The 56,695-nt window shown below is 68.7% G+C and carries 48 protein-coding genes (2 of these 48 only partly in view); 14 read left to right on the top strand and 34 right to left on the bottom strand.

The genetic code is table 11. The features are described from left to right. Positions 1-2,502, top strand: the 3' portion of a protein-coding gene (locus tag AC07OC_RS10645) for a cellulose biosynthesis protein BcsC (protein ID WP_255590974.1). The gene continues 1,824 nt to the left of window position 1, outside the view; 2,502 of the gene's 4,326 nt are visible here — the last part of the coding sequence; its start codon lies beyond the left edge, outside the window; its stop codon occupies positions 2,500-2,502. A gap of 234 nt (positions 2,503-2,736) precedes the next feature. On the opposite strand, the gene AC07OC_RS10640 is transcribed toward AC07OC_RS10645, so the two are convergent. The 6 genes from AC07OC_RS10640 to cysC form a co-directional block, all read right to left on the bottom strand. Then, positions 2,737-4,377 (bottom strand): hypothetical protein, encoded by a 1,641-nt coding sequence (locus AC07OC_RS10640; protein ID WP_255590975.1) that lies wholly within the window; start codon positions 4,375-4,377, stop codon positions 2,737-2,739. Between the two features lie 435 nt (positions 4,378-4,812). Then, positions 4,813-5,526: a Bax inhibitor-1/YccA family protein gene (locus AC07OC_RS10635; protein WP_218339407.1), complete on the bottom strand. Its 714-nt coding sequence runs from the start codon at positions 5,524-5,526 to the stop codon at positions 4,813-4,815. An 83-nt stretch (positions 5,527-5,609) separates the two neighbouring features. Beyond that, complete coding sequence (locus AC07OC_RS10630; RefSeq protein WP_218297092.1) at positions 5,610-6,185, bottom strand: hypothetical protein; 576 nt, start codon at positions 6,183-6,185, stop codon at positions 5,610-5,612. 290 nt (positions 6,186-6,475) lie between these two features. After that, complete coding sequence (gene ssb / locus AC07OC_RS10625; RefSeq protein ID WP_369643757.1) at positions 6,476-7,036, bottom strand: single-stranded DNA-binding protein; 561 nt, start codon at positions 7,034-7,036, stop codon at positions 6,476-6,478. 152 nt (positions 7,037-7,188) lie between these two features. Beyond that, the gene (locus AC07OC_RS10620) at positions 7,189-8,367 is read right to left on the bottom strand and encodes an MFS transporter (RefSeq protein WP_218339409.1); all 1,179 of its coding nucleotides are present in this window, start codon (positions 8,365-8,367) and stop codon (positions 7,189-7,191) included. Between the two features lie 269 nt (positions 8,368-8,636). Continuing rightward, on the bottom strand, positions 8,637-9,221 hold the full coding sequence (gene cysC, locus AC07OC_RS10615; protein WP_370627756.1) for an adenylyl-sulfate kinase: 585 nt from the start codon (positions 9,219-9,221) through the stop codon (positions 8,637-8,639). 117 nt (positions 9,222-9,338) lie between these two features. Between cysC and uvrA the strand changes: the two genes are divergently transcribed. Then, complete coding sequence (uvrA, locus tag AC07OC_RS10610) at positions 9,339-12,398, top strand: excinuclease ABC subunit UvrA (protein ID WP_494601136.1); 3,060 nt, start codon at positions 9,339-9,341, stop codon at positions 12,396-12,398. A 67-nt stretch (positions 12,399-12,465) separates the two neighbouring features. Here the strand turns inward: uvrA and AC07OC_RS10605 are convergent, their stop codons facing one another. Then, positions 12,466-13,437 carry an alpha/beta hydrolase gene (locus tag AC07OC_RS10605; RefSeq protein ID WP_218339411.1) on the bottom strand — a complete coding sequence of 324 codons (972 nt, stop codon included), beginning with the start codon at positions 13,435-13,437 and terminating at the stop codon, positions 12,466-12,468. Between the two features lie 53 nt (positions 13,438-13,490). Then, complete coding sequence (locus tag AC07OC_RS10600; protein ID WP_218339412.1) at positions 13,491-14,087, bottom strand: hypothetical protein; 597 nt, start codon at positions 14,085-14,087, stop codon at positions 13,491-13,493. Positions 14,088-14,303: 216 nt separating this feature from the next. On the opposite strand from AC07OC_RS10600, the gene ompR reads away from it, so the two are divergent. Beyond that, a complete protein-coding gene (gene ompR, locus AC07OC_RS10595) occupies positions 14,304-15,059 on the top strand; it encodes an osmolarity response regulator transcription factor OmpR (protein ID WP_218297098.1) in 756 nt (251 codons plus the stop codon). Then, the gene (locus AC07OC_RS10590) at positions 15,056-16,459 is read left to right on the top strand and encodes an ATP-binding protein (RefSeq protein ID WP_494601134.1); all 1,404 of its coding nucleotides are present in this window, start codon (positions 15,056-15,058) and stop codon (positions 16,457-16,459) included. Before ompR ends, AC07OC_RS10590 begins: the two co-directional genes overlap by 4 nt. A 56-nt stretch (positions 16,460-16,515) precedes the next feature. Here AC07OC_RS10590 and AC07OC_RS10585 read toward each other — a convergent pair whose 3' ends face one another. Further along, on the bottom strand, positions 16,516-18,498 hold the full coding sequence (locus tag AC07OC_RS10585) for a methyl-accepting chemotaxis protein (RefSeq protein WP_218297100.1): 1,983 nt from the start codon (positions 18,496-18,498) through the stop codon (positions 16,516-16,518). A gap of 279 nt (positions 18,499-18,777) precedes the next feature. On the opposite strand from AC07OC_RS10585, the gene AC07OC_RS10580 reads away from it, so the two are divergent. After that, entirely contained in the window at positions 18,778-19,218 is a 441-nt protein-coding gene (locus AC07OC_RS10580; protein ID WP_218297101.1) for an acyl-CoA thioesterase, read from the top strand. Positions 19,219-19,321: 103 nt separating this feature from the next. Here the strand turns inward: AC07OC_RS10580 and AC07OC_RS10575 are convergent, their stop codons facing one another. From AC07OC_RS10575 to AC07OC_RS10550, 6 genes are all read right to left on the bottom strand, one after another. After that, entirely contained in the window at positions 19,322-20,245 is a 924-nt protein-coding gene (locus tag AC07OC_RS10575; protein ID WP_218297102.1) for a DKNYY domain-containing protein, read from the bottom strand. Between the two features lie 42 nt (positions 20,246-20,287). After that, the gene (locus AC07OC_RS10570) at positions 20,288-20,653 is read right to left on the bottom strand and encodes a hypothetical protein (protein ID WP_218297103.1); all 366 of its coding nucleotides are present in this window, start codon (positions 20,651-20,653) and stop codon (positions 20,288-20,290) included. A 12-nt stretch (positions 20,654-20,665) separates the two neighbouring features. Continuing rightward, entirely contained in the window at positions 20,666-21,082 is a 417-nt protein-coding gene (locus AC07OC_RS10565) for a globin domain-containing protein (RefSeq protein WP_218297104.1), read from the bottom strand. Between the two features lie 74 nt (positions 21,083-21,156). Further along, entirely contained in the window at positions 21,157-21,846 is a 690-nt protein-coding gene (locus tag AC07OC_RS10560; RefSeq protein ID WP_218339413.1) for an IPTL-CTERM sorting domain-containing protein, read from the bottom strand. A gap of 56 nt (positions 21,847-21,902) precedes the next feature. Further along, a complete protein-coding gene (locus tag AC07OC_RS10555) occupies positions 21,903-23,237 on the bottom strand; it encodes a right-handed parallel beta-helix repeat-containing protein (RefSeq protein ID WP_218339414.1) in 1,335 nt (444 codons plus the stop codon). Between the two features lie 60 nt (positions 23,238-23,297). Further along, complete coding sequence (locus AC07OC_RS10550; RefSeq protein WP_218339415.1) at positions 23,298-23,978, bottom strand: hypothetical protein; 681 nt, start codon at positions 23,976-23,978, stop codon at positions 23,298-23,300. 318 nt (positions 23,979-24,296) lie between these two features. Between AC07OC_RS10550 and AC07OC_RS10545 the strand changes: the two genes are divergently transcribed. Both AC07OC_RS10545 and AC07OC_RS10540 read left to right on the top strand, forming a co-directional pair. Continuing rightward, positions 24,297-26,897, top strand: coding sequence for an FG-GAP-like repeat-containing protein (locus tag AC07OC_RS10545; RefSeq protein ID WP_218339416.1), 2,601 nt, complete (start codon positions 24,297-24,299; stop codon positions 26,895-26,897). Positions 26,898-27,230: 333 nt separating this feature from the next. Next, positions 27,231-28,349 carry a helix-turn-helix transcriptional regulator gene (locus AC07OC_RS10540; protein WP_255590976.1) on the top strand — a complete coding sequence of 373 codons (1,119 nt, stop codon included), beginning with the start codon at positions 27,231-27,233 and terminating at the stop codon, positions 28,347-28,349. Between the two features lie 80 nt (positions 28,350-28,429). Here the strand turns inward: AC07OC_RS10540 and AC07OC_RS10535 are convergent, their stop codons facing one another. The 12 genes from AC07OC_RS10535 to def form a co-directional block, all read right to left on the bottom strand. Beyond that, a complete protein-coding gene (locus tag AC07OC_RS10535; protein ID WP_218339417.1) occupies positions 28,430-29,422 on the bottom strand; it encodes a M14 family metallopeptidase in 993 nt (330 codons plus the stop codon). Next, on the bottom strand, positions 29,419-30,408 hold the full coding sequence (locus AC07OC_RS10530; protein WP_218297110.1) for a Bug family tripartite tricarboxylate transporter substrate binding protein: 990 nt from the start codon (positions 30,406-30,408) through the stop codon (positions 29,419-29,421). Before AC07OC_RS10530 ends, AC07OC_RS10535 begins: the two co-directional genes overlap by 4 nt. A 194-nt stretch (positions 30,409-30,602) precedes the next feature. Beyond that, a complete protein-coding gene (locus tag AC07OC_RS10525) occupies positions 30,603-31,499 on the bottom strand; it encodes a LysR family transcriptional regulator (protein WP_218339419.1) in 897 nt (298 codons plus the stop codon). Positions 31,500-31,553: 54 nt separating this feature from the next. After that, positions 31,554-32,381 (bottom strand): orotidine-5'-phosphate decarboxylase, encoded by an 828-nt coding sequence (gene pyrF / locus AC07OC_RS10520; RefSeq protein ID WP_218339420.1) that lies wholly within the window; start codon positions 32,379-32,381, stop codon positions 31,554-31,556. Between the two features lie 166 nt (positions 32,382-32,547). Then, positions 32,548-33,105 (bottom strand): FlgO family outer membrane protein, encoded by a 558-nt coding sequence (locus AC07OC_RS10515; protein ID WP_218297113.1) that lies wholly within the window; start codon positions 33,103-33,105, stop codon positions 32,548-32,550. After that, entirely contained in the window at positions 33,102-33,791 is a 690-nt protein-coding gene (locus AC07OC_RS10510; protein WP_218297114.1) for a hypothetical protein, read from the bottom strand. The genes AC07OC_RS10515 and AC07OC_RS10510 overlap by 4 nt, the downstream gene beginning before the upstream one ends. A gap of 209 nt (positions 33,792-34,000) precedes the next feature. Further along, positions 34,001-35,200 (bottom strand): phosphoglycerate kinase, encoded by a 1,200-nt coding sequence (locus AC07OC_RS10505; RefSeq protein ID WP_218297115.1) that lies wholly within the window; start codon positions 35,198-35,200, stop codon positions 34,001-34,003. 99 nt (positions 35,201-35,299) lie between these two features. Next, the gene (locus AC07OC_RS10500; protein ID WP_492806656.1) at positions 35,300-35,653 is read right to left on the bottom strand and encodes an AzlD domain-containing protein; all 354 of its coding nucleotides are present in this window, start codon (positions 35,651-35,653) and stop codon (positions 35,300-35,302) included. Beyond that, positions 35,650-36,474 (bottom strand): AzlC family ABC transporter permease, encoded by an 825-nt coding sequence (locus AC07OC_RS10495; protein WP_369643740.1) that lies wholly within the window; start codon positions 36,472-36,474, stop codon positions 35,650-35,652. The genes AC07OC_RS10500 and AC07OC_RS10495 overlap by 4 nt, the downstream gene beginning before the upstream one ends. Beyond that, positions 36,471-37,460, bottom strand: coding sequence for a methionyl-tRNA formyltransferase (gene fmt / locus AC07OC_RS10490; protein ID WP_494601129.1), 990 nt, complete (start codon positions 37,458-37,460; stop codon positions 36,471-36,473). The genes AC07OC_RS10495 and fmt overlap by 4 nt, the downstream gene beginning before the upstream one ends. A 28-nt stretch (positions 37,461-37,488) precedes the next feature. Then, on the bottom strand, positions 37,489-37,959 hold the full coding sequence (locus AC07OC_RS10485) for a hypothetical protein (protein WP_370627759.1): 471 nt from the start codon (positions 37,957-37,959) through the stop codon (positions 37,489-37,491). 35 nt (positions 37,960-37,994) lie between these two features. Next, a complete protein-coding gene (gene def, locus AC07OC_RS10480) occupies positions 37,995-38,504 on the bottom strand; it encodes a peptide deformylase (RefSeq protein ID WP_218297120.1) in 510 nt (169 codons plus the stop codon). A 199-nt stretch (positions 38,505-38,703) separates the two neighbouring features. Here def and AC07OC_RS10475 point away from each other — a divergent pair, with 199 nt between their 5' ends. Together AC07OC_RS10475 and dprA are read left to right on the top strand one after the other, a co-directional pair. Then, on the top strand, positions 38,704-39,921 hold the full coding sequence (locus tag AC07OC_RS10475) for a LysM peptidoglycan-binding domain-containing protein (RefSeq protein WP_218297121.1): 1,218 nt from the start codon (positions 38,704-38,706) through the stop codon (positions 39,919-39,921). 90 nt (positions 39,922-40,011) lie between these two features. Then, positions 40,012-41,196: a DNA-processing protein DprA gene (gene dprA / locus AC07OC_RS10470; protein ID WP_218339504.1), complete on the top strand. Its 1,185-nt coding sequence runs from the start codon at positions 40,012-40,014 to the stop codon at positions 41,194-41,196. Between the two features lie 64 nt (positions 41,197-41,260). Here the strand turns inward: dprA and AC07OC_RS10465 are convergent, their stop codons facing one another. From AC07OC_RS10465 to AC07OC_RS10445, 5 genes are all read right to left on the bottom strand, one after another. Continuing rightward, on the bottom strand, positions 41,261-43,636 hold the full coding sequence (locus AC07OC_RS10465; RefSeq protein WP_218339424.1) for a DUF1631 domain-containing protein: 2,376 nt from the start codon (positions 43,634-43,636) through the stop codon (positions 41,261-41,263). A 17-nt stretch (positions 43,637-43,653) separates the two neighbouring features. Further along, the gene (secF, locus tag AC07OC_RS10460; protein WP_218297124.1) at positions 43,654-44,604 is read right to left on the bottom strand and encodes a protein translocase subunit SecF; all 951 of its coding nucleotides are present in this window, start codon (positions 44,602-44,604) and stop codon (positions 43,654-43,656) included. A 26-nt stretch (positions 44,605-44,630) separates the two neighbouring features. Then, positions 44,631-46,514 carry a protein translocase subunit SecD gene (gene secD / locus AC07OC_RS10455; RefSeq protein WP_218297125.1) on the bottom strand — a complete coding sequence of 628 codons (1,884 nt, stop codon included), beginning with the start codon at positions 46,512-46,514 and terminating at the stop codon, positions 44,631-44,633. A 156-nt stretch (positions 46,515-46,670) separates the two neighbouring features. Next, positions 46,671-47,006, bottom strand: a complete 336-nt coding sequence (yajC, locus tag AC07OC_RS10450) for a preprotein translocase subunit YajC (protein WP_218297126.1) — start codon at positions 47,004-47,006, stop codon at positions 46,671-46,673. Between the two features lie 300 nt (positions 47,007-47,306). Continuing rightward, positions 47,307-50,885, bottom strand: a complete 3,579-nt coding sequence (locus AC07OC_RS10445) for an indolepyruvate ferredoxin oxidoreductase family protein (protein WP_218339425.1) — start codon at positions 50,883-50,885, stop codon at positions 47,307-47,309. A 190-nt stretch (positions 50,886-51,075) separates the two neighbouring features. Between AC07OC_RS10445 and AC07OC_RS10440 the strand changes: the two genes are divergently transcribed. The 3 genes from AC07OC_RS10440 to AC07OC_RS10430 all read left to right on the top strand — a co-directional run bounded on the left by AC07OC_RS10440 (position 51,076) and on the right by AC07OC_RS10430 (position 54,020). Beyond that, positions 51,076-51,561 carry an Lrp/AsnC family transcriptional regulator gene (locus AC07OC_RS10440; RefSeq protein ID WP_218297128.1) on the top strand — a complete coding sequence of 162 codons (486 nt, stop codon included), beginning with the start codon at positions 51,076-51,078 and terminating at the stop codon, positions 51,559-51,561. A 153-nt stretch (positions 51,562-51,714) separates the two neighbouring features. Then, entirely contained in the window at positions 51,715-53,454 is a 1,740-nt protein-coding gene (locus AC07OC_RS10435) for an MFS transporter (protein WP_218339426.1), read from the top strand. Positions 53,455-53,576: 122 nt separating this feature from the next. Continuing rightward, positions 53,577-54,020 carry a hypothetical protein gene (locus AC07OC_RS10430; RefSeq protein WP_255590980.1) on the top strand — a complete coding sequence of 148 codons (444 nt, stop codon included), beginning with the start codon at positions 53,577-53,579 and terminating at the stop codon, positions 54,018-54,020. Positions 54,021-54,137: 117 nt separating this feature from the next. Here AC07OC_RS10430 and mltA read toward each other — a convergent pair whose 3' ends face one another. Beyond that, entirely contained in the window at positions 54,138-55,268 is a 1,131-nt protein-coding gene (gene mltA / locus AC07OC_RS10425; RefSeq protein ID WP_369643732.1) for a murein transglycosylase A, read from the bottom strand. 295 nt (positions 55,269-55,563) lie between these two features. Between mltA and AC07OC_RS10420 the strand changes: the two genes are divergently transcribed. Together AC07OC_RS10420 and AC07OC_RS10415 are read left to right on the top strand one after the other, a co-directional pair. Then, positions 55,564-55,722, top strand: coding sequence for a hypothetical protein (locus tag AC07OC_RS10420; protein WP_218297131.1), 159 nt, complete (start codon positions 55,564-55,566; stop codon positions 55,720-55,722). A 204-nt stretch (positions 55,723-55,926) separates the two neighbouring features. Next, on the top strand, positions 55,927-56,574 hold the full coding sequence (locus AC07OC_RS10415; RefSeq protein WP_218297132.1) for a YiaD family glycine zipper/OmpA-like lipoprotein: 648 nt from the start codon (positions 55,927-55,929) through the stop codon (positions 56,572-56,574). Positions 56,575-56,616: 42 nt separating this feature from the next. On the opposite strand, the gene AC07OC_RS10410 is transcribed toward AC07OC_RS10415, so the two are convergent. Continuing rightward, positions 56,617-56,695, bottom strand: the 3' end of a protein-coding gene (locus AC07OC_RS10410) for a response regulator transcription factor (RefSeq protein WP_218297133.1). It continues 551 nt past the right edge of the window; the window shows 79 of its 630 coding nt (coding positions 552-630); its start codon lies beyond the right edge, outside the window — the gene reads right to left on this strand; the stop codon is at positions 56,617-56,619.

Raw genomic sequence — 56,695 nt, 5'->3', positions numbered from 1 at the left:
GCCACGCAAGATCCCGAGCTGCTGGGGGCCATGGCCCTGGCCTACGCGGACGCGGGCGAGCCGCAGCGCGCCCTGGGCATGGTGCGCCAGGTGCTGGCACGCACCGCCCGGCCCGACGTGGGCCTGCGCCTGCAGTACGCGGCGACCCTGCTCAAGACCCAGCAGGACGTGGAACTGGCGGGCATCCTGCGGCAGTTGCAGACCGCCCCCATGAACGACCGCGAGCGCAAGAGCTTCAGCGACATCCGCCGGGCCTACATCGTGCGCCAGGCCGAGGGCCTGCGCGAAGCGGGCGACCTGGTCGCCGCCTACGACACGCTCGCCCCCCTGCTGGCCGAGCAGCCCGACGAACCCCTGGCCATGGCGGCGCTGGCCCGCATGTACGCGGCCAACAACGACTATGCCCAGGCGCAGGCGCTGTATGCGCGGCTGCTGGAAAAGTCGCCCAATGATGTGTCCCTGCTCCTGCAGACCGCGGCCATGGCCACCGGCGCCAAGGACTACGGCTACGCGGAGTCGCTGCTGTCCGTGGCGCTGGCGCGCGCACCCCGCGATCCCGAGGTGCTGACCGCCACCGGGCGGCTGTACCGCGCGCAAGGCAAGAACTCCAAGGCCACCGAGTTCTTCACGGCGGCCGTTGCGGCCGAAAACGCGCAGCGCGATGCCGTGCTGGCCGCCAGTGGCGTGCCGGCGGGTCCGGCGCGCTCCGGGAATCCATTCGCCCAGCGCGCCGGGCAGCAGTTCCAGCGTGCCGGCGGTGGGCTGTCGGTGCCGGGCGCCGCCACGACGGCAGTGCGCTCGCCGGTGGGCTACACCCCCCAGCAGTACGCCCCGCAGCCCGTGGCGCGCAGCAATGCGCCCGCAGGCCTGTACATTCCGGATCCGGCGGGGGCCAGCCGCTTTGGCACGGCGCCACAGGCCTACGCCCCGGCCGCCCCCATGACGCCCGCCAGCTACTACCCCGAGGCCGCCAGCCCGGCCGCGGTGGCCGATGCGGCTGCATCCGCAGGCACCGCGCGCCGCGCCACGGCGACACGCGGCGCGGCGCCACAGGCCCCCGTCCAGCGGTCGTCCGCCGCCGCGCCCGTGGCACCGGCCGTGGCGCCCGCGTACGCTGCTCCGTCCGCCTCCCAGGTGCCTGCGCAGCCCGCCGCCAGCGGGGGCTACCTCACGCCCGCGCAGGCCTATGGCGGGTATGCGGCGGCACCCCAGCCGCTGCAGCGCGGTGGTGCGCCTGCCGCGGCGGCTCCCTCGGCCTGGGCCACGGCCGGGATGGGCAACGTGCCGGACCCTGCGCGGCCCCGTACGGCCCGCGACGAGCTGCGGGAAGTCCAGCAAAGCCAGATATCCAGCTTCTCGGTCGGTGCCACGGCGCGTGCCCGGCAGGGCGAGGCGGGCATGAGCCAGCATTCCGAGATCGAAGCCCCCGTCCAGCTGAAGATGAGCGTGGGCGACGGGCACCTGCTCCTGGGCGTGACCCCCACGGGCGCCAGCGCGGGATCGCCCGGGTCTCCGTACGGCACCGTCAGCCGCTTTGGCGGCGGCCCGGTCACCGCGCTGGACATGCCCGAGCGCGCGGCGGGGTCGCAGAGCGACAGCGGCATCGGGCTGAGCGTGGGCTATGAAAACGGCGGCTTCCGGGCCGACATCGGCAGCACGCCGCTGGGCTTCGGCCAGTCGGACGTCACGGCCGGCGTGCGATACCGCACGGCCCTCACCGACAACCTCACCGTGGCGGGAGACCTGTCGCGCCGCCCGGTGACCGACAGCCTGCTGTCGTTCGCCGGTGCCCGCGATGCGCGCACGGGAGACCGCTGGGGGGGGGTGTCGGCCACGGGCGGGCGCCTGGACCTCACCTGGGACGATGGCGAGCTGGGCGTGTACGGCTACGGCTCGCTGCACGGCCTGACCGGCACCCGTGTGCGCAGCAATGCGCGGGCCGAACTGGGCGGCGGCATGTACTGGCATGTGCACCGCACCTCCAACGAGGACCTCACGGCCGGCCTGAGTTTCACGGGCCTGTCGTACCAGCGCAACCTGCGCTACTTCACCGTGGGCCACGGCGGGTACTTCAGCCCGCAGCAATTCGTGTCCTTCGGCATTCCGGTCGAATGGGCGCAGCGCAATGGCCGCCTGTCCTACCAGCTCAAGGGCTCGGTGGGCGTGCAGTACTTCAAGGAAGACGCGGCACCGTACTTCCCCAACAGCCCGTCGCGGCAGGCCAGTGCCGTCCAGGCGGCCAGCGACGCGCTGGCCTTCGGCGAAACCGGCGCCACCGCCATCTACCCCGGCCAGTCCCGCACGGGCCTGGGCTACAACCTGGGCGCCGCCATGGAGTACCAGATGCACCCGCAGGTGTTCCTGGGCGGGCACCTGTCGCTCAACAACGCGCGCAACTACCGCGAATTCGCGGGGGGCCTGTATGTGCGGTACGCGTTCCAGCCCTACAGCGGCCTGCAGGCCTTCCCGGTCAACCCGCTGCGGTCGCCCTATAGCTACTGAGGCCACAGAACTTCCCAGAGGGCCCACCAGCTTTCTGCAGGCAACAAAAAGGCCCGCCGCACATGAAGTGCGGCGGGCCTTTTTGTTGCTGGCGGCCACGCGTGTGGCCTGCTTGCCAGCCTACCTACCTGTGTGCCTCAGCCTGCCTGCACGCACGCAAGGCATCGCATGCACAAGCCGTCGAGGGGCCGGCGGGTGGCCCCCGTCTTGCGGCAGAGTGCCACCCCCTTACCTTCAGGGCGTGGCCTGCTTGGCGCCCACAAACACCGTGTGGGCGCGCGATCCCGCGACGGACAGCCCGGCGGTCAGGATACGCAGGCCGACCACGTTGCCGTTGGCGTCGAACTGCGCAGCCGCTGAACCGGACTGCGGCGGGCCGGACGACAGGCCGCAGGTGATGGGGGCATTCGGGCTGTTGAGGTAGCCGAACGCCTCCACGCGGTACAGGTTCAGGCCGCTGCCGAGTTCGCCCAGGAGCTTGCCCGCGACCTCGCAGCCGCTGGTGGTCAGGCCCGTGATCGCGCCATCGGCGAAGACCGTGAGCGTCGTGGTGTCACCGCCAAAGCCGGTGCCTGCCATCTTGTAGGTGCCGACGATCAGGGCCGTGGTGGGCACCTTGCCGGCGGGCAGCGCATACAGGGGGTCGGGCTGGACGCTGAAGCGGGTCGGGGCGCCGCCGGGCTGGGTGGGGTAGCTGAAGGTGCCGGTGAACAGGCTGGCGGTGCTGGAGCCCGTGGCGCTTTGCAGCGTGCCGTCGATCAGCACGGACTCGTTGTAGGCGCCCGTGTTGGCCAGCAGCCGGTTGAAGAACACCCCGTCGTTCGCGGTCACGAAGCGGTTGTTCGTCGCGTTGTTCGCGTAGCGGATGAGCCGACCGTACAGCGCATTGTGGTCCAGGCTGCTGTTGGTGTAGAAGAACAGGCCGCCATCCGGGAGCACGCTGCCCCAGACGGACGTGTCGCCAATCACGCCTGTGGGCAGCGTGAAGGCGCCCTGCCAGTTGCCCGCCACGGACAGCGGCGTGGCCGAGGGCGGCGTCGTGGTGCGCGGGTCGGCGATGCCGTTGAGGGTGTAGGTGTTGTCGGGGCCCGTTGCGTTGCGCGTGAACGCCCAGATGCCGTTGGGTACGCCCGCCGCGTCGAAGCGCAGCACGGCGATGCCGGACTGCTGGGTGCCGCTGGCCCCGCAGGAGGTCGTGTCGCCGGAGAGGTTCAGCGTGAGCGAGTACAGGGGCGAGCCCGCGGCGCGGGGCGTTGCCGAGCCCGTGACCAGGCAGCCGCCAATGCGGCCCGAGAGCTGGCCCTGGGGAGTGACGGTGAGCACCCATCCGCCGCCAAACAGGCCCGTGCCCCGGTAGGTGCCCTCGATCAGCGTGGCGGTCGCGGTGTGGAAATTGAGGCTGCTGTACGAGAGCTTCAACGGCACCACGGCGCCGGAGGCGGCCGCCGTCTGCGCCGGATCGCTGTAGTTGCCGCTGATGCCGTCGGTGCGGCCGATCTTGCCGCTGTTCGATGCCGTTCCGCGCAGCGTCAGGCCGGTGGCGAATTTGCCGTCCTGCACCGAGAAATACGTCACGCCGGTGGCCAGCACCGCGGTGACGTTGACATTCAGGCGCCCGTAGAGCGCATCGAAGCCCGCCGCGCCAGGAGCTTCGCGCGCCAGGTAGAACTCCCCGCCGGTACCCATCGGACCCGGATCGATGTAGCCCACGACCTGGCGCTGCGCCGCGCCCGTGCCCACCGTGCCTTCCCACACGCCGCCAGGGAACTGCTGAACCCCCGGGGCGGGGCCCACATCCGCTCCATCGGAGGAGCCGCCGCCGCAACTGGCGAGCAAGGCCGCACAGGACAAAGAAAGCCAAAGAGATTTGCGCATGATGGACAGAAAGAAAGATCAGTGGGTGGCAGGTGGGTGGCGCGGGTGCGCAAGCACGGCACCTGCCGCAGTGCTGGAGACCTCCGCACCGGGGCATGGCGCAAGGCGCACTCGGCGCGCCAGCCGGCGCGCATGCGCGGCATGCAGGCTGGCTGGCGGTGTCCAATTGTGCCAGCAGCAGGCCCAAAGGACGATGGGAAATGGGGCACCGCAAGGGGCTGCGGGCTTGCTGGGCGGGGCGCGGCGGCCCGGCGCATCCCGCGGCCGGCAGGGCGCACGGCGTGGCGTGTACTGGTTTGCTATTGTTTTTGTAGCTTCTGGCGCTTTGCCAGCAAGGGGTGAGGCGGTTTTCTTGCCTCCATCTGTGGCCACTCAACAAAAAAGGCCGGACTCCGGGCGGGAGTCCGGCCTTGCGGGCCGCGCGGGCGGCTCGGCTCAGTCGTCGTTGGTCGCCAGGCTGATCAGGATGCGCAGCACGTACCAGAGCATCAGCGCGATCGAGGCGAACAGGTGCAGCGCGGCGCCCGCAGGGCGGTCGGCGGGGTAGTCGTGGATGATGCGCGAGGTGTCGTACAGCACGCAGGCGCCCGCGAACAGCACCATGATCCCGGAGAACCAGATGCCCAGCTTGAAGCCGAAGATGGCGCCGGCAATGATGGTGCCCAGGGCCACCAGGCCCCCCACCTTCAGGATGCCGCCCAGGAACGAGAAGTCGGTCTTGGTGGTGAACGCCGTCCAGGTGAGCGCGCCCACCAGCAGCAGCGTGATGAAGGCCGCCGCCCCGATGGCGCCGGGGGCCACGATCTGCGCGATGCCGAACATCGGCGCGAAGATCAGGCCTTCGGCCAGCACGTACAGGCCCAGGCCCATCAGCTGTGTTTGCGGGTTTTCAGAGTTGTCGGCCATGTACGAGGCCAGCCAGCCCACGAGCATGAACGCGCCCATGACGCCCAGCCACAGGAACTTGTTGCCGCTGCCCAGCAGCATCTTGGCCGTTGCGCCGGAAAAGCCGGTCGCCATCAGCACGGCGGAAAGCACCACGAAGGCCAGCATGGCGGCGCCCAGGTGCTTGTAGGTGGAGACGATGAAGTCGCGCCGTTCAAACGGCGCGCCCTCGGGCGTCGAAGGGGTCAGTGCATTGGGGTTCATGGCGCATTCCTCCATTGGATCGTTGTGAAAACAGGGGAAGGGCATGGCCACAGCGCCCCTCCCTCCCTCTCTGTGAAAAATTCTCAGGCAGCGCTGAGCTGCTGCTCCTGGTCGGCGGCGCGCAGCTTGCGGTTGCACCACACGCCCAAGGCGCCCAGCAGGGTGAGCACAATCGCGAAGATCCAGGTGCCCGCGCCGCTGAAGGACCGTGCGGAGGAGGCCGCCTCGGCCTGCAGGCGCTGCCGGGTCGCCTCGTAGCTGATCACGGGCTTGCCATCGACCGCCACTTCGTACACCAGGTCGCTGTCGCTCTTGTCCACCAGGGCGGTGATCTTCTCGTCAATGAGGTTGCCAACCAGCTGCTGGGGCGTGCTGTAGTCGATGCGCAGCTTGCGCTCCTCGGCGCCCGCGGCATCGGGCTTCACGCTGATTTCGTAGTACTTCTTGGTGGAGCGGCGCTTGCGCTTGACCGTCACCTCGGACGCCTGCGTCACGGTGCCTGCCACGGACTGCAGGCTCTCGCGCGCCGCGTAGGCATGGTCGCCCTCGGCCTTCCAGCCGCTGTACAGCGACAGGCCGATCAGGCCCGGGCCGGCCAGCAGCAGCAGCCATGCGTAGCCGGTGATGAAAATCAGAATCTTGCGGACGAATCCTGGCATGACGTTCCCTCTCTCTCGTTCTTGCTTGAATGTTGTGGATACAGGCTGAAATTGCCGCCGCTGCTGGATGCAGCGGCCGGCAAGGACGAGATGATCTTCGAGTTGGGCGCGCCGGATGTAAAAAAGTGTTGGCCCCGTTGCGGCGGTGCCGCACTGGACAAAGTGGCGGGGTGGGCGGCGCCGCGGCCGGTGTAAAAGCGCCGCGCGGCGCCCGCCGGGGCAAAAAAAAAGGGCCCGCAGCGTCCGTGCTGCGGGCCCCTGGCCGGGTCATTGCAAGAGGGGTGGGTCCATCAGAACGGGATGTCGTCATCCATGTCGTCAAAGCCCGAGGCCGCGCGCGGTGCCTGGGCCGCGGGTGCGGGGGCGGGGCGCTGGGCGGGTGCCGCCATGGGGCGCGGCGCGGGCGCGGCGCGGCGGGGGGCCTGGTCATAGCCGCCGCCCTGGTCGCCGCCGCCGTAGCCGCCATCGTCATAGCCGCCGCCCTGCTGGCCACCACCACCCTGGCCGCCCATGCCCTGGCGGCTGCCCAGCATCTGCATCTGGTCGGCGCGGATTTCGGTGCTGTACTTTTCCACGCCGCTCTGGTCGGTCCACTTGCGCGTGCGCAGGGAGCCTTCGACGTACACCTGCGAGCCCTTGCGCAGGTACTGGCCGGCGATCTCGGCGAGGCGGCCGTTGAAGACCACGCGGTGCCATTCCGTGGCTTCCCGCATTTCGCCAGACTGCTTGTCTTTCCACTTGTCGGTGGTGGCGATCGTCACGTTGGCCACCTGGTCGCCACTGGGGAAAGTGCGCATTTCAGGGTCGCGGCCCAGGTTGCCGACGATGATGACTTTGTTTACGGATGCCATGGTGCTGTCTTTGCCTTAAGGAAGTAACAAAGCGCCGGATTTGGAGAGAGTTTCCGGGCGCCAAACGCGCCATTGTGCCGCAAGCGGGGGGCAATGGAAGCCCCCACCCGGCAGCGCCCGGCCGTGCCCAGGCCCGCCGCCGCTTGTTGTGCTCAATGGCCGCCGCGGCCCACGGGCCGCAGCGGCCAGGTCAGCGCCAGCCACAGGGCCGTGAGTGCGGCGGTCGCCGCGAACAGGCCCGGAGCCCCGGCCCATTTCACCAGCGCGCCGCCCAGCGCGCCGCCGGCGAACAGCCCCAGCGACTGCAGCGTGTTGTAGCTGCCCAGCGCGGCGCCACGCAGCTGGGGCGGCGCCATGCGCGAGACCAGGCTGGGCTGGCTGGCCTCCAGCGCGTTGAACCCGCAGAAGAAGACGAACAGCAGCGGCCCCAGCACCCACAGCGTCGGCGGCGCGGCGCTGGACGCCAGCGTGCCCAGGCCCACCTGCACGAGCAGCACCAGCGCGATGGCGCCCAGCAGCGCCGCGCGCAGCCTGCCGGCGCGTTCCAGCGCGAAGAGCCCGCCCATGGCCCCGAACGACAGCACCACGGCGGGCAGGTAGACCTGCCAGTGGTGGTCCTTGGCGAGGCCGGCCTGCACCAGCAGGGCCGGCACGGCCACCCACATCGATAGCTGCACGGTGTGCAGAACGAACACGCCCAGGTTCAGGCGCAGCAGATCCGGGTGGCTCCACACGTCGGCCAGGCGGCCCCGTGCGGCATCGCCGTGCCGCGCGGGCTCCGCAGGCACCCACCAGATCACCACCGCCACCCCGGCCAGTGCGAGGGCGCAGGTCAGGCCGAACAGGCCCGCCAGCCCGATGTGGGCCGCCAGCACGGGGGCCGCCACCAGCGCCACGGCGAACATCAGGCCGATGCTGCCGCCCACCAGCGCCATGGCCTTGGTGCGCACGGCGTCGCGCGTCTGGTCGGCCAGCAGGGCGGTCACGGCGGCCGACACGGCCCCCGCGCCCTGGAGCGCGCGGCCCGCGAGCAGGCCCGTGAGCGAATCGGCCAGCGCCGCCAGCAGGCTGCCGGCGGCGAACACCAAAAGCCCCAGCACGATCACGCGCTTGCGCCCGAACCTGTCGGAGGCCATGCCCAGCGGCAGCTGCAGCAGCGCCTGCGTGAGACCGTAGATGCCCATGGCCAGTCCCACCAGCGCCGGATCGTCCCCGCCGGGGTACTTGCGTGCCTCCAGCGCGAAAACCGGCAGGACCAGGAACAGGCCCAGCATGCGCAGCGCGAAGATCAGCGCCAGACTCACGCTGGAGCGGCGCTCCAGCGGTGTCATTGCGTTGTCGGAAGGCGGCGGGGACGGGGGCTGCGGGGCGGCGCCCAAAAAAGAAGGGGAAGAGGATTCCGGCACGGTGGTGCCCTATGGGGCGGGTAAAGCGGGGATTTTCGCCCATTGCGCGCAAGCGCCTGTCCGCAGGGGCGAGCGAAGGGGGCCGAAGGCCTCTGCGGGGGCGGCGCCTGGCGGCAGGCCCCTGCCGGTGCGCGGGCGGCGCGGTGCCGGTTCAGCGGACCATGGCGGTGCCCTGCCGGACGGCGGCGGCAGGCTCACAGCAGGCCGCAGATCCGCTGCACGCACTCGCGGGGCGTGAGCTCGGCGGTGGGCAGCACCAGCTCCGGGGCCAGCGGCGCCTCGTACGGGGAATCAATGCCGGTGAACTGGCGCAGCTCGCCCGTGCGGGCCTTCCGGTACAGGCCTTTGGGGTCCCGCTGCTCTGCGAGCGCGAGTGGAACGTCGACGAAGATCTCCACGAAATCCCCCGCCGCGAACAGGTCCCGGGCCGCCTGGCGTTCGGCGCGAAAGGGCGAGATGAAGGCCACCACGACGATTACCCCCGCATCCACGAACAGCCGGGCCACCTGCGCGATGCGGCGGATGTTCTCCGCCCGGTCCGCGTCGGAGAAGCCCAGGTCCCGGTTCAGGCCCTGCCGGATGTTGTCGCCATCCAGGATGTAGGTGCGTTTGCCCTGGCGATGGAGTTCGCCTTCCAGCGCGTTGGCGATGGTCGACTTGCCGGCCCCGGACAGGCCGGTGAGCCAGATGACCCGTCCGGGGTGGCCGCCGAGCTGTTCGCGCTCCTTGCGGGTGACGGTGAGCGCCTGGGCATGGATATGGAGGGTGGGATCGGACACTGGGGTGGAATGTGCGGATGAACTTGGCGCCATGTTAATGGCATGACGGCCGCCACCCACCGGCGCGGCGGGCCTGGCCTATCATGGTGGGTTTCCCTGCACAGAGCCGCGCCCACCGTGAACCCCCCTTCCGCCCCGCTCCCCGAGCCCGCTGCCCCGTCCGACGCTGGCCGTTACCTCGCCAATGCCCTGCGCGAGCAGCGCATCAGCATCCGCGGCGCGCGCACGCACAACCTCAAGAACATCGACCTGGACATCCCGCGCAACCAGCTCGTGGTGATCACGGGGCTGTCGGGCTCGGGCAAGTCGAGCCTGGCGTTCGACACGCTGTATGCAGAGGGCCAGCGGCGGTATGTGGAGAGCCTGTCGGCCTATGCGCGGCAGTTCCTCGGGCGGCTGGACAAGCCCGACGTGGACCTGATCGAGGGCCTGTCGCCCGCCATCAGCATCGAGCAGAAGGCCACCAGCCACAACCCGCGCTCCACCGTGGGCACGGTGACCGAGATCCACGACTACCTGCGCCTTCTGTACGCCCGCGCGGGCACGCCCTACTGCCCCGACCACGGCCTGCCGCTGGCCGCGCAGACCGTGAGCCAGATGGTGGACGCCGTGCTGGCGCTGCCCGAGGACACGCGCCTCATGCTGCTGGCCCCCGTGGCACGCGAGAAGAAGGGCGAGTTCACCGAGCTCTTCACGCAGATGCAGGCGCTGGGCTACATCCGCTTTCGCGTGGACGGCACCATCTACGAATACGAGAGCCTGCCCGCGCTCAAGAAGACCGAGAAGCACAGCATCGACGTGGTGATCGACCGCCTGAAGGTGCGCCCCGAGATGCAGCAGCGCCTGGCCGAGAGCATCGAGGCCGTGCTGCGCGTGGGCGGCAACGACGGCAACGGCCGCGTGCTCGCGCTGGAGATGGACACGGGCCGGGAGCACCTGTTCAGCAGCAAGTTCGCCTGCCCGGTGTGCAGCTACTCGCTGGCCGAGCTGGAGCCGCGCCTGTTCTCGTTCAACTCGCCCATGGGCGCCTGCCCGGCGTGCGACGGCATCGGCCAGCGCGAGGTGTTCGATGCGGCGCGCGTGGTGGCCTTCCCCGGCTTGAGCCTGGCCAGCGGCGCCATCAAGGGCTGGGACCGGCGCAACGGCTACTACTTCGCGATGCTGGAGAGCCTGGGGCGGCACTACGGTTTCGACGTGGAGGCGCCGTTCGAGTCGCTGCCCGCCGCCGTGCAGCATGCCGTGCTGCACGGCTCGGGCGAGGACGAGATCGCGTTCAGCTACATCCTGGACAGTGGCGCCAACAAGGGCAAGGTCTACACCAAGAAGCACCCGTTCGAAGGCATCCTGCCCAACATGGCGCGGCGCTACCGCGAGACCGATTCGGTCGTGGTGCGCGAGGACCTGGCCCGCTACCGCAGCAGCCAGCCCTGCCCGGAATGCCACGGCACCCGCCTGCGCCGCGAGGCGCGCCACGTGAAGGTGGGCGAGGGCGCGCAGGCCCGCGCGATCTTCGAGGTGAGCCACGCCACGCTCAGCGCCGCGCACGGCTGGTTCCAGGCGCTCACGCTCACGGGCGCCAAGGCCGAGATCGCCGACAAGGTGGTGCGCGAGATCACCACGCGGCTGCAGTTCCTCAACGACGTGGGCCTGAACTACCTGAGCCTGGACCGCAGCGCCGAGACGCTGTCGGGCGGCGAGGCGCAGCGCATCCGCCTCGCGTCGCAGATCGGCTCGGGCCTCACCGGCGTGATGTACGTGCTCGACGAGCCCAGCATCGGCCTGCACCAGCGCGACAACGACCGGCTCATCGCCACCTTGCAGCACCTGCGCGACATCGGCAACAGCGTGATCGTGGTCGAGCACGACGAGGACATGATGCGCGCGGCCGACCACGTGATCGACATGGGCCCGGGCGCCGGCGTGCACGGCGGCCGCGTGATGGCGCAGGGCACGTACGACGCGGTGCGCAGCCACCCTGAATCGCTGACCGGCAAGTACCTGTCGGGCACGTTGTCCATCGCCGTGCCGAAGCGGCGCACGCCCTGGCTGCCGGTGGTGGAGCAGGCGGCGCCAGTGGTGGAGGCCAAGGGCAAGTCGCGCTTTCCGCAGACCGAGGCCAGCAAGCGCCGCGCCGAGCGCATGGCCGAACACCACGCGCTCCAGGGCGCGGTGCAGGCGCTGCGCGTGGCGGGCGCCACGGGCAACAACCTCCAGAACGTGACCGTGGACTTCCCCGTGGGCCTGCTCACCTGCGTGACGGGCGTCTCGGGCTCGGGCAAGAGCACCCTGGTCAACGACACGCTGTACGCCGCCGTGGCGCGCCAGATCTACCGCGCCCACGAAGAGCCCGCCGCGCACGAAGAGATCGTGGGCATCGAGTACTTCGACAAGGTCATCAACGTCGACCAGAGCCCCATCGGCCGCACGCCGCGCAGCAACCCGGCCACCTACACCGGCCTGTTCACGCCGATCCGCGAACTCATGGCCGAGGTGAACACCGCCAAGGAGCGCGGCTATGGCCCCGGGCGCTTCAGCTTCAACGTGGCGGGTGGCCGCTGCGAGGCCTGCCAGGGCGATGGCGTGGTGAAGGTGGAGATGCACTTCCTGCCCGACGTGTACGTGCCCTGCGACGTGTGCCACGGCCAGCGCTACAACCGCGAGACGCTGGAAGTTCTGTGGAAGGGCAAGAACATCGCGCAGATCCTGGAGCTCACCGTGGAGGACGCGCACGCGTTCTTCAAGGACGTGCCGGCCATCGCGCGCAAGCTGCAGACGCTGCTGGACGTGGGGCTCTCCTACATCCGCCTGGGCCAGGCCGCCACCACGCTCTCGGGCGGCGAGGCGCAGCGCGTGAAGCTGGCGCAGGAGCTCTCCAAGCGCGACACCGGCCGCACGCTCTACATCCTGGACGAGCCCACCACCGGCCTGCACTTCGCGGACATCGACCTGCTGCTCAAGGTGCTGCACCAGCTGCGCGACGCGGGCAACACCATCGTCATCATCGAGCACAACCTGGACGTCATCAAGACGGCCGACTGGCTCATCGACATGGGGCCTGAAGGTGGCGCCGGCGGCGGCACCGTGGTGGGGGTGGGCACGCCCGAGGACCTGGCGGCCAACCCGGCAAGCCATACGGGGCGGTATCTGGCGCCCTACCTGCGGGCGAAATCTGAGTGAAAATGGCTGTTAGCGCTTATCTATCAAGCGCTAACAGCTATTGATTTGGTAGCAAATTGCCGCTGCATCACTGCAGGCGGCGGGCCACCTCGGCGTCCAGCGATCCCATGAAGGCCTCCACCGCGCGGGTGTAATCGCTGTCCAGGCCCAGTTGGGCGTTGATTTCGCCATGGTCCAGGTCCTGCGGCAGCACCTCGGCGCGGCCGCCCTGGTGGCGCACGTGGCGGGCCATGGCATCGGATTGCCGGCAGGGGTCGTCAGCCCGCTGGGTGGAGCACACCATCTGCATCGGCGGGGCGCCCGCCGTCCATTGGTGCAAGGGCGACATGGCCACCCAATATGCCGGGTCAGTGCCAAAGGCGTCGTCGTACAGCGGCAGGTGCGGGGCGCGCATGCGGGCGGGCACGTTCATCATGGCGCTGTCGAGTGACACCGTGCCCAGCCACGGCCAGGCGCCTTCGCGCAGTGCCTGCGGGGCACGGGCATTGAGCAGGGCCACCAGGTGGGCCCCGGCCGAGTGGCCCATGAGGATGAAGCGGCTCGGGTCTCCGCCCCAGGTGCCCGCGCGCTGCTGCGCGGCCATGAGGGCGGCCTGCACATCGCGCTCCTGCACGGCCACGGGGGCATCGGGCAGCATGCGGTAGTTGATGGAGATGAGGAGGAAGCCCTTGGGCACCCAGCGGTTCACCTTCTCCTGCACCACGCGGCCCATGGCCTTGTCGCCATGCCGCCAGCCGCCGCCGTGCACCATGAAGATGACGGGCGCGCGCACCGCGCTGGCCACCAGGCTGTTGGTTCCTGTGGTGGGGCTGGTGGGTACATACACGTCCATGCGCTGCGCCGGGTCGGCGCCGTAGGGCACATCGGCGATGCGATGCACGCCGGCGGCCAGCGTGGCCGGTGCGGCGGCGGCCTGCTTCTGCGCGATGAGGGCGCGCAGGCGGCCGCCGTTCTGCGCGGTGGTCTGGGCCTGCACGCTGGCGGTGGCCAGCGTGAGGGCAGCCAGGGCGGTCATGGTCAGAAGATGGCGCGGGGACATGGCGAGGCTCCTGAGGTCAGAGGGTGGCAAGCGGTAGCTGGGTCCAGAGGGCGTCAAGGCCGCGTTGGACAAGCCAAGGCCGTGCCGCTCGCGTCGTGGCAGGTGGCGCTGCGGCTCCAGCCGTTGTCCTTGCTGTAGCTGCTTTGCGCCTGCACGCTGTTGCCGGTCGTCGCGCTGGTGGCGGTGGTGCTGCGGGCCTGCGTCACGGTGCCGTCGGCGTTGCGGCTCGCCCCGCCGCTGCTCTGCAGGCTGCCCTGGGCATTCTGGGCGGACACGGTGCCGCTGTGGCTGGCGCTGCTGTCTGCACTGCGGGTGGTACTGCCCTGGCGCTCGGCCACTCCGCCCTGCGCACCCACGGCGGCGCCCCGGCCCGTCACGCTCGCGTTGCCCTGCCCATCGGTGGTGGCTGTGCGCCCGCGCAGCACCGCGCCATTCGGGCCGCTGCGGGCCACACCGGTGCGGGCGGTGGTGCTGCCATCGGCGTTGTGTTCCACGTTGCGGCGGGTGCGGGCCTGCGCTTCGGTGGGGGCGGCCAGCGCCAGCACGGCGCTCAGCCCCAGGGTGGTGAGGGTGGAGAACACCACCACACCCGCTGCCAGTGCGGGGCGTTGCAGCAGGTCGTTCTCAGCGGGGCGTGTCGGCAAAGGCATGGTGGTCAACTCCTTGGGGTTTGCCTGGGGGCGTGGCATGGCTGTACTGTGGGTCCCAGGTGTGAGCCATTGATGGCAGGAATCCGCCGATGTATGACAAACCATGACAAACGCCTGCGGCCCCGTCATGCCTTGTCATGGCTGGGGGTGCGTGGCCCGCGCCAGCGCCTACCATTGCCACCACGCCGCCTTCACCTGCCACGTTGCTCCCTGCCCATGACCGACACCCTGGCCAAGATCCTGGTCGCCGATGACGAGCCCGACCTGCGCGCCCTGCTGCAGCGCTACCTGAGCGACCAGGGCTACGCCGTGCGCACGGTGGAGGGCGCGGGCCCGCTCGACGTGCTGCTGCAGCGCGAGAGGTTTGATGTGCTGGTGCTGGACGTGATGATGCCAGGCGAAGACGGCCTGGCCATCTGCCGCCGCCTGCGTGCGCAGGGCGAGACCATTCCCATCCTGATGCTCACCGCGCGTGGCGACCCGGTGGACCGCATCGTGGGCCTGGAAATGGGGGCGGACGACTACCTGCCCAAGCCCTTCAACCCGCGCGAGCTCCTGGCCCGCATCCAGGCCATGGTGCGACGCCAGCGCATGCTGGGCGCGCACACCGGGCCGCAGGGAATGCACGGACGCCTGACGTTCGGCGACTTCGTGTTGCTGCCGACTGAACGGCGGCTGGAGCGGGCGGGCGCGAGGGCCGGCGAGGACGTGCCCCTCACCACCGGTGAATTCGCCCTGCTGCTGGCCCTGGCCCAGAACCCTCAGCGCCCGCTGGGCCGCGACCGGCTCATGGCCCTGGCCTATGGCCCCGACCACACGGCCACCGACCGCAGCATTGACGTGCAGATCATGCGGCTGCGCAAACTCATCGAGGCCGACCCGGCCCAGCCGCGCCACATCCGCACCGTGTGGGGCGTGGGCTATGTGTTCGTGCCCGATGGCGCCGCGCCCGCCGGAGGGCGGCAGCCATGACGGCACCCGCAACCCCCGCCCGCCGCCACGGGGGGCTCTGGCCGCGCAGCCTGCTCGGGCGCAACCTGCTGCTGATGGCCGTGCTCATCGTGCTGGGCCAGCTGGTGGCGGCGGTGCTGGTGCGGCAGATGATCTTCCAGCCCCGCGTGGCGCAGGTGGCCGATGGCGTGGCGCGCAATGTGGCCGCGCTGCGGGCGGGGCTGCAGGCGCTGCCCCCGGCGCAGCGTGTGGCGTTTGTGGAGGCGTTCAACCGGCAGGCCGCATTGGCCACGCCGCCCGTTGCGCCGGAAAGCGCAGCGCGGCGCGCGCTGCTGTCGCCGTTGGAGCGGCAGTTTGTGCAGGCGGTGGCCCGCCGCCTGGGTGTGGGTGATGCGCCTGCGCAGAGCCCGCAGCCCCTGTGGCGCCGCGACAGCACCGGCGTGCTGGCCCTGCGCATGGTGCACGAGGGCGCTGACTACTGGCTCAACCTGCCCAGCGTGTTCCCCACGCGCGAGTTCACCGGGGCCTGGCTGGTGGCCACGCTGGCCAGCATGCTGCTGGCGCTGCTGGGCGCGTGGTGGCTGCAGCGCCACATCCACCAGCCGCTGGCCCAGGTGGTGGCGGCGGCGCGGCAGCTCGCGCGGGGCCAGACACCCGCGGTGCTGCCCGAGGCCGGGCCCGAAGAAATCGCCACCGTGGGCCGCAGTTTCAACCAGATGGCGCAGAGCCTGGCCGCCGCCGACCACGAGCGCGCGCTGATGCTGGCCGGTGTGTCGCACGACCTGCGCACGCCGCTGACCAAGCTGCGCCTGGGCGTGGAGATCGCCGGGGCACAGGTGGATGCGCCGCTGGCGGCCAGCATGGCGCGCAGCATCGACGAGATGGATGCGATCGTGAGCCAGTTCCTGGACTTTGCGCGGGTGGGCGCTGACGCGGGCGAGGCCGAGGCGCCCGCCACCGCATCGCTCAACGACCTGGCCCAGGCCGTGGCCGAAGCGCAGGCCGACCACGGCCGTGTGCTGGCGCTGGAACTGGGCGGCCTGCCCAACCTGCCCGTGCGCCCGCAGGCGCTGCGCCGTGCGCTGGACAACCTCGTGGAAAACGCCTGGCGCCACGGCGCCGCCCCGGTGGTGCTGCGCACGGGCGGCAGCGCGCAGCAGGCGTGGATCGAGGTGGCCGACCACGGCACCGGCATGGACGCCAAAGAGCTGGACCACATGCGCCAGCCTTTCGCGCGTGGCGGCGGCGCGGCGCGCGCGGGTGTTCCCGGGGCCGGGCTGGGCCTGGCGATTGCCGAGCGCGTGGCGCGCGCCCATGGGGGAGCGCTGGAGCTGCACAGCGCTCCCGGCCAGGGCCTGCGCGCGCGGCTGGTGCTGCCGCTGGCGGGGCCGGCCGCTGCGGCTCAGCCCCCAGGGGAATAGGGGCGCAGAATCTGAATGAAATTGGCCGCCAGCGATAGATGGATAAGCGCCAATAGCTACTGAATTTGTAGCGATTTTGCCGGGCGCAGCGCCCTGTGCTGGCCCTGGCCTTCGTCGCCCAGCCGGAACACCGACACCACGTGCACCAGGTCTTCGGCCTGCACCTTGAGGCTGCCGGCGGCGGCGGCCATTTCTTCCACCAGCGCGGCGTTCTGCTGCGTGACCTGGTCCATCTGCGTCACGGCCTCGCCCACCTGGGCCACGCCCAGCGACTGTTCATGGCTGGCAGTGCTGATTTCGCCCACGATGTCCGTCACGCGGCGGATGGCGGTCACCACCTCGTTCATCGTGGTGCCCGCGCGGTCCACCAGGGCCGTGCCCTGCTCCACGCGCTCCACGCTGGCGCTGATGAGGGCCTTGATCTCGCGCGCCGCCTCGGCGCTGCGCCCGGCCAGCGAGCGCACCTCCGACGCGACCACCGCGAAGCCCCGGCCCTGTTCGCCCGCGCGGGCCGCCTCGACGGCGGCGTTGAGCGCGAGGATATTGGTCTGGAACGCGATGGAGTCGATCACGCCGATGATGTCCGAGATCTTCTGCGACGAGGCGTTGATGCCCTGCATGGTGTCCACCACCTGGGCCACCACCTCGCCGCCCTGCACGGCCACGGTGCTCGCGCTGTGGGCCAGCGTGCTGGCCTGGCGCGCGCTGTCGGCGTTCTGGCGCACGGTGGAGCTGAGCTGCTCCATCGACGCGGCGGTTTCCTCCAGCGCGCTGGCCTGGCTTTCGGTGCGGGCCGACAGGTCGCTGTTGCCCTGCGCGATCTGCACGCTGGCCGTGGCCACGCTCTCCGATCCGTTGCGCACCTGGCGCACCACCTGCGTGAGCTGGGCGCGCATCTGCATCAGGGCCTCCAGCAGCTGGCCGACCTCGTTGGTGCCGTGGGCCAGCGCGCTGCCGCTCAGGTCGCCCTGGGCCACGGCGCGCGACAGCGCCACGGCCTGCGAAAGCGGCCCCGTCATGGAGCGCACGAACACCAGGGCCATGGCGCTGGTGGCCGAGAGCGTGACGGCGAGGGCGAGCGCCATCCACAGCAGCCGGCGCTGCAGGTCGGACACCCGGGCCTGCAGGGCCTGGTCCAGGCTGGCCATGGACAGGTTGTTGAGTGCGTTCAGCGCTTCGATGGTGCGGGTGAACGCGTCGAAATAGTCCTTGGAGGGCAGCTGGAGTTCGCTGGCGTTGATCACGTCGCGCTCGGCCATCTGCAGCGACTGCTGGATCTGGCCCTGCACCGCCTGCGCGTTGCTGCCCAGGGCGCGTTGCAGATCGGGGTTGCCCTGCAGGGCGCGGTCCAGTCCCCGGAAAGTGTCAGCCTGCAGCTCGGCCACACGCTGCTGCAGCACCAGCAGCTGGCCCTTGCCCTGGGGCGTCAGCTCGTGCTTGCCCAGTGCGCTGGCGCCTTGGGCGCGCAGCATGCCCAGCTTTTCGCCCAGCATGGGCGCCTGCACCAGCGAGGCCTGGATCAGCGCATGGGTGTCGGCGTCAGGGTCGATCTGCAGGCCATAGGCATGCAGCAAGGATTCGTTGAGCTGCAGCAGCGATGCGATGAGCTGCGTGTGCTGCGCCGTGCTCTGGGCCTGCTCGATGCTGCGTGCGGCAACGGCCTGCTCTAGCGTGCGCCAGGTCTGCTGGGCCTGGGTCCAGGTGGCCATCTGGGGGGCGGGCACCTTGGCAGCCGCAAAGCGGGCGGTGACATCGTCCAGGGCCGTGTTGACGGCATCGCGCGCGGCGGGGCGGCGCGCTGCCAGGGCTTCGTCGCCACCGAGCATGCCCACGGACAGGCCCCGGTGCACCTGCATCTGCTGCACCAGCCGGGTCAGCGCCTGTGCGGGGACCACGCCCTGCGCCTCGTGGCGCGCGTGGCCAATGGCGTGCAGCGAATCGCGCACCGTCAGGTAGGTGGGCAGCGCGCTCATCATGAGCCCGAGTGTTCCCAGGATGAGGAATTTTTCGAGCAGGTTTAACCGGTGCAGAAGTGACATGGCAGTAGGCGCACGTCAATGTGTGCGCAAAAAGATAGACCTCAGGGGCGGGGTGTCGGCACCCGCCGACTGGGATGCGGCCCTCCATCAGACCGCGCGGAATGTAACGCAATGTAGGGGTCTGTCTTCAGTAGGGTTTTGACTCAGGTCAATTTTTTGCGGCACGGCGTGTGTGCCCGCTGGGCGTCCCGCACCGCCCCTCGGTCGGCTGGAGCAGGGCCGCAGCAAATGGTGCGCTGGAGAATAATGAACTCCTCCCGTCCTTTGGAGCACCCCGGCATGCAATCCCTCACCCTGCGTTTCCTGGCGTCTCAAAGCACCTTGCCGCAGGCGGGGCGGGTGCCCGGCGGCACCGTGCTGCGCTGGGTGGACGAGGCGGGTTTTGCCTGTGCGAGCGCCTGGGCCAAGGGCCCCTGCATCACCGAGTTCGTGGGCGGCGCGCACTTCGTGCGCCCCATCCGGCCCGGAGACCTGGTGGAAGTGCATGCGCGCCTGGCCTTCACCACCGAGACCGGCATGCACCTGGCCGTGGAGGTGCGCAGCGGCGGCATCCATGGCGAGCCGCAGCACGAGGTGCTGCATTGCGTGGCGGTGTACACCGCCGTGGACGCCGATGAACAGCCCCGCGCCATCGACAGGTGGAGCCCCGAAACCCCGGGCGACATGGCCCTGGCGCAGCGGGTGAAGGCGCATGTGGAGGCCGCGCGCGCGGCGCAGTGACGGGGGCGGGCGGCGTTGTTCCGCCCGCCGGTGGCCTTCGGGCCCTGGCAACGCGCGGCAGGCCCCTGCCCCTGGAGGGCGGCGGGTGGGGACACGGCGTGCCTCACCTCACGCCGGGGCTGGGGCCTGGATCGTTGCCCGCAACGGCCCGCCCGCGCTGCCATGCCTGCGCGCGGTCGCGTGCGTCCACCTCCGCGGTCGCCTCGGTCAGCACCGTGAAGCTGGCCGCATCCGCCCGCGCCAGCGGCTCGCCCTGGTACCACACCCGCCGCGCATCGGCCGCGTAGCCCCGCCCCAGGGCGCGCAGCGTGGCCATGTCGGCGCCCTGCAAGGGGCGCAGCACCGGGTGCGGGCCCCGGTTCGGCTGGTTGACCTCGATGTGGCCGTGCCAGGCGTGCGCGCGGTCGCGGGCGTAGCCGGGATCGTCTTCGTCCATCAGCGCAAAGCTTGCGCCGTGGCTGCCGGGGATGTCGGCATGCTCGAAATAACCGCGCTGCGCATCGCGCGCGAAGCGGGGGCTGAGCGGCTCGAAGCTGGCCGCATCGCGCACCGCGAAGGGCTGGCCCCGGTCGTAGGCGCGGTGCCGGTCGCGGGCATGGCGGTGGGCCAGCACGCGGTAGCTGGCCGCGTCGGCGCCGGGAATGGTGGCGATGCGCAGGTGCTGGTAGGCCCAGTACTCCTGCGCCTTGCGGTAGGTGCTGCAGTAGTAGACCGCGCGGCCGTCGCGCGCCTCGTGCTCCGACAGCGCCTCGAACGTGGCGCCCTCGCTGCCCTCCACGGCACTGCCCCGGCAGTAGCCTTGCCGCGCGTCGCGCCCGAAGTGCGGCGAGAGCGGCTGGAACGTGGCCGGGTCGGCCGGGGCAAAGGCCGCGCCGCCGTAGGTCCAGGCGCCCGCCCAGCCGCGCTGGTAGCCCGTGGCACTGCCGTCGCAGCCGCACAGCGCGGCCAGCGCCCCGAGCGCCAGCGCGCAGGCGCGGGTGAGCCCGGTGGCAGCCGACCCTGTCAGCGCAGGCGTGCGGACCCGCATGGGGAACGTGGACAGGCACTCACGGCGCGGTGCGCGGCGGGCCTATGGCACCGGCACGACCCGCAGCGCGGGCGGGTACGGCTCCACGCGCAGGCTGTCGTGCGCCAGCACGCTGATCCTGGCGCGGGGGGCCAGCTCCAGCGCGCCGTCGGTGCCCTTGCGCGGGGCGTATTGCCAGAGGCTGAGCGCGCCCTTGGCGGCCAGGGCCTGGCCGATGGCGGCCGCCTCGGGGCGCGGAGCCCCGGCCTCGTCCGGCGGCACGGCGACAAGGATCTCGTCGCGCACCGTGACGATCTTGAACAGCAGGGGCGTTGCGGTCTGGGCCATGGCAGTGACGCAAGAGATGGCCAGTGCGGCCGCCAGGCAGGCGGCGGCGCGGGCGCGAAGGCGGGGCGTGGTGGGGGTCATGGGGCTTTCTGGCTAGTGCTGCAGTTGTGCCTGCGCCTGCATCGTACGCGCCACGTGGGCATACATGGCGCCCCAGGCCTCGCGCGTGGCGGGGGTGAAGGCACCGCCCAGCGCGTCGGACAGCGTCTCCAGCAGGGCGGCGCCCACCGTGTCGTAGTGCGCGGCCTGCACGCCGTAGCCCGTGTGGCGCTGGCCCAGGGCGCGCAGCGCGGCGTCCAGCCGCTCGGGGTGGTCAAGCAGGCGCACGGCATCGCCGATCATGTCCAGCAGCTTGCGTGCCTGCACGTGCATGTCGGACGACCCGAACAGCCCCTGGATGGCCGGGTCGCGCGCGAACAGCTTCGAGTAGAAAAGCGCGCCTGCCTGCGCAGCGACGGGCGCAACCTGCGCAAAGCTCTGGCGCACGAGGTGGATCTGTTCGGGGGACATGGGGAAACTCCTTGAAACGGAAAGATGTCGATAGGTAAAGTCTGCGAGGCCCCTTGCGGCGTGGCCGGCCTCTTTCAAAAGTCGCGAGGCGCCTTGCGTCGCATCACCATGCCGGTGCCCGCCATGAAGGCGGCCAGCAGCAGAAGGCCCCCTTCGCCCAGCGTGGGCACCGCGCTGACGCCTGCGCCCGGCGCTGCAGGCAGGACGGTCACGAGCCAGGAGCCTGTGGTGTGGGGATGGCTGTCGATGTAGCTGCCCGAAGTGCCTGCCACCGCCGTCGTGCACACGCCGCTGTAGGGAGCGGGAACTTGCTGGCATTCGTAGTTGTGATTGACGAATTCATGCAGGCCCATGAGGTTCACGCGATCGCCCACGGCATGGGGAGCCGGTGTCTCCCAGTGGAAGAAGGTGAGGCTGGCGTCGGTGAATGCGCCGTTGGCATCGGTGTCCGCGGAGGCGGAATACAGCGTGTCACCCGCCGCGCTGGAATAGCCGGTCAGCCCGTCTGAAAACGCAAAGCCTGTCACCAGGGCGGAGATGTCGGCATTGCCCAGGCCAGGTGGCAAGGGCGCCGCCGTGGTGAACCAGCCCGACTGGAACATCGCCGTGGTGAAGCTGCCGCAGTTGCCCACTGTGCAGTGGGTGAAGTTGTACAGGGTGGGCGCGGTGTAGGGGTTGCCGGTATAGGTATACGTGTAGGTGGCGGCCCAGGCGCCCGCGTGGGTACCTGCGGCCAGCGCGAGCAGCGCAAGGTGCTTCTTCATGGGGCTTTTTGGGGAGTAAAGAAATGCCTCAAGCGTTCAGAACTAAAGCGATGCAGCTATTTCTTTAGAAGCAGCCTGTGCCTGCCGCGCAGTGCGAGGCCCAGCAGACCCAAGGCAGACAGCGCCAGGGCGATGGGGCTGTCCACGGGCACGGCCTGCACGCCGCCCCCATTCCCCGGCCCGGCGCCTGGGGCCAGGGCGGATTCATAGGCGCCGATGTCAGCGCGCCCCATCTGCACCCGTGGGGTGCCACGCTCGTCGGTGGCGGGCAGGTCGGTGGTGGGGCCGGCGTTGATGGCGGGGCTGCCCGGCAGCAGTGCGTGGGTCTGGTTGGGCAGGCTGTTGGCGTAGGCCAGCGGCGCCAGCAGGGGGTTGGCGCTGGCGATATCGCCCACCGCGCCAAAGCCGCAGGTGGTGCCGCTGTCGAGGTTGTTGCCACCGGACACCAGGGCGCCCGCCTGGAGCCGGCAATTGAGGCCCGTCACCGGGTTGGCGACGATGCTGCCGCTGATGTGGGCCGTGGCGCCAAAGACGCTCAGTTGCCCATTGCCTGCACCGGTGGTGTTGTGGGCGATGGTGCTGAAGCGGATGGTGGTGGTGCCGCCGCTGCCCCCCGAGATGCCGCCCCCGGCCCCCACCGCCGTGTTGCCCGAGACGGTGGAGTTGGTGAGGTTCAGCGTGCCGTTGTTGGCGATGCCGCCGCCACTGCCCCCAGGATGGGGCATGGTATTGCCCGTGATGGTGCTGCGCGTGATGTTGGCAATGCCGGTCTGGCGCACCGCGATGCCGCCCCCGCCACTGGGGGCGGTGTTGCCCGAGACTTCGCTGTCGATCAGGTGGAGCGTGGCCGTCTCATACACGTAGATGCCGCCGCCCTGCTGGGTGGAGGACCCGGCCGCGCTGTTGCCGTGCACCACCACATGGTCGAGCGTGGCCGTGCCGCCCCCGATGAACAGCCCACCCCCATACGACGCGCCCGCGCCGGTGCCGCCGGTGATGGCCAGGTTGTTGAGGTTGACGGTGGGGCTGCCCAGGATCTGGAGGACGATGCGGTCGCCGCCGCTGCCGCTGCTGGCCACGATGAAGGAGTCGCCCGCGCCCGCGCCGTTGATGGTGAGGTCGCTGGTGATCTGCAGGAGGTTGCTGGGGGCGGGCACGCGCGTCAGTGTGAAGGTGCCCGCGGGCAGCGTGATGGTGTCGGCGCCCGCCAGCGCGTTGGCTTCCATGATGGCGGCGCGCAGCGAGCAGGTGCCCGCAGCACCCGTGCCGCAGATGTTGTCACCGGGGGTGGGGTCGATCAGGTCTGCCGTGGCATCGACCACAAAAGTGGCGGCCTGCGCCCCGGCGTGGGTGAATGCAGCCAGCGCGAGCAGCGCAATGTGTTTTTTCATGGGGTGTGGCGTTTCCGAAATGAAAAGCGCCTTCAGTGGTGGTGGATCAATCGCTGCGCGCTATTTTTTGGGGAGCAATTTGCGACGCCTTCGCAGCGTCTGCCCGGAGAGGCCGAGCAGGCCGGCGGCAGTGATGGCCAAGGCAAAGGGGTTGTCTACGGGCACGCTCTGCACGGCTGCTGCGGGCGCCGTGCCCACATTGGCCCAACTGGTATTGCCGTCGATGCTGCCGGGCGCTTCCCAGACGGTGCATCGGTCTTCGACATCGATGGCCTGGCATATCACGTTGTGGTACGCGCCGCCCTCGGTGTTGACCGAGTCCAGCCGCATGTTGGCGCCGCTGTGCGGGCCGGGGTTCTGCCAGCGCAGGACGATCATCGACAGTGCCGTCAGCTGGCCCGCGGCATCGGTGGAGACATTCACCTGGTACAACCCCGCCACCTGCGGGTCCCCCAGGGTATAGGTGGTAACCCCGTCGAACACCGTGAATGCCAGGATGTTGCCGCCCGGAAAAAGGACATCGGCGTTGACCAGGTTGGGCGCCAGCGGCACGGCCGTGGTGAAGGTGGCCGCCGGGGCCATGGCGGCGGTGAAGTTGGCGCAGTTGCCCGCGCCGCACGGCGCCGTGTAGTTGTGCAGGCTGGCGGCGGCGTAGCCGTTGTTGGTGTAGCTGTAGGTGGCGGCCCAGGCGCCCGCGTGGGCGAAGGCGGCGAGGGCCAGCAGGGCAAGGTGTTTTCGCATGGGCGGTGTGTGGATGTGGTGGGCGAAAAGTGGCAAAAAACTGCCCCAGCGCTTGCCCATCAAGCGCAAAACGCTATGTTTTTAGGAGCAATTTCGCGCCTGCCGCCCAGTTTATGGATTCCCCCGCCGCTGCGCCCCACCCCCAGGGGCGGGATGGCGAAGGGCTCGCTTTGCGCGCCACCACAGCCATCCACTGGCTTGCACCCGGTTGATCCGGGATGCCGGATTGTTTGTGGATGCGCCTATCCCCAGGGGTGGGGCGCCGGGGGACTTGGCTTCCTAAACTGATTTCCAGTGAAACAGTCGGATTCAAGAGCCATGAAAACTCCCAAAACAGCAACCAGATGGATAAAAAGAGCGAAAGGCGTTGCCATGGGCATTGCAGCCGCCGCCGCGTTCTGCGTGGCAGCGCTGCCAGCGCAAGCGGCCAATATCTATGGCCCGCCAGATTTGCAGGCCAATAGCGCCAGCAACGCCCCTAATGTTTCGACAGCGGCCGTGAGTGCTGACTTCAATAACGATGGCTATCCCGATCTGGCGGTTCTCAATGCTCAGACTGACCAGCTTCTCATCTATCTTGGCACTCCCATTGGCGGCCTGGCGCTCAAGCATGATTTCAATAACCTGGTGTTCGGCCTGCAAACACCCAACGGCATTTCTGCGGGCGACATGGATGGGGACGGCAAGATGGACCTGGTCATTACAGACCGTCTGGGTGTATCCATATTGAAAGGGTCGGGCAACAACAATGGGGATTTCAGTGCCCTGGCCCGGCCCGGGCTGGCGGATGCGAGTGATTATGGTGCTCAAAACCCCATGCTTGCCGATCTGAACCATGACGGGAAATTGGACATTGTTGTCGGCGTCTATGAACCAGGCGATCTTGGCGGAAATCACTATTTTGAGGTTTTGCAGAACGTCGGCTTGGGATTTTTCATATTGACGGGTCAATATGAGGTGTCCTACAGCGGTCTGGCCTCCTATAACACTATACGTGAAACACAGCTGGCCGACATTGACGGCGATGGGGAAGCAGACCTGGTTTTTGTCGACGATGTTAATAGCCCAACGGTTTCATGGCTGAAAGGTACGGGCAACGGAGCATTTGCACCGCAAGCGCAACTTCTTGGTGTAGGCGCCGGCGTCGGTAATATTGAAGATATTGAAATCGCTGACGTCGATGGAGATGGCAAGCTGGATTTGCTCTTGCAGAACCAGTACGGCGAAGGTGTCTGGCTGGCCAAGGGCGTGGGCAACGGTATCTTTTTACCGAGCACCAAGCTTTTCGCCACGGGGGTTTCCAGCGGAGGCGGCCGTGACATGGGGCGAGTCATCGTCGCCGATGTGAATGGCGATGGCCGGCTGGACGTGATCTCCGATGGCTATGTGGGATTGCAGCAGGCCAACCACAGCTTTGTATTGAATGAGCATATTGGCTATTCGGTCACGCGCATGCTCGCCGCCATTGATCTGAATCGCGATGGCCGCGCCGATCTCGTGGCGTCAGGCCCGGGGGCCGGAACAATTGCGGTTTTCAAGACCATTGCCCTTGCTGCTTCGTCCATCGTGACGACCGGCACGCCGCAGAGCACCGTTTTCAGTACCCCTTTTGTGCAACCCCTGTCGATCAAGGTGCTCGACAGCAATGGCGTGGGCGTGCCGGGCTTGGCGGTGAGCATGACCCCGGTGAACCCGGGGCCCAGCCTGCCCATCGCGTCCACGGGCTCGGGCACCACCAATGCGCAAGGTGTCTTCAGCTATACCCCGGTGGCCAATGGCGTGATGGGTTGCTATCAGATGAAGGGATTCATCACCGGCCTGGGCAATGTGCCGCTCTTCAATTTGTGCAATACCAACACGGACAGTCTGGCGGTCACGGCGGGCAACAACCAGACCACGCTGGTCAACACGGCCTTTGGCACGCCATTGCAGGTGCGGGTGACCGACGCCTCGAACAACCCGAAGGCCGGCGTCACGGTGACGTTCGGCGGCCCCAGCGTACCGTCGCGTGTGGTGCTGTCGTCGTCCACGGCCGTGACGGATGCGAACGGGTTCGCGGCGGTCACGGCCACCGCCACGGGCAAGTCTGGCGCCTACAGCGTCAGTGCCACGGCGCCTGGCACCACCGGTGCCTCTATCAAGCTGTCGAACTCCGCACCGGCCGGCGCCGCCGCCGCCATTGCCTTTGACGTGTCCACGCCGCAATGGACGTATGTCACCAAGCCGTTCTCGGCACCCGTCACGGCGCACGTGCAGGACTTTTTTGGCAACCCGGTGCAAGGCGCAACGGTTGTTTTTGCCATCACGACCGATCCGGTCTCGGGTGCCACGGCGAGTTTCTCGGCACTGACGGCGGTGACCGATGCCGCAGGCAACGCGCAGGTGAGCGGGACGGCCAACGGGCTTGTCGGCACCTACTCGGTGAAGGCCAGCGTGCAGGGCAGTGCGCTGGTCAGCCCCCAAACCCGTCTGCTGAGAAACGTGGCCGATCTGCCCAAGTTCATGACCACGGTGAGCGGCACGCCCCAAAGCACGCCGATCAATACCACCTTTGCCCAGAAACTGCGCGTGAAAGTCACTGGCTGGGACGGCAGCAACACGCCGCAGGTGCGTGTCTATTTCATCACCTCCGGCGGGGTGGTGCTGTCTGCGGAAAGCGCGCTGGCCGATGCCGGTGGGTTCGCGGAAGTCACGGCCACCGCTGATGCCACGGTGGGCCTGCACCAGGTCAGCGCCATTGTGTACGACACCGTGCTGGAGCAACCCATCACGCAGATGTTTACCTTGACGAACATCGCGGGATCCATCCCGCCCGGCGGTGGCGGCGGCCCTGTGTCGGTGCCCGCGAACAGTCCGCTGGCACTGATGGGACTGTCCCTGGCCATGCTGGCCCTGGTCCGGCGCCGCATGGGGCGGTAACGCGCCCACGGGGGCCGAGGGCCTGCTTTCCTCCTGCGGCAACGTTGGCAGGCATGCCATCCCGGCGGGCCGCAGGCGAACAGGGTGGCGTGCTCCTCGCTGGTCTTCCAGGCGGGCCGTCGCTCGCGCCCATGTGGACGCCGGTGGCCGGGGCCAGGAACGCGGGGAGTTTTTTCGTGGCGTGTCCGGGCCAGCCCCTGCCACTGACACGGCAGGAGTTCCCATCGCCCCCGGTCCCCCACCCCTGGGGGCGGGGCGCAGGGGCGGTGCGATGCGTTACGCTCCCGCCAGGTGCCGCATGGATGCGGCGCACCTGCCACGCGCCCTATGTCCATGTCCCTTTCCCGCACGCAGCAGCAGGCCCTGGCGCGCCTGCGGCAGATGGCCTGCCTGGATTTCAGCGGGCTGCAGCTCATCGAGCCTGTGCTGCACGAACTGCACCGCCTCATCGGCTTCGATAGCGGGGTTTTTTTCTATCCGGATGCCCAGGGGACGCTGGACGCCTACATCGAGCCCTCGCCCGCACGCGAGTGGATGCACCTGTACTTCGACCCGCGGATGAAGGCGCAGGAGCTGAAGCTGGTGCGCTACAGCCTGCACGACTTCGACGCGGCCGTGCGCCATGAGCATGGGGTGCTGTTGATGGAGCAGATCCTCCAGGTCACTCACCACGAATTCATCCGCAGCGATTTCTACAACGAGCTGGCGCGGCCGTCGGAGTGGCAGGATTTTCTGAGCCTGGTGCTGCGCACGCCGCAAGGCCGGGGCGTGGGCTCGCTCAAGTTGTGCCGCAGGCCTGGCGCGCCGCGCTTTGCGTCTGAAGACATCGCCCTGCTTGAACGGACCTCGCCCTGGCTGGCGCGTGCCCTGCAGCCCGGCGAGCTGGATGCGCAGGACAGTGTGGTGCATGACAGCGCCATGCTGGTCGCCACGCCGCAGGGCAGGCTGCTGTGGACATCGCCCCAGGCAGACCAGCTGATGGCGCTGGCCTTTGGCATGCGCTGGTACCGCCGCAACGAGCTGCCACCCGCGCTGTGCGTGCTGCTGGAGCGCCTGCGCTGGGTGGAGGAGGGCGGCACCGGCCGGGGCCGGGCGCCAGCGCTGCCGCAACTGGACCTGCACAACGCCAGCGGCTGGTTTTCGCTGCGCGCCACGCAGATGGCGGCCGCGGCGGGGGCCGGTGAAGGCGACTTCGACGGCGGCCGGGCGGTGGGCATCCACATCACGCAGCGGGTGGCGCGCGTGGCGCGGCTGCTGCCCACGCTGCGCGCGCTGGGCCTGCCGCAGCGCCAGCACGAGCTGGCGTACTGGCTGGCGCGCGGAGTGCCCGGGGAGCAGATCGCCACGCGCATGGGCATCAGCGCCAACACGGCCACGTACCACCGGCGGCAGATCTACACGCGGCTGGGGGTCCAGAGCCGCAAGGAGCTGCAGGCCTATCTGATGAAATAGCCGCCAATGGCCTGCTGGCGCTTGCTCATCAAGCGCAGAATGCTATCAAATTAGAAGCATCTTGATGATCTGGCCACCGCCTACAGCAGGTGCCGCCGCGCGTAGCGCACCACCGTCACGCCCGCCCGCGCCTGCCGCACCGAGGGCATCACCAGCACGCAGTCGTCGTAGGGCGTGGTCACGGGCACGCCGTCGTTGTCCCCAATCAGGGTGCCGGCTTTCTCGAACACCTCCAGCCCGGTGTAAGGCGCCACGAAGCGGAAGGCGCTGCTGGTGGCGACCACCGGGCCGGTCACCTCCAGCGCCCACTGGCGCGGGGCGTCGGGCAGGCGCCAGCCGGGCAGTTGCCGTGCGAGTGCCTCGTCGCCGAGCGCGCCGGACTGCGCGAGGAAACGCACGCACTGGTCCTGCGCCACGGCGCGGCTGGCGGGGTCGCCGTGGAAGCCGCATTCGATGAGCAGCGAACGGGTGCCGTTGTCCTCCAGCTCGCCAAAGCGGCCGTAGTCGCGCATGCGCACGCCGTCCTTGTGGCCCGCGTCCACCACGATGTGCTCGGGCGAGCGCATGGCGCGCGCCAAGTCCAGGTTGCGCGGCTGGATGCCGGTGAGCAGCAGCGGCGCCGAGGGCTCGTGCATGGAGTGGATGTCGAGCAGCCAGTCCGCGCGCGCCACGAAGGGCCGCAGCGCGGCGGCGCGGCGGCGCTCGGCCGTGTCGGCCGCGTCGATGCGCTCGTCCAGCCACTGGCGGTTGAGGTCTTCATCGGTGAAGCGCGAGGCGTCGTGCTGGCGGGCGTCGAACCGGTCGAATGCATCGAGATTGCAGAACGCGAGCGTGAGGGTGCCGCGTTCGGGGCGCACGCCCGCTTCGAGCAGTCCCTTGAGGGCCCACGCGCCGCACAGCTCGTTGCCATGCACCAGGGCACTGACCATCACGTGGCGCCCGGGCTGCCCCGAGTCGAAATGCCACACGCCCTCGGTGCCGGTGTTGCCCGCGCGCCAGGCGCCGAGGTCGGGTGCGGGCAGTTCAAAACGCAGCGGCTGGGCCGCGTTGCTGTGGTCGTGTTGGGCGTTCATTCTTCGATCTTGGCGAATTCAACAATCTTCTTGTACTTGGCCACTTCGGCGGACAGGAACTGGTCGATGTTCACGTTGGTGGCGGCCACGGTGGAGCCGGTGGCTTCCATCTTCTTGCGGAATTCGGGCGACTGCAGGCTGTCGTTCAAGGCCTTCTTCACCTTGTCGAACACCGGCTTGGGCAGGTTCGCGGGTGCCATGAGGGCAAACCACACGCCGATGTCCACGTTCTTGTACTGCGGTGTTTCGGCCAGCGCCGGGATCTCGGGCGTGGTGGCCGAACGCTTGGCCTCGGTGGTGCCCAGGGCGATCACCTTGCCACTTCGGATGTGCGGCAGGCCGCTGGAGAGCACGAACACGCCGTACTCCAGGTTGTTGCCCATGAGGTCGTTGGTCAGCGGCGCCACGCCGCGGTAAGGGATGTGCGTCATGAACAGCTTGCCCTGCTCCTTGACCATCTCGCCCGCCAGGTGCAGCGAGGTGCCCACGCCCGAGCTGCCGTAGCTGAACTTGCCGGGGTTCTTCGAGACCTTCTGCGTGAATTCGGCCAGGTTCTTCACGCCCGAGCCGGTGGACGCCACGAGCACCAGGGGCTGCGAGGCGATCAGGCCGATGGCGGTGAAGTCCTTCACGTCGTACTTCACCTTCTTGGTCACGAGCTTGTTGATGGCGATCTCGTTGCTCGCGCCCACCAGCAAGGTGTAGCCGTCCGGGGCCGCGCTGGCCACCTTCTGCGCGCCAATGGCGCCGCCCGCGCCGCCGACGTTCTCGATCACCACGGGCACGCCGAGCTTGTTGCCCAGCTCCGTGGCCACGGTGCGCGCCGTCAGGTCGGTGCTGCCCCCCGGCGGGTAGCCCACGACGATGGTGATGGGCTTGGAGGGGTAGGCGTCCTGTGCCAGCGCGGAGGCGGCGGGCAAGCACAGGCCGCACAGCAGGGCGGTGGCGGCGGCCGTGGCACGGCGGCGGGAAAAGGTGTGGGGCATGGTTCGGGCTCCTGGGTCGTCGTGGGTGCTGGGCACCGCGCGCCCCGGGGCCGGCGGTGCATGCATGCAGGCCGGCCCCGGCGGCACGCGCGGTGGGTGGCACGATTGTGAAAAGGCGCGCCCCCCAGCGTGGTGCCGAAACGGCACGGTCTGTTGCCAAATGGGTTGCAGGCCCTGGTGGAAACCCCTGGGCTTCAGCGCTGGGAGAGGGCTTTCCACAGCGCCTCGGCCAGGGGCCCCAGGCGGCGCTTGGGCCGGTACAGGCGCACGTCGAAGCGCACTTCCATGCGCGCGTCGCCCGCGGGCGCCAGGCGCCGGGCCTTGCAGTCGGCATGCACCATGGACCAGGGCAGCCAGGCCACGCCCAGGCCCTTTTGCACGTATTCGTAGTGGGCGTCGGCGGAGTCGCACTCCACCACGCGCTGCAGGCGCGGCGCGTGGGGGTTCTGCGTGAGGTGGTCTTCCACCAGCCGGCCCAGGGCCAGCTGGGGCGCGTAGGCCAGGTAGGGCACCAGTGCCGTGCCCTGCCCGAACCGGTGCAGCGCCTGGCCCTGCGCGGTGGCGCGCGACACGGGCACCAGCCGGTCGGAGGCCACGGTGACGTGCGTGAACTGGCGCGCGTCCAGCCGGATCGCCAGTGCCGGATGGTGGTAGACCAGCGAGAAGTCGGCCTCGTTGCGCTCGAGCATCGCCACGGTGTCGGCCAGGGCGCGGGTGCGGATGCACAGCTCGCCGTTCTGCAGGAGGGGCTGCAGCCGCACGAGCCAGTCGGCCACGACGGTGCGTGCCAGCGTGCGGCCCGTGGCGAGCGTCACGGTGCGGGCCTGCCGGCCGGCCAGGCTCTGCAGTTCCTCGTGCGATTGCGCCAGGCTGCGCGCCATGTGGCCTGCGGTCTCCAGAAAGCTCTGCCCCGCGGGCGTGAGCGAGACGGGGCCGCCGCCCCGCTCCACCAGCGGCGTTCCCGCCCAGGCCTCCAGCGCGCGGATGCGCCGGCCAAATGCGGGGTGCGTCACATGCCGCAGTTCGGCCGCGCGCGTGAAGCTGCGCTCCTGCGCGAGAACGATGAAGTCTTCAAGCCACTTGAGCTGCATGGGCCGATCCGGGGTGCGGCGGCGGCGCGGGGCTGGGGGCCGTGCGCGGGCGGATCAGCGCGCGCGCGCCGCTTCGAGCACCGCGCGGGTGCGCTGGGCCTCGGTACGGGCGGCGGCCGCAAAGTCGCCGCCCTTGGATGCGTACAGGATCGAGCGCGACGAGTTCACGATGATCGGCCCCCCGTCGCGCAGCCCCGCCCGCACCGTGGCCACGGCATCGCCCCCCTGGGCTCCCACGCCGGGAATCAGCAGCGGCAGCGTGGGCGCGATGCCGCGCACGCGTTCGATCTCCTGCGGGTAGGTGGCGCCGACCACCAGCCCCAGCTGGCCGTTCTTGTTCCAGGGGCCCTGCGCCAGACGCGCCACGTGCTCGTACATCAGCGGCTGGCCTTCGACGCTGGCCAGGCGCTGGGTCTGCAGGTCGTCGCCGCCCGGGTTGGAGGTGCGGCACAGCAGGAAGGCCCCCTTGCCGTGGTAGGCCAGGTAGGGCTCGATGGAATCGAACCCCATGAAGGGCGACAGCGTGACCGCATCGGCGCCATAGCGCTCGAAGGCTTCCTTGGCGTACTGCTCGGCCGTGGAGCCGATGTCGCCCCGCTTGGCGTCCAGGATCACCGGCACGTGCGGCGCGTTGGCGCGCATGTGCTGCATCAGGCGCTCAAGCTGGTCTTCGGCGCCATGCGCGGCGAAGTAGGCGATCTGGGGCTTGAACGCACAGACCAGGTCGGCCGTGGCGTCCACGATGGCCGCGCAGAAGTCGTAGATCCTGTGCGTTTCGCCCTGCATTCCCGCGGGAAACCGCGTGGGTTCCGGGTCCAGGCCCACGCACAGCAGGGAGTTGTTCTGCGCCGTGGCGTCGCGCAGCATGTCGGTGAAAGTCATGGGGCGTGATTTTAGGTGGGGGCATCCGCCGCGGCGGGGTTTTCTGGCGGCCGGGACGGCTGCCGTGGCACCGGCATGGCCTGGTGGCCGCCGGCGGGCAACAAAAAAGGCCGTCTCGACGGCCTTTTTTGTTGCTCTTGTGCGGGGCCGGCTTGCGGCCGGCCGCTCAGCGCTGTACGGCCAGCAGGCGCTGCACGTCGCGGTCGTTGGGCAGTGCGTAGTCGTAGCCGCGGATGATGCGGCTGTCTTCGGTGCGCACGAGTTTCAGGCTCACGTAGGTGTAGTTGGCCGCGGCCGAGTACGTACCGACGAGCACCAGCGACGCATTGTGGCTGCGCGCGATGTCCTTGATCTCGCGCGACAGCAGCAGCTCGCCGGCGCCTTCGCGCACGAACACGTCGCCACGCAGCTTGATTTCCTTGACGTTGAAGCCGCTGGACGCCATGTGCGAGGCGTACTGCTCGGACAGCGTGCGGCCCAGGGGGGCCGAGCGGCTCAGGTCGTTCACGTTCACGACGGTGGCCACCAGGACCGGGCCGCTGCCTGCGGCGCTCAGGTCAAAGCCCGCGGTGAGCTTGGCGACGGCATCGCGGCTGTTGGCCAGGAACTGGTTGTTGGCGGCTTCCTGGTACGTGGGCTCCGTGCGCACGGGCGTGCCGTTGTTGGCGCAACCTGCCAGCAGGGCTGCGGCGGCCAGCGCGGTCAGAAGTGCTGTGGATTTCATTGCGAGACCACCTTCATGTTGACGTTCTTGTAGTACGAGGGGCGCAGGAACAACGGCGTGTCCGCGTTTTCCAGGTAGTACACATCGGTTTTGCGTGCCACGTACTGGCCGCCCCGCGTCACGGTGGTGGTCAGGATCATTTCGGTGTTGGTGGGGCCGCCCGAGTTGATGCTGGCGCCATAGTCGGCCAGCGAGGTCAGGCCCAGCGTGGCCAGCATCTGCGCGTCCAGGTGTTCGTGGCGCAGGCCATAGGCGGCCATCAGGCCCGCGGCGATCATGGTGAACTGGCCGGGGATGAAATGGGGGCGCGGGCTGTTGTGGCGAACGACCTGCGTGTTGTAGGTCACGTTGAGCGTCTGGCCGGGGTCTTGCAGCACGGGGGCGCCGCTCTGGACCAGCTTGGTGATCAGGAAGTCGCGGAACGCCAGGTCGAACGGGCTGGGGTTGGGCGGCAAGGCCACATGCAGCGGCGTGCCCGGCGCCATGCCAGACTTGTCGAGCGTGCTGAGCGTTTGCGCCACCACGTCGTTGGAAACCAGTTCCCAGTGACCGGCGGAGCGGACCTTGGGTTGTACCGTGAGCTCAAAGTTTTCCGCCAGGGGAATGGGCGAACGATAAGCACATCCCGCCAAAGTAGCCACAGCGCCGGCGAGCACCGCCAAGCTGACTGCCTTTGAAAATTTCATGATTCCCTCCTACGGACTTTGAGAGGCGGGGACATGAACAGATACATCCCACGCGATTGAAAAATAATTCTGGGCGCGATACTCAACAAAAACAAGAAAAAATTGAGGTAACTACGCCCAGACACACGCAATTCGTTGTTTTTGGTCACAGATTGGCGTGCTTGCTTACGCGCGGCTGCATTTGCTTGTGCGTCCGCGTGTAACAAATTTCAAACACTGGTAACGGCGCGTTTTTCGAGGATTTCAAACGCGGGCAGCGTCTTGCCTTCCAGCACTTCCAGGAAGGCCCCACCTCCCGTGGAGATGTAGCCCACCTGCTTGTCGATGCCGTATTTGGCGATGGCCGCCAGGGTGTCGCCACCACCGGCGATGCTGAACGCGGGCGAGTCGGCGATGGCCTTGGCGATCTCGCGCGTGCCGTTCTCAAAGGCGGCGAATTCGAAGACGCCCACGGGGCCGTTCCAGACGATGGTGCCCGCCGACTTGAGCTGGGCGGCCAGGCGGGCGGCGGTGTCGGGGCCGATGTCCAGGATCAGGTCGTCCTCGGCCACATCGGCCGCGGCCTTGACGGTGGCGGGGGCGTCGGCGGCAAAGCTCTTGGCGGTGACCACGTCGGTCGGGATCGGCACTTCCGCGCCCCGCGCCTTCATGGCGGCGATCACGGCGCGCGCTTCTTCCAGCAGGTCGGGCTCGGCCAGGCTCTTGCCGATGGGCAGGCCCGCCGCCAGCATGAAGGTGTTGGCAATGCCGCCCCCCACGATGAGCTGGTCCACCTTGTCGGCCAGGCTCTTGAGGATGGTGAGCTTGGTCGATACCTTGGAGCCCGCCACGATGGCCGCCAGCGGGCGCTGGGGATGGGCCAGGGCCTTGGTCAGGGCATCGATCTCGGCCGACAGCAGCGGGCCGGCGCAGGCGATCGGTGCGAACTGGGCGATGCCGTAGGTCGTGCCTTCGGCGCGGTGGGCGGTGCCAAAGGCATCGTTCACGAAGATGTCGCACAGCGCGGCCAGCTTGCGGGCCAGGTCTTCCTTGTTCTTCTTCTCGCCCACGTTCAGGCGGCAGTTCTCCAGCAGCACGACCTGGCCGGGGGCGACGGCGACGCCGTCCACCCAGTTCGAGACCAGGGGCACCTCGCGGCCCAGCAGCTCGGCCAGGCGCGCGGCCACGGGGGCCAGGGAATCCTCGGGTTTGAATTCGCCTTCGGTCGGACGGCCCAGGTGGCTGGTCACCATCACCGCGGCGCCGGCGTCCAGCGCCATGCGGATGCAGGGAATGGATGCGCGGATGCGGGTGTCTTCGGTGATGCGGCCGGCGTCGTCCTGTGGAACGTTCAGGTCGGCGCGGATGAAGACGCGCTGGCCTTGGGCCTTGCCCTGGGCACAGAGATCGGAAAAGCGGAGGATGTTCATGGGAGGGAGGCTTCCTGGTGGGGGCACGTGGATCAGGGCCGCCATTTTAGGCGGCCCCACCCGCGGCCCCATCCCGCGGCCCTGCCCCGCCACCGATCCCTACCAGCCCCATCCGATGTGCAGCGGCAGGTACACGGCCATGCCGACCACGATGGTCCCCAGGATGCCCCGCTGCCAGAAGTAGTACGCGCTCGCGCACAGGACGGCGGGGAGCCGGGCGTCCATGAGCGTATCGATGAGCTCGCCCCGGGTGATGAGGATCTCGGGCGCGATCACGGCCGTCAGGGCGGCCAGTGGCGCGTACTTGAGGCCGCGCTTGAGCCAGTCGGGCAGGGGCAGCTCGCGCTCGGGAATCATGAAGAAGGAGCGCGAGACCACCGTGATGACGGCCAGCCCCGCCACGGCGATGAAGGGTTCCAGCAGATCCCACCAGGACGACCAGGGCGCGTTCATGGGTGGCGCTCCTCGCGCAGCGGCACGATGTCGCCCGCCTCGACGTGTTCGCGTTCCTCGGGCGGCATCACGCTGTCGGCGGGCACCAGCAGCAGTTCCGGCTTGTGGCGGCGGCGGTCCACGGCCTCCATGAGCAACCCCGCGGCCACGGCGGCGGCCAGGGCCACCAGGATGTTGAGCTTGAGCGGCAGCGCGAAGGCCGCGATCGCGGCCGTCGCGGCGACGCCCGTGGCGAGCCAGGTGGCCCGGTCGAACAGCAGCGACAGCAGCACGCCCAGCAGCGCCAGCACGCCCGCGAACCCCAGGCCCCAGGACAGCGGCACGGCATTGGCCAGGAAGATGCCCGCGATGGACGGCACCTGCCAGGCCAGCCAGTTGGTGGCCGCCGCGCCCCAGAAGTACGGCAACTGCTCGGGCTGCGGGCGCGGTTCGGGAAAGCGTTTCATGAAGGCCACATAGATCACGTCGCCGCTGAAATAGCCCACGGCCAGCCGCTGCCGCACGGGCAGGTGCGCGAAGTAGCTGCGCCACATGCTGCTGAAGATCACGAAGCGCAGGTTCACGCAACTGGCCGTGAGCCAGACCACCCACAGCGGCGCGCCCGCCGCCATCAGCGGGATGACCGCCAGCTGCGCGCTGCCGGCATACACCACCAGGGACATGAAGACGGCCATGCCGATGGGCAGGCCGCTCTTGACCATGACCACCCCGGTGACCAGGCCCCACGCGCCAATGCCCACGGCCGTGCCCACCATGTCGGTGGCGGCCATGCGAAAGGAGGGGTGGCGCAGCGTGCGGCCGACGAGGTCCCTGCGGCTCATGCCGGCGCCACCGCCGCGGCGGGCGCGGCGCCCAGCACCATGCCGGGCTGCAGGTCGAACCCCCGCAGGAAATCCGCTGCCGCCAGCCGCTTGCCGCCGGCGCGCTGCAAGGTGGTCAGGCGCAGCGCGCCTTCGCCGCAGGCCACCGCCACGCCCTGGCTGTCCACCGAGAGTATCTGGCCGTGGCGCTTGCCAGTATTTGGTGTATTGCTATCTATTTCATAGCTCCATACCTTGATCGTTTCTCCTGCGCATTCGGTGCTGGCGCCAGGAAAGGGATCGAAGGCCCGGATGCGCTGCCCGATCAGCGTGGCAGGCAAAGACCAGTCGATGGTGCTTTCGGCTTTTTCGATCTTGTGGGCATAGGTGATGCCTTCGGCTGGCTGGGGCTCTGCCCGCAGGCCCCCGCAGGCGGCCAGTTCGAGCGCTTCCACGATCATGCGGCCGCCCAGGGAGGCCAGCCGGCCGTGCAGGGAGGCGGTCGTGTCCGTCGGCGTGATGGCCAGCCGCTCCGTGAGCAGCATGGGCCCGGTATCGAGGCCAGCGTCCATCTGCATGATCGTGATGCCGGTTTCCCCGTCCCCGGCTTCGATGGCGCGGTGGATGGGCGCCGCGCCGCGCCAGCGCGGCAGAAGGCTGGCATGGATGTTCAGGCATCCCCGTGGCGGGAGGTCCAGCACCCACTGCGGCAGGATGAGCCCATAGGCGGCCACCACCATCACATCGGCCTGGGCGGCCAGCAGGGCGTCGCGCGCTGCGGCGGCATCGTCCGGGTATTTGCCTTCCAGGCGCAGGCTGCGCGGCTGGGCGACGGGAATGCGGTGGTCCAGCGCGCACTGCTTGACGGGAGACGCCTGGAGCTTCATGCCGCGGCCCGCGGGGCGATCGGGCTGGGTGAGGACCAGCGGGACGGTGAAGCCTGCGGCCAGAAGCTGTTCCAGCGCCGCGCGGGCGAATTCGGGCGTGCCGGCAAAAATGACTCTCATGGAAACCAATGGGGTGGTGCGCGGCAGGTCAGTCGCGCGTGTTGTCGAAGTTGGGCTGTTCGTCCGTGAACATCACGAGCCGCACCACGCCCTGGCGGTCCAGGTGGACATGGGCCAGGCGCGGGTCGGAATTCTGGCGGAAGCGGTAGGTCCAGATGTCGCCATCAAAACGCGCCACCCGTTCCACGCGCAAGGGTGCGCCGAAGGTGCGCTGCACATCGGCGAGGGTCCAGGCTCCGACGGGGATGTTCTCAAAGCGCGTCTGCGTCAGCACCTGTTCGTTGCGCACCAGCTTGCCGCTGGCGTCGAAATCCAGGTTGTAGGCCGCAAACCCCGCGGGAAGCTCGGAGTACAGCAGCCGCTCGCCGCCCGGTAGGGAGAAGGTGGCGGTGGGCGGTCCCAGCCTGGCGATGACATCGGCGCGCAGCGCGCCGGGCGTTTCACGGGCGGGTAGCGCGCAGCCCGCGAGCTGGACCACCAGCGCCGACAGCGCCAGCACTCCGCCACCCCTGAGGGTGCAGAGCGCCGGGCGGGTCACTCGCGCGCCCCCCGCTGCTGCTTGATCATCTTGGTCTTGATGCGGTTGCGCTTGAGCGGCGAGAGGTATTCCACGAACACCTTGCCCATCAGATGGTCCATCTCGTGCTGGATGCAGACTGCCAGCAGGCCATCGGCCTCGATGACGCGCGACTGTCCCTGCGCATCCAGTGCCCGCACATGCACGGCATCGAAGCGCTCCACGCCGTCATAGATACCGGGCACCGAGAGGCAGCCCTCGTCGTTGAGGTGTTTTTCCGCACTGGTCCAGACAAGTTCCGGATTGATCAGCACCAAGGGCGCGTCGCGCTCCTCGGACACGTCGATGACGACCAGCCGCTCATGCACGTCCACCTGGGTGGCGGCCAAGCCGATGCCGTGGGCGTCGTACATGGTGGCGAGCATGTCGGCCGCCAGCTTTTGGACGCGGTCATCCACCGCCTCGATGGGGCGGGCGACCTTGTGGAGCCGGGGGTCCGGGTAACAGAGAATGGGAAGGATTGCCATGGATGCTGCCGAGAGATGTCGCTATTTTCGCCACTTTTGAGGTTCGCCGCAGCGTTGCAGGCCAATAATCGTTGCCGAATCAAGGGCTTGAGCAGAGAATCTAAGAGGGTTTGTAACGTATTTGCCCGGTCGCCCGCATGCTGCTGGCACCGAGGCGCCAGTGAGGGGGCGTTTCACAATGCATGAGAAGAGGAACAACATGACGGCATTCACCAGCGTTCGGCGGACCGCCCTGGGCGCGCTCACCATGATCGCTGGCGCTTTGCTGATCGCCCCGGCCCAGGCGCAGAACCACCCCATCTCCAGCGGCCAGCGCGCGACCGCACAGCAGGTATCGGAGCGTGGCGTTCCCCTTTCGGAGCTGGCGCCCAACGCACCGGATACCTATACCGTCAAGCGCGGCGACACGCTGTGGGGCATTTCGGGCATGTACCTCAAGCGTCCCTGGCGCTGGCCCGAGCTGTGGGGCATGAACCTCCAGTCCATTCCGAACCCCCACCTGATCTACCCGGGCCAGACGCTGTATCTGGACAAGGATGGAGGCTACGCACGCCTGCGGACCACGCCCCCGGGCGTGGCGGAACCCGAGACGCAGACGGTGCGCGTGTCTCCGCGCACCCGCAGCGACAGCCTGGCCAGCACCGCGCTGCCCACCCTCAAGCCCCACCTGATCGAGCCTTTCCTCGTGGAGCCCCTGGTGGTGGATGCCCAGGTGCTGCAGCGCGCTCCCCGCATCATCGCTACCACCGAAGACCGGGTGCTGATGGCCAGTGGCGACCGGGCCTATGTGCGCGGGGATGCTTCCGCACCCGTTCGAGCCGAGGCGGGCGAGCCCCGTTTCTTCCGTGTCTTTCGCGATGCCGTGGCCATGAAGGATCCCGTGACGGGTGAAATCCTGGGGTACGAAGCGCAGTATCTGGGCAAGGCCGAGCTGGTGCGGGGAGAGTCTTTCGAGGATATCCCCAACGGCAAGGGCGGCTATATTTCCGAGTATGTGCCTGCCACGGTGGATCTGTCGGGCACCAAGGAGGAGATCCGCGCGGGGGACCGCATCCTGCCTGCGCCCGCCCGGGTCTTTACCAGCTACACACCCCGTGCGCCCCATATCGACGTCGACGCGCGGGTCGTCTCCATCTACGGTAGCTTCTCGGCGGCCTACGCCGCCCAGAACCAGGTGGTTGCGATCAACCTGGGCTCGCAGGACGGCATCGAGCCGGGCCATGTGCTGTCGTTGCTGACCAAGGGCGATCGCATCAAGGATGTGACCGGCGATGCGAAGACCATGGTCAAGCTGCCCAGTGAGAACAACGGAACCGCCATGGTGTTCCGGACCTTCGACCGGGTTTCGTATGCCCTGATCCTGGAGATTCGCAGTGGCGTGCGGGTTGGCGACCGCCTGGTGAATCCCCAGGAGTAACTGCGCGGACCTGCCGGGGCCGCGAAGCCGCCCAGGGGCGGCACGGGCCCTGGCCTGTTTTGCTGCTGTTTGCCTTCTACAACCGCCATCATGGACCGCGACGAGCTGGGAGCATGGTTGCGCCTCACCCTCTCCGCGGGGGTGGGCAATGGCGCCGCACGGCGCCTGCTGGCGCGCTTTGGCCTGCCCGAGGCGGTCTTCCAGCAATCGGAGTCTGCGCTGCAGCAATGTGTGACCTTGGCCCAGGCCAAGGCGCTGTGCGCCGTGCCCACCGAATGGGAAGCGCTGCTCGATACCACCTGGCAATGGCTGGAGAGCGCCGATCCCCAGGGGCCTGCGCGCGCGGTGGTCACGCTGGGTGACCACCGGTATCCACAGTCTCTGCTGGATACCGAAGACCCGCCGCTGCTGATGTACCTGATGGGCCCGGCCCGGCTGGTCACGCAGGCCCCGTTTCCCGTTGGCCGGTGCCTCGCGGTGGTCGGAAGCCGCAATCCCACCGCCCAAGGCGCGGACAACGCGCGGCTTTTTTCCCGGACACTGCGCGGGGCGGGCCTCACCATTGTCTCGGGGCTTGCGCTGGGGGTGGATGCTGCGGCCCATGAAGGGGCGCTGGACGTTGACACTGAAGCCGCGGCGCAGGTTGCACCTGCCACCATTGCCGTGGTGGGCACGGGGCTCGACCGTGTCTATCCGCGCAAGAACCTGGACCTCGCGCACCGCATCGCCACGCACGGGCTTCTGGTCAGCGAGTACCCCCTGGGCACGCCACCGCTGGCCGCCAATTTTCCCAAGCGCAACCGCATCATTTCCGGCCTCTCCCAGGGGACTCTGGTGGTCGAGGCGGCACTGGCCTCGGGGTCGCTGATCACTGCCCGAATGGCGGCCGAACAGGGCCGCGAAGTGTTTGCGATTCCCGGCTCCATCCACGCACCGCAATCACGGGGCTGCCATGCGCTGATACGCCAGGGGGCCAAGCTGGTGGAGTCCGCGCAGGACGTGCTGGAAGAGTTGCGCCTGCCTTCCGCCCCGGCGGTGGACAGGCAGCTCGTTGACTTCGGGTCAGCATGCAGCAACACCGACCCGGGCATCCACGGAGGGGCAGACAGCCCTGTGCTGAAGGCCCTGGGTTTTGACCCCATGGGCGTGGATGCCCTGGTGGCCCGCACCGGCATGGATGCGGCGTCGCTGCAGGTGGCGTTGCTGGAGCTGGAGCTCGAGGGCCGCGTTGCCCGTTTGCCGGGCGGCCTGTTCCAGCGGCTGGGGACCGCCTGAGGCGCCCCCTCTGGACGGTGGTGGTTCGGGCGCGCGCCGCTTCGTTCGGTGCGCCCGGGCCTGGTCAGTCCAGAAGCCGCTCGGGGTTGGCGTCCAGCTTGGCCAGCGCATCGCGCGTGGCGCGCAAGGTCAGGCCCTCTTCTTCCTGGGCCACGAGCAAGCCGGCCTGCAGATAGGCTGCGAGCCTTCGCAACTGGATCAGGTAGCTGCTGCCGTCGACAGCGGCGAACAAATGCAGCTGCTTGCGCTGGCTTTGCCAAGCATATTGCACCTGGGCCGATGCCCCGTTGTGGTCCAGCGTGTACCAGGTGCCAGGCTGCAGTTCCTGGGCCCAGGCGACCATGTCGTCCTGAACGGGCGCGCCGTTGTCGGCGACCACATGGATGGAGGAGGCATCGATGCCCAGCATCATCTCGATGTTGTCGGCGTTGAGCGGCATGTCGCCCAGCGTCGCGTCGTTGATGAAATCCTCAAGGTTGGCCAGGCGCTTGGCCATGGCGTCGATGTGTGCCTGCGGAATGGATGCCGTCTTGGACAGGAAGGCGTCGGCCAGCGTGTCGGTGAGGACCTTGATCTGCGCATCCTGCGCCGGGCCGTTCACCCCCATCAGGGCCAATCCCTGGCGCAGGCGCTGCAGCAGGCCCGGAAGATTCTGGATGACCTGCGCGCGGTCGCTGCGGTTGGGCTTGGCGCTGGCCGCCCAGACCAGGTCCGCGGCCGTGCGCTTGAGCGATACGGTGTCTGCGTGCTGCGGGCCGTCGCGCACGGCCGACAGGGCCAGCACCTCGGCCCAGGTCTTGAAGAGAAACTCGCGGATCTCGTCGCGCACCGGCATGTCGCGCAGCATCGTGCGCAGCTCGATGGTGTACTGGATCGCGAGGGTTTCTTTCTGCTCGACCTGCTGGGCCACCGTGACCAGGCGCGAGGTGGCCTGCTTTTCGGTGAGGAACTTGGACAGGAATTTCTCGAACTCGTCGTAGACCAGCTGGAACACACGCCGGCCGGTCTCGGGGTACTGCTCGATCACCTGGACCACGCGGCGGATTTCTGCCTCCAGCGCGCTGCCATTGATGCTGGTGGCATCAAAGCCCATCACGCAGGCCCCCATGCGGTCGATCAACTGGCGCGCGGGGTGGTTGAGGTTGCTGAAGAACTCTGGCTCGGCCAGCGCCACGCGCAGCACGGGCACCTGAAGCCGGGCAAACCAGACACGCACGGCCGGCGGGATGCGGTCCTCGGCCAGGATGCTCTGGAACATCAGGGCCACCACTTCGATGATGGCTTTTTCCCCGGCGGTGGAGGCCTTCTTCTTGAGCTCGGTCGAGCGTTCGCGCACCGCGCCCGCCAACTGCACCACGGCCGCGGGACTGTAGTCTTCCATCAGGGTGGCCACGCCACTGTAGTAGGTGTCGGCGTGCACGCGGTGGGCGGTGAGGGCATGGGCGAGCGCGGCCGAAGCCGGCGGGGCATTGACCATGTCGAACCCGGTCGCCGGTTGCGTCAGCAGCCTGCGCAGTTGCCCCATCACGCCCTGCGCCCGCTGGCGGGCCCGCGCCAGCGGGGTCATGCCCGTGGCAAACCCCGTGGGCAGGCCATGCCGCGGATAGCCCGCCGGCTGCCTGCCGCCGGGCAGGTGATGCTGGGGCATGGGGTGACCGCCGCCCGGCTGGGGGATGCCGCCGCCGCGCGCCGCAGCCATGGCTTCCCGCGTCTGGGCCAGCGCCTGGGACGCCAGGCCCCCGGCACCAGAGTTGCTGGCGCCACCGGCAACCGTGCCGCCCGAAGTGCGCCGCACGCGCGACTTGAGGTCGGCCTGGGGCGTGACGCCCTGCTCCACATAGAACACATTGACGGCCTGGTACTGCTTCTGGAGCAGGTTGGCCAGTTCCCGCTGCAACGGGTCCACCACGGTCTGCAGGTCGGTGCGGGGCAGGCCGGCCTCGACCCACTGCTCGACCAGCAGCAGGCACACGGCGTCGGGCCGGAGGATGTCGCTGCTGTCTAGCTCCTGCCCTTCCAGCGACTGGGTGCGCTGGCGCAAGGTGTCGAACTGGTGGCTGACCTGTTCGCTGACCGTGAGGGCCATGCGGGAAGCCAGGATCTTATTTTCCACCACGTCGTCGCTCAGCAGCTCGAATTGGGGGCTCGCGCCGCCGGTGGCGAGGGCGCCGCGGGTGGTGCTGCTGTGCGGCGCCAGCGCATCGCGCCATGCCTTGCCGGTGCGTTCGGTCCAGGCGGCATGGTGCTGCTGGTACAACATCCAGGCATCCCGGTGCGCCTGCATCTGGCGCGCCGTGCCCGTCTGGGACATCAGCGTTGTCAGGAAATCCAGGACCGTCTTGTCCAGGTCCGGGAGTCCGCCGCACAGCCCCTCTACGAACCGCTGGCGCGCCTGGCGGGCCAGGCGGCGCTGTGGAACGGAAGGGGGCGTGGCTTGCATGGACCGATATTAGCGGTTCAGACGGTGGCCCCGGCATGGGGATCGTTCGGATCCCCATCCTTCTTCACGGGCTTGACAAGGTCTTCGCGCTTCACACCGAGCCACATGGCGATGGCCGCGGCCACGAACACGGAGGAGTAGATGCCGAACAGGATGCCGATGGTGAGCGCCAGGGCAAAGTAGTGCAGGCTCGGGCCGCCAAAGAAGAACATCGACAGCACCATGGCCTCGGTGGATGCGTGGGTGATGATCGTGCGGCTCATCGTGCTCGTGATGGCGTGGTCGATCACCTCGTGCGTCGTCATCTTGCGGTATTTGCGGAAGGCCTCGCGGATCCGGTCGAAGATCACGACCGATTCGTTGACCGAATACCCCAGCACGGCCAGCACGGCCGCCAGCACCGACAGCGAGAACTCCCACTGGAAGAACGCGAAGAAGCCCAGGATGATCACCACGTCGTGCAGGTTGGCGATGATGGCCGCCACGCCGAACTTCCACTCGAAGCGGAAGGCCAGGTAGATCACGATGCCCACCACGACCATGGCCAGCGCCATCAAGCCGCCGTGCACCAGTTCCTCGCCCACCTGCGGGCCCACGAACTCGGTGCGCCGCAGCGTGACCTCGGGGTTGGCGGCCTTGAGCGCGCCCAGTACCTGTTCGCTTTGCTGCGCCGACGTCACGCCCTTTTGCACGGGCAGCCGGATCATCACGTCGCGGGCCGTGCCGAAGTTCTGCACCTGCACGTCGGGATAGCCCAGGCCGGAGACCGTCTCGCGGACCTTGGCCAGCTCGGCCGGCTGGCTGTAGGCCACTTCCATGACCGTGCCGCCCGTGAACTCCACCGACAGGTGCAGCCCGCGCGTGAGCAGGAAGAACACGGCCAGCGCGAACGTGATGAAGGAGATCGCGTTGAAGATCAACGCGTGCTTCATGAACGGGATGTCTTTTCGAATGCGGAAAAACTCCATGATCTTTGTTCCTTGCTTGGAGTTTCTTAGTTCGTCTTGGCCACGGCGGCATCGGCGTCCGGCTTCCAGACCTGGCCGATCGACACGCTCTTGAGCTTCTTCTGGCGGCCATACCACAGGTTCACCAGGCCGCGCGAGAAGAACACGGCCGAGAACATGCTGGTCAGGATGCCGATGCAGTGCACCACGGCAAAGCCGCGCACCGGGCCGGAGCCGAAGGCCAGCAGCGCCAGGCCCGCGATCAGCGTCGTCACGTTCGAGTCCAGGATGGTGGCCCAGGCGCGCTCGTAGCCCGCATGGATGGCCGCCTGCGGCGACATGCCGGAGCGCAGTTCCTCGCGGATGCGTTCGTTGATCAGCACGTTCGAGTCGATGGCCACGCCGATGGCCAGCGCCATGGCGGCAATGCCCGGCAAGGTCAGGGTGGCCTGGAGCATCGACAGGATGGCCACCAGCAGCAGCACGTTCACGGCCAGCGCGATGCTGGAGAACACGCCGAACAGCGTGTAGTAGAAGCACATGAAGACCGCGATGGCCGCCAGGCCCCAGACCACGCTGTGGATGCCGCGTTCGATGTTGTCTGCGCCCAGCGTCGGGCCGATGGTGAATTCCTCGATGATTTCCATCGGTGCGGCCAGCGAGCCCGCGCGCAGCAGCAGCGCGGTGTCGTTGGCTTCCGCCGTGGTCATGCGGCCGGAGATCTGCACCCGGCCGCCGCCGATTTCGCTGCGGATCACGGGGGCCGTCACCACCTCGCCCTTGCCCTTTTCAAACAGCACGATGGCCATGCGCTTGCCCACGTTCTCGCGCGTGATGTCGCGGAAGATGCGCGAGCCCTTGGCGTCCAGCGTGAGGTTAACGGTCGGCTCCTGCGTCTGGCCGTCGAAGCCGGGCTGCGCGTCGGTCAGGTTCTCGCCGGTCAGGATGACCTGCTTCTTGACGATCACGGGCTGGCCGCTGCGCTCCAGGTAGCGTTCGGAGCCGAACGGCACGGGGCCGCGGCCGGTCTCGGCGGTGCGGGCCTCGGTGCCCTCGTCCACCATGCGCACTTCCAGCGTGGCCGTGCGGCCCAGGATGTCCTTGGCCTTGGCGGTGTCCTGCACGCCGGGCAGCTGCACCACGATGCGGTCCAGGCCCTGCTGCTGGATCACGGGCTCGGCCACGCCCAGCTCATTGATCCGGTTGTGCAGCGTGACGATGTTCTGCTTGAGGGCCTGCTCCTGCACGCGGCGCGTGGCTTCGGGCTTGATGGAGGCGCGCAGCTTGAATTCGCTGCCTTCGGGCGTGCTGGCGACCTGCAGGTCGGTGAACTGGTCCGCGATCAGGTTGCGGGCCGCCGTCAGCATGGCCTCGTCGCGCACCTTGATGTCGATGTTCTGGCCTTCGCGGCTGATGCCGCCGTGGCGGATGCTCTTGTCGCGCAGCGCGGTGCGGATGTCGCCCGCATAGGACTCGGCCTTCTTGGTCAGGGCCGCCTGCATGTCCACCTGCAGCATGAAGTGCACGCCACCGCGCAAGTCCAGGCCCAGGTACATGGGGTTGGCATGCAGGGATTTGAGCCAGACGGGCGAGCGGGACACGAGGTTCAGCGCCACGATGTACGACGGATCGCTGGCATCGGGCACCAGGGCCTTCTGGATCGCGTCCTTGGCTTTGAGCTGGGTGTCGGGCGTGTCAAAGCGCGCGCGCACCGAGTTGCCCTCCAGCGCCACGAAGTCGGGCGTGACGCCCGCGGCCTTGAGCGCTTCTTCCACCCGCTGCTGCACGGCGGTGTCCACCTTGACGGTGGCCTTGGCCGACGAAACCTGCACCGCAGGCGCTTCGCCAAAGAAATTGGGCAGGGTGTACAGGACCCCCACCAGCAGCACGATCACCAGGATCGCGTACTTCCAGACCGGATAACGGTTCATGATCGCGCTCTTATCTCAGTTGTGCATGGCGCCATGCGCCGACCCCTGCCAGGGACGCCGTGGATCTGGCTCTGCCAGTCCGGGGGCGTCGTCCCCCTCCCGCGCGGCGCGGGGGCAAGGGGAAGGCGCGCAGCGCCTCAGGGGAATGTTCATTGATTACTTGACCGAACCCTTGGGCAGGACCTGAACCACGGCGCTGCGCTGCAGCTGCACTTCGACGCCGTTGGCGATCTCGATGTGCAGGAAACCTTCGGACAGGCGCGTGACCTTGCCGACGATGCCGCCGGAGGTGGCCACTTCATCACCCTTGGCGATGGCGTCGATCATGGCGCGGTGTTCCTTCTGGCGCTTCATCTGGGGGCGGATCATGACGAAGTAGAGCACCACAAACATGAGCACCAGGGGCAGCATGCCGGTCAGCGAGGACATGATGTCGGTACCACCAGCGGCTGCGGCGGGTGCGGTTTGGGCAAAAGCGGAAGAAATAAACACGGACTGGACTCCACAACGGATGGTCAAAATTCACAAAACCCGCCAGGGGCCGGCGCGAGGGCGCCTTCCAGGGCGGAACAGGGCATTGTATGCGGCCCCCTGTGCGCGGCCCAAGGGGGAAGACCCAAGCCGCTGGCGGGTGTTTGCCGCGGGCGGGCGGTGCGCCGCGATGGCGGGAAAAAATCAGATCAAAATGGCCATTGACGCCGGCCTGTCAATCATTTGATGCTCCTGACTTGATAGTAAAAAGCCCGCGCGGTGCGCGGGCTCTTCACGGCAGGGCTGCCACGGCAGCCGGCTTCACGCCGCCTGGCGCTGCGGCTGGGCGGTGGTGCCGCCGGCGCGCCACTGCGCCATCAGGCCGTCCCACTTGGGGCGTGCGGCCGACAGGTGGCGCTCCTTCACGTGGCCATAGCCCCGGATTTCCTCGGGGATGCGGGCGATCTCCACGGCCAGGGCCAGGTTGTCCGCGTTCAGGCGGGCCAGCAGCTCCTCGATGCAGGCGCGGTATTCCACGATCAGCGCGCGCTCCATGCGGCGCTCCTCGGTCTTGCCGAACACATCCAGTGCCGTGCCACGCAACCCCTTCATCTTGGCCAGCAGACCAAAGGCGCTGCGCATCCAGGGGCCGAACGGCTGCTTGACGAGTTCGCCCTTGTCGTTCTTCTTGGCCGTCATCGGAGGGGCCAGGTGGTGCACCAGCTTGTAGTCGCCTTCGAACATGTTCGCGATCTTGTCCGTGAAGGCCTTGTCGGTGTGCAGGCGCGCGACCTCGTACTCGTCCTTGTAGGCCATCAGCTTGAACAGGTAGCGGGCCACGGCCTCCGACAGGCGGGTGGTGGTGCCCAGCTTGCTTTCGGCGGCGCGCACCTTCTCTACGAAGGCCGTGTACTCGGACGCGTAGGCGGCATTCTGGTAGCCCGTGAGGAACTCCACGCGCTTGGCGATCATTTCGGCCAGCGAAGGCTTCTTGACGAACTGGATCACCTGCGCGGCCTGGAACAGTGCCTGCACCGACGCCAGGTCGTGCGCGCAGCGGCGGCCCCATTCGAAGGCGGCCTTGTTGTTGTCCACCTGCACGCCGTTCAATTCCATGGCGCGCATCAGCGATGCAAGGCTCAAAGGCACGCGGCCCTTTTGCCAGGCGTAGCCCAGCATCAGCGGGTTGGTGTAGATGCTGTCGCCCAGCAGTTGGGTGGCCACCTGCTCGGCGTCGAAGCTGCCCACGCCACCCGCGCCGACCGCCGCCGCGATGGCGCTGTCGCAGTTGGCCCCCGGGAACTGCCAGTCCGGGTTGGTCACGAAGGCCGCTGTGGGCGTGCCATGCGTGTTCAGCGCCACGAAGGTGCGGCCCGGCTGCATCACGGCCAGCGTGTACTTGTGCGCCGCCACGATGGAGTCGCAGCCGATCACCAGGTCGGCCTTGGCGGTGTCGACCTTGGTGGTGTAGATGGCCTCGGGCCGGTTGGCGATCTGGATGTGGCTCCAGGTGGCACCGCCCTTTTGCGCCAGGCCCCCGGCGTCCTGCGTGATGACGCCCTTGCCGTCCAGGTGCGCGGCCATGCCCAGCAGCGAGCCGATGGTGATCACGCCCGTGCCACCCACGCCGCCGACCACGATGCCCCAGGCCGCTTCGGCCACGGGCAGCACCGGCTCAGGGATGGCCGGCAGGCTGGCCAGGTCGCCCTTCTTTTCCTTCTTGGGCTTCTTGAGCTTGCCGCCTTCCACCGTGACGAAACTCGGGCAGAAGCCGTTCACGCACGAGTAGTCCTTGTTGCAGGTGCTCTGGTTGATGCGGCGCTTGCGGCCGAACTCTGTCTCCACAGGTTCCACGCTCAGGCAATTGGACTTGGTGGAGCAGTCGCCGCAGCCCTCGCACACCAGCTCGTTGATGACGACGGTCTTGTCGGGCGTGGCGAGGGTGCCGCGCTTCCTGCGGCGGCGCTTTTCGGTGGCGCAGGTCTGGTCGTAGATGATGACCGTGCAGCCCTTGATCTCGCGGAACTGGCGCTGCAGCGTGTCGAGCTCGTCGCGGTGGTGCACCGTCACGCCCTCGGCCAGCGCCACGCCGTCGTACTTCTGCGGCTCGTCGGTCACGATGATGAGCTTGACCACGCCCTCGGACTTCAGGCTGTTCATGATCTGCAGCACCGAATGGCCTTCGGGCCGTTCGCCCACCTGCTGGCCGCCGGTCATGGCCACTGCGTCGTTGTAGAGCACCTTGTAGGTGATGCTGGTGCCCGCCGCGATGCTCTGGCGGATGGCCAGCAGCCCGCTGTGGAAGTAGGTGCCGTCGCCCAGGTTGGCGAACACATGCTGGTCGGTGGTGAACGGGGCCTGGCCCACCCAGGTCACGCCCTCGCCGCCCATCTGCGTGAAGGTCGACGTGTTGCGGTCGGGCATCCAGTTGGCCATGTAGTGGCAGCCGATGCCGGCCACGGCGCGCGAGCCTTCGGGCACGCGGGTGCTGGTGTTGTGCGGGCAGCCGCTGCAGAACCAGGGGGCGCGCTCGCCCGTGTCCACCTTGAGCTCGGCCATGCCGCGCTCGCTCGCCTCGATGATGGCGATGCGCGAATCCATGCGCGCGATGATGTCGCCGGAGACGCCCAGCTTCTTCAGGCGCTTGGCGATCGCCTTGGCGATGATGGCCGGCGTCAGGTCGGCCTTGGCGCGCAGCAGCCAGTTCTGGCTGGGGTTGGGCATGGACCATTCGCCGCCCGTGGCATCGCCCTCGGGCTCGTCGAACTTGCCCAGCACGTTGGGGCGCACGTCGGCGCGCCAGTTGTAGAGCTCTTCCTTGAGCTGGTATTCGATGACCTGGCGCTTTTCCTCCACCACCAGGATCTCCTGCAGGCCCTGGGCGAAGTCGCGCGTGATGGTGGCTTCGAGCGGCCACACCACGTTGACCTTGTGCACGCGGATGCCCAGCTGACGGCAGGTGTCATCGTCCAGGCCCAGGTCCACCAGGGCCTGGCGCGTGTCGTTGTAGGCCTTGCCGCTGGCGATGATGCCGAAGCGGTCGTTCTTGCCTTCGATCACGTTGTAGTTGAGCTTGTTGGCACGCACATAGGCCAGGGCCGCGTACCACTTGTAGTCCATGAGGCGCGCTTCCTGCTCCAGCGGCGCGTCGGGCCAGCGGATGTGCAGGCCGCCGGGCGGCATCACGAAGTCCTCGGGCATCACGATCTTCACGCGGTCGGGGTCGATGTTGATGCTGCTCGAAGACTCCACCACCTCCTGGATGGTCTTCATGCCCGACCACACGCCCGAGAAGCGGCTCATGGCGAAGGCGTGCAGGCCCATGTCCAGGATTTCCTGCACGCTGCTGGGGAAGAACACTGGCGTGCCGCAGGCCTTGAAGATGTGGTCGCTCTGGTGAGCGGCCGTGCTGCTCTTGCTGATGTGGTCGTCCCCGGCAATCGCGATCACGCCGCCGTGCTTGGCGGTGCCCGCCATGTTGGCGTGCTTGAACACGTCGGAGCAGCGGTCCACGCCCGGGCCCTTGCCGTACCAGATGCCGAAGACGCCGTCGAACTTCTTGGATTGGGGATACAGGTCGAGCTGCTGCGTGCCCCAGACGGCCGTCGCGCCGAGTTCCTCGTTCACGCCGGGCTGGAAGACGATGTTGTTGGCCGCCAGATGCTTCTTGGCCGCCCACAGCGCCTGGTCGTACGTGCCCAGGGGCGAGCCCCGGTAGCCGCTGATGAAGCCGGCGGTGTTCAGGCCGGCCACGGCGTCGCGCTGGCGCTGCAGCATGGGCAGGCGGACCAGGGCCTGCACCCCGCTCATGAACGCCCGGCCGTGGTCCAAAGAGTATTTGTCGTCGAGGGTGACGGTTTCGAGGGCCTTGCGGATGTGCTCGGGCAGTGGGGCGTTCATGGCTATGTCTCCAATGGCTTTTTTGTGGGGCCGGGCCTTGTGGGCCCGGTCGGGGCGCAGTCCTTCCGCCCGTTTAGGGCAGCGACTCCAGTGTGCAGAGAAGTGTATGTCTGCATTGCTGATATGTCTTTGCGTTCTGTGCCGTGTTTGGGCTATTCTGAGAAAGGATCTTTCTCGGTACGGCCATTTTGTGAACACTCTCGACAAATTCGACATCGCCATCCTCAATGAGCTGCAGGCTGACGCACGCCTGACGAACGCCGAACTGGCCCAGCGCGTGGGCCTTTCGGCCGCGCCCTGCTGGCGGCGGGTGCGGGCGCTGGAGGAGCAGGGCTTCATCAAGGGCTACCGCGCCGAGATCGACCGGCACAAGATCGGCCTGGGGGTGCTGGCGTTCGTGCGGCTGGATGCCGACCGCAGCACCGGCGACCTCACGCGCGAGATGGAGGCGGCGATCGCGCGCATCCCGGAGGTGGTGGCCTGCCACTACATCAGCGGCACGGGCACCTTCGAGCTGCAGGTGGTGGCGCGCGACCTGGACAGCTTTTCGCAGTTCGCGCGCGACGTGCTGCTCAACCTGCCCAACGTGAAAGACATGCACACCAGCTTTTCGCTGGGCGAGGTCAAGGCCAGCAGCGCGCTGCCGCTCACGCACCTGGCGCGCGCCAAATCCTGATTGCTATCATTTTAATAGCTTGTGGCGCTTGCTGGGAAAGCGCCAGGTGCCCAAAAGGCATCGGGCCGCCGGCCCGGGCCATGCCCCTGCACCGGCGTCGGACGCGCCGCCGGGCGCAGCGCGGCGGCAGAACCCGTCGCACAATGCGCGGACATGCCACCTTTGCCGTCCCACGAAAGCACGCGCAGCGTTGCGCCCCCGCCCCCTCCTGAACTGAGCCCGGCCCCCGAAGCGCCCGCCGACCTCGCGGCGCGTGAAGCGGCCGCGGACCGCGCGGCCCTCGCCCAGGGCACGGAAGAATCCGTGGCGGCGCGGCTCGACCACTCCGCCTCGCTCTCGCCCCTGGCGCCGCTGTCGGTGCCCGTGTTCCGCATGCTCTGGCTCACCTGGGTGGCGGCCAACACCTGCATGTGGATGAACGACGTGGCGGCCGCCTGGCTCATGACCACGCTCACCACCTCGCCCATCCTGGTGGCCCTGGTGCAGTCGGCCTCGACGCTGCCCGTGTTCCTGCTGGGCCTGCCCAGCGGTGCGCTGGCCGACATCCTGGACCGGCGGCGCTACTTCATCGCCACGCAGTTCTGGGTGGCCGCCGTGGCGCTGGTGCTGTGCGTGGCCATCATGGCGGGCGGCATGACGGCGCCGCTGCTGCTCGCGCTCACGTTCGCCAACGGCATCGGCCTGGCCATGCGCTGGCCGGTGTTCGCGGCCATCGTGCCCGAGCTGGTCAGCCGCCCGCAACTGCCCGCGGCGCTGGCGCTCAACGGCGTGGCCATGAACGCCTCGCGCATCATCGGCCCGCTGCTGGCCGGTGCCATCATCGCCAGCGCGGGCAGCGCCTGGGTGTTCGTGCTCAACGCCGTGCTGTCCGTCATCTCGGGCCTGGTCATCATGCGCTGGAAGCGCACCCACGTGCCCAGCCCGCTCGGCCGCGAGAAGCTGCCCAGCGCCATGCGCGTGGGCCTGCAGTTCGTGCGGCAGTCGCCCAGCATGCGGGCCGTGCTGTGGCGCATTTCCATCTTCTTCCTGCACGCCACCGCGCTGCTGGCCCTGCTGCCGCTGCTGGCGCGGGGCCTGGAAGGCGGCGGCGCGGGCACCTTCACGCTGCTGCTCGCGTCCATGGGCGCGGGGGCCATCACCGCCGCCATGTTCTTGCCGCGCCTGCGCCAGGCCATGGCGCGCGACGTGCTGGTGATCCGGGGCACGCTGCTGCAGGCGGCGGCCACCGGCGTGATGGCCGTGGCCCCCAACGTGTATGTGGCCGTGCCCGCGATGTTCGTGGCCGGCATGGCGTGGATCACCACGGCCAATTCACTGAGCGTGTCGGCCCAGCTGGCGCTGCCCAACTGGGTGCGTGCGCGCGGCATGTCGATCTACCAGATGGCCATCATGGGCTCCACGGCCCTGGGTGCCGCCGTGTGGGGCCAGGTGGCCACGGTGAGCGACGTGCACGCGAGTCTGGGAATCGCCGCAGGCACCGGCGTGGTGGCCATGCTGCTGGTGCAGCGCCTGGTGGCCGACCGCAGCATGGAGGAGGACCTGAGCCCCTCGCGCGCCTTCCAGGCGCCCGTGGCCGACGTGCCGCCGGGGGCGGGGCACCTCGTGGTCACGATCGAGTATTTCATCGACCCGGCCCGCGCAGCCGAATTCCGCGCCGCCATGCAGGAAAGCCGCCGCAGCCGCCTGCGCCAGGGCGCCCTGGGCTGGCAGCTGCTGCACGACATCAGCCAGCCCGCGCGGTATGTGGAGCGCATCGAGGACGAGTCGTGGACCGAGCACCTGCGGCGCTTCGACCGGGTGACGGCCTCGGACGTGGCCCTGCGCGACCGCAAGCTGGCCTTCCACGTGGGCGATGCGCCGCCGCGGGTGACGCGGTGGACGGTGGAGCCGTAGGGCGCCAGGGCCCCGGGGGCGGGCAGCCCTGCAGCGCGGGGCGCCAGGGACGATGCCTCTACCATCGCGGGATGCCTTGCAAAGGCCCGCCCCAGCCCCTGACCTTGCACGTTGACCTCCCTATGAAGTGCTTCACGCGTTCCAGCTTTCTCTCCCTTGCGCTCGCGGCCTCCTGGGCCTGCGCGGCGGCCCCCGACCCCTCCCTGCTCGGTTGCTGGCGCGCCGCCAGGATCGTGCTGACCGCCCCGGATGGCGAAAAGGCCGAAGACACCTCCGGCCGCTGCACCCTGCAATTCAAGGCGGACCAGTTCGAATCCACCTGCAAGACCACCAGCGGGACGGCCACCACCACGTACCGGTATCAGGTCGTCCGCCCCCGGGTGTATGCGGCCACCATGGCGGGCAGCACCTTCAGGACGGAGATGGTGGGCTCGACGCGCGAGTACGAGTACCGCATCGATGGCGATCAACTGCACACCGTGACCGTGCCGCCGGCCATGGCGTTCGCGGCGGCCGCTGCGGCCCAGCGGGTGGAAACCGATGCGGCGCGGGTGCCGTGCCCGTGAACGGGGCTGCCCGTCGCGGTGCGTTGGGGCACAGGGACACTTGAAGAAAATGCTCCTGATTCAATAGCTTTTAGCGCTTGTCCAATAAGGGCTGGAAGCCAAAATGACCTAAAAAAATCACCGGGGCCACAGCGCCCACAGCCGCAGGTTCTGCTTCAGGCGCCCGGCGATGTCGCCCGCCTCCGGTCCCCAGCCCGTGAAGAAGTCCGCGCGCACCGCGCCCAGGATGGCGCTGCCGGTGTCCTGGGCCATCACCATGCGGTTGAGCTGCACCTGCGGCCCGCTGGACGCGAGCCACACGGGCGTGCCGTAGGGAATGCTCTGGCGGTCCACGGCGATGGAGCGGCCGGGGGTGAGCGGCACGCCCTGCGCGCCGCGCGGGCCAAAGCCCGCGTCCAGCGGGCTCAGCGGCTCCTCGCGGAAGAACACGTAGCGCGGGTTGGTCCACATCAGCTCATTCGTGCGCTGGGGGTTGGCGGCCAGCCAGGCGCGGATGCCGGGCCAGGTGGCGTCGCGGGTGTAGCCCTGGTCCAGCAGCCAGCGGCCGATGCTCTGGTAGGGCTGGTCGTTGGTGCCCGCGTAGGCCACGCGCACCAGCGACACCGTGCCGTCCGCCTCGGCGATGCGCAGGCGGCCCGAGCCCTGGATGTGCAGCACCATCGATTCGACCGGGTCGCGCAGCCAGGCGATGGCCCGGCCGGCCAGCGCGGCCTGGGCCTCGGGCAGTGTCTCGATCTGCTGGCGCGTGTACCAGGGCTTGCGCGTCCCGAGCCCGGCGGGCACGCGGTAGACCGGCACGTTGAAACCGTTGCCGGGCTGGCGGGAGCCCTCCATCATCGGCTCGTAGTAGGCCGTTAGCAGGCCGTCGGGGTTGCCGTCGGTCGCCTCCACGCGGTAGGGCTGCAGCCGCGCGATGAGCCAGGCGCGCTGCTCCTCACCTGTGGCGATGCTCAGCTGGCGCACGTCGCTGCACAGCGAGGTGAAGGGCGGCGCGGGCCGCTCGCAGCTCTTGATCCAGGCGTTCCAGGCCTCGTGCAGCGCGTCTTCGGTGAAGCCGGGCAGCTCGGCCCAGCGCACGGGCACCCAGCGGCTCTTGGGCTGGGACATCGGCGGGGGCAGCGGGCCGGTGTCGCCCGGCAGAACCACCGCGCCGGGCGGCAGGGGCGCCGGGATGGCCGGGGGGCGGGAGGGGCTTGCGGGCGGTGGGCTCGAGCAGGCGGCCAGCGTTCCTACAATCAGTGCCGTCAATACAAGGCCTAGAAGGTGTTTGCGATCATGCCGTGGCCGTGTTGGAGTGCCTTCGGGATGAGTGGATGGCTCGGATGCGCCGCAGGGGCTCGCGCTTGTGCAAGCAGCCGGGGCGTCCCATCGCCCGTTTTCACTCCAGCCCGAAGGGCCGAGGGCTTTGCGGTCGGTCTGCTGCGTGGCGGCGCTTGCCAATAGCGGGGCCATGGGCCGCACACCGCGCCTTGTATCCCATCCCGCAAAGGCCTCTGCGCGGCCACGGGGTGACCGTAAATACGTTCTTGGGAGTGTCAATTTCATGGGGCTGATTTTGCTTGAAGCGCTGCTCGCGCTGGTGCTGCTGGTCGCCATCGTCTGGTGGACCATGTTCTCAGGCCGCAAGGGTGGTGAGCTGCAGCAGCCCCCGAAGGATTCCCCGCCGCCGCCCCCCGCACCTCCACCGCCCCCGGCGCAGTGACTTGGCATGCGCGCGGGGCGCGGGCGCCAGGCGGTGCCGTCCTACAGCCAGGGTGCCGCTGTGCCGATGGCGCCCATGCCAGCCCGCGGCCACGATGGCGTTGAGCTGGGCGCACCCGAGGCCGGGGCCAGGGACAGGCCACACGGCACGCGAACGGAACTCCCGAAGCGCCCAGCTCCAACGAATCTTTCAAGGAGCACCACCATGCGCAAACACATTCTTCTCGGCGCCACCGCCGTCATCGTCCTGGCCACGGGCTGCGCCAGCATGGACGACACCCAGCGCCGTACCGCCACAGGGGCCGGCGTGGGCGCGCTGGCCGGCGCCGTCATCGGCTCCGCCACCGGCGGCAGCGCCGGCACGGGGGCGGTCGTGGGCGCGGGCGTGGGGGCGCTGGGCACCTACATCTGGTCGCAGAACATGGAGCGGCAAAAGCGCGAGATGGAGCGTGCGACCCAGGGCACCGGCATCGCCGTGACGCAGACGGCCGACAACCAGCTCATGCTCAACATCCCGAGCGACATCTCGTTCGCCGTGGGTCGCTCGGACATCCAGCCCAACTTTGCCCCGGTGCTCGACCAGTTCGCTGCCGGCCTGCGCAACAACCCCAACACCGATGTGCGCATCGTGGGCCACACGGACAACACCGGCAGCGACGCCATCAACAACCCGCTCTCGGTGGACCGCGCCGCCAGCACGCGCAGCTACCTCACGGCACGGGGCGTGGACGGGCGCCGCATCGCCATCGATGGCATGGGCGAGCGCTACCCGATCGCCACCAACGACTCGGCCGATGGCCGCGCCCGCAACCGGCGGGTGGAAATCTTCGTGGGTGAGCGCCCGCGCGGCTAGCGGCTAGCCGCCGCACCCCGGCGCGGGGGCGCGGGGGCCGGCCTACTGCCCCGTGCGCAGCAGGTTGGCCAGCTCCACCGCCGACTTGACCTGCATCTTGTCGAACACCCGCGAGCGGTGC

The organism is Acidovorax sp. GW821-FHT10E04, from assembly GCF_059415185.1.
Note: the sequence above shows the minus strand (reverse complement) of the source record. Positions and strands in the feature narration are given on the sequence as shown.

Coding starts and splice junctions, on each gene's coding strand:
- AC07OC_RS10640 (WP_255590975.1), bottom strand. CDS start 4,377: ATGCGCAAATCTCTTTGGCTTTCTTTGTCCTGTGCGGCCTTGCTCGCC.
- AC07OC_RS10635 (WP_218339407.1), bottom strand. CDS start 5,526: ATGAACCCCAATGCACTGACCCCTTCGACGCCCGAGGGCGCGCCGTTT.
- AC07OC_RS10630 (WP_218297092.1), bottom strand. CDS start 6,185: ATGCCAGGATTCGTCCGCAAGATTCTGATTTTCATCACCGGCTACGCA.
- ssb (WP_369643757.1), bottom strand. CDS start 7,036: ATGGCATCCGTAAACAAAGTCATCATCGTCGGCAACCTGGGCCGCGAC.
- AC07OC_RS10620 (WP_218339409.1), bottom strand. CDS start 8,367: ATGACACCGCTGGAGCGCCGCTCCAGCGTGAGTCTGGCGCTGATCTTC.
- AC07OC_RS10605 (WP_218339411.1), bottom strand. CDS start 13,437: ATGTCCCCGCGCCATCTTCTGACCATGACCGCCCTGGCTGCCCTCACG.
- AC07OC_RS10600 (WP_218339412.1), bottom strand. CDS start 14,087: ATGCCTTTGCCGACACGCCCCGCTGAGAACGACCTGCTGCAACGCCCC.
- ompR (WP_218297098.1), top strand. CDS start 14,304: ATGACCGACACCCTGGCCAAGATCCTGGTCGCCGATGACGAGCCCGAC.
- AC07OC_RS10590 (WP_494601134.1), top strand. CDS start 15,056: ATGACGGCACCCGCAACCCCCGCCCGCCGCCACGGGGGGCTCTGGCCG.
- AC07OC_RS10585 (WP_218297100.1), bottom strand. CDS start 18,498: ATGTCACTTCTGCACCGGTTAAACCTGCTCGAAAAATTCCTCATCCTG.
- AC07OC_RS10580 (WP_218297101.1), top strand. CDS start 18,778: ATGCAATCCCTCACCCTGCGTTTCCTGGCGTCTCAAAGCACCTTGCCG.
- AC07OC_RS10575 (WP_218297102.1), bottom strand. CDS start 20,245: ATGCGGGTCCGCACGCCTGCGCTGACAGGGTCGGCTGCCACCGGGCTC.
- AC07OC_RS10570 (WP_218297103.1), bottom strand. CDS start 20,653: ATGACCCCCACCACGCCCCGCCTTCGCGCCCGCGCCGCCGCCTGCCTG.
- AC07OC_RS10565 (WP_218297104.1), bottom strand. CDS start 21,082: ATGTCCCCCGAACAGATCCACCTCGTGCGCCAGAGCTTTGCGCAGGTT.
- AC07OC_RS10560 (WP_218339413.1), bottom strand. CDS start 21,846: ATGAAGAAGCACCTTGCGCTGCTCGCGCTGGCCGCAGGTACCCACGCG.
- AC07OC_RS10555 (WP_218339414.1), bottom strand. CDS start 23,237: ATGAAAAAACACATTGCGCTGCTCGCGCTGGCTGCATTCACCCACGCC.
- AC07OC_RS10550 (WP_218339415.1), bottom strand. CDS start 23,978: ATGCGAAAACACCTTGCCCTGCTGGCCCTCGCCGCCTTCGCCCACGCG.
- AC07OC_RS10545 (WP_218339416.1), top strand. CDS start 24,297: ATGAAAACTCCCAAAACAGCAACCAGATGGATAAAAAGAGCGAAAGGC.
- AC07OC_RS10540 (WP_255590976.1), top strand. CDS start 27,231: ATGTCCCTTTCCCGCACGCAGCAGCAGGCCCTGGCGCGCCTGCGGCAG.
- AC07OC_RS10535 (WP_218339417.1), bottom strand. CDS start 29,422: ATGAACGCCCAACACGACCACAGCAACGCGGCCCAGCCGCTGCGTTTT.
- AC07OC_RS10530 (WP_218297110.1), bottom strand. CDS start 30,408: ATGCCCCACACCTTTTCCCGCCGCCGTGCCACGGCCGCCGCCACCGCC.
- AC07OC_RS10525 (WP_218339419.1), bottom strand. CDS start 31,499: ATGCAGCTCAAGTGGCTTGAAGACTTCATCGTTCTCGCGCAGGAGCGC.
- pyrF (WP_218339420.1), bottom strand. CDS start 32,381: ATGACTTTCACCGACATGCTGCGCGACGCCACGGCGCAGAACAACTCC.
- AC07OC_RS10515 (WP_218297113.1), bottom strand. CDS start 33,105: ATGAAATCCACAGCACTTCTGACCGCGCTGGCCGCCGCAGCCCTGCTG.
- AC07OC_RS10510 (WP_218297114.1), bottom strand. CDS start 33,791: ATGAAATTTTCAAAGGCAGTCAGCTTGGCGGTGCTCGCCGGCGCTGTG.
- AC07OC_RS10505 (WP_218297115.1), bottom strand. CDS start 35,200: ATGAACATCCTCCGCTTTTCCGATCTCTGTGCCCAGGGCAAGGCCCAA.
- AC07OC_RS10500 (WP_492806656.1), bottom strand. CDS start 35,653: ATGAACGCGCCCTGGTCGTCCTGGTGGGATCTGCTGGAACCCTTCATC.
- AC07OC_RS10495 (WP_369643740.1), bottom strand. CDS start 36,474: ATGAGCCGCAGGGACCTCGTCGGCCGCACGCTGCGCCACCCCTCCTTT.
- fmt (WP_494601129.1), bottom strand. CDS start 37,460: ATGAGAGTCATTTTTGCCGGCACGCCCGAATTCGCCCGCGCGGCGCTG.
- def (WP_218297120.1), bottom strand. CDS start 38,504: ATGGCAATCCTTCCCATTCTCTGTTACCCGGACCCCCGGCTCCACAAG.
- AC07OC_RS10475 (WP_218297121.1), top strand. CDS start 38,704: ATGACGGCATTCACCAGCGTTCGGCGGACCGCCCTGGGCGCGCTCACC.
- dprA (WP_218339504.1), top strand. CDS start 40,012: ATGGACCGCGACGAGCTGGGAGCATGGTTGCGCCTCACCCTCTCCGCG.
- AC07OC_RS10465 (WP_218339424.1), bottom strand. CDS start 43,636: ATGCAAGCCACGCCCCCTTCCGTTCCACAGCGCCGCCTGGCCCGCCAG.
- secF (WP_218297124.1), bottom strand. CDS start 44,604: ATGGAGTTTTTCCGCATTCGAAAAGACATCCCGTTCATGAAGCACGCG.
- secD (WP_218297125.1), bottom strand. CDS start 46,514: ATGAACCGTTATCCGGTCTGGAAGTACGCGATCCTGGTGATCGTGCTG.
- AC07OC_RS10445 (WP_218339425.1), bottom strand. CDS start 50,885: ATGAACGCCCCACTGCCCGAGCACATCCGCAAGGCCCTCGAAACCGTC.
- AC07OC_RS10435 (WP_218339426.1), top strand. CDS start 51,715: ATGCCACCTTTGCCGTCCCACGAAAGCACGCGCAGCGTTGCGCCCCCG.
- AC07OC_RS10430 (WP_255590980.1), top strand. CDS start 53,577: ATGAAGTGCTTCACGCGTTCCAGCTTTCTCTCCCTTGCGCTCGCGGCC.
- AC07OC_RS10420 (WP_218297131.1), top strand. CDS start 55,564: ATGGGGCTGATTTTGCTTGAAGCGCTGCTCGCGCTGGTGCTGCTGGTC.
- AC07OC_RS10415 (WP_218297132.1), top strand. CDS start 55,927: ATGCGCAAACACATTCTTCTCGGCGCCACCGCCGTCATCGTCCTGGCC.